We start from the raw sequence: 55319 nt of genomic DNA, 5'->3' as shown, positions 1-55319 counted from the left end.
CGGTCGTTGGCGTGGCGGACTCGCAATCCGGCGAGACGCCCGTCGCCTTCGTGGTGAAAAAGGTACCGGATCTGACCGAGTCGGACGTAATTGAGTTTGCGCGGACGAGCCTCGCCGCTTACAAAGTGCCGAAACACGTGGTCTTCGTGAACGATCTGCCGAAAACGCCAGTTGGAAAAGTGCTGCGGCGACAATTGCGAGACCGGCTGAGCGTATAGCGCGGCGCTGCTATTCAGCGGTGGCATAATCGCGAGCATCGGGCAGCCGCGTCCCCGACCGCCGCGACAAGAACCGCATGCTCCAGCGCCATGGATCAAACTGACGACTTCACCGTACGCACCATGTCGGCCGACGAGGTGGCCATGTCGGTCGAATGGGCCGCCGCAGAGGGGTGGAACCCCGGGCTGCACGACCCGCGCTGTTTCAGGGAAGCGGACCCCCAAGGTTTCTTTGTCGGCGTATGGCGCGGCGAGCCGGTCGCGTGCCTTAGCGCCGTCGCCTACGACGACAGCTTTGGCTTTATCGGTCTCTACATCGTGAAACCCGGATTCCGCGGCAAGGGTTTCGGCATGCGAATCTGGCAGCACGGCATGCGTTACCTGGGAGACCGCAACATCGGTCTCGACGGCGTCGTTGCCCAGCAGGCGAACTACGGGAAATCGGGGTTCCGGCTCGCGTACCGCAACATCCGCTATCAGGGGCGTGTGAATGGCATCGGTTGCGCGCATGTGACGGCAGCGGCCGGCGTGCCGTTCGAGCAGTTGCTTGCCTACGATCGCCAGTGTTTTCCCGCGCCGCGCGAGCGTTTCGTCTCCGCGTGGATCGCCCAGCCGGATGCCGTTGCGCTCGCAACGATCGACGCGGGCCGCATCGCCGGATACGGCGTCGTGCGCCGCTGCGAGGCGGGTTGCAAGATCGGCCCGCTCTTCGCCGACGATGCTGACGTGGCCACGGGCCTCTTGCGCGCGCTGGCGGCGAGCATGCCCGGCGAGGTCATCGTGCTCGACGTGCCGGAAACGAATCCTGCGGCAGTCGCGCTGGCGCAACGGCACGGCATGACGAGCGTCTTCGAAACCGCGCGGATGTACACGCAAGAGGCGCCCGCGATTGCGATCGATCGCGTGTTCGGTGTGACGTCGTTCGAGCTGGGGTGATGTTTCTAAAGCTCGAGCCGCTGAACATAGCCCGTGAGTTCGAGATACCCGCGTCCTATCGAGTTTGCAGCGGTGTTTGCAGTGCTCGCATCCGCCCGATACGCCGTCACTGCGCCCTCCCAATACACCGCGCCCGTGGTCGCGCGGCTGTCGAACTCCTGATCGTCCATGAGCGGCACAAGCGTCAAATGGAGGTCCTGCACATCGACTCGCATCGCCACCGGATACTCCGCGCCGGTGTGCGGCGAACGCCAGCGGCGCAGCGGCATGAAGCGAATGCTATCGGGGGCTAGCGCATGCGTGCTGCCGTCGGCCGCGCGCAGCGTGCCGCCTGCCCAATACTTGCGGCCTGCCTTGTCGCGGATCTGCAGCGCCATCAATGCGCCGCCATCATCGAAATTGATGCCGATCCAATCCCAGCCGACCGCGTCGTCGGCGAGCGGCGCCGACGACCATTCGTGGTCGAGCCAGGCCTGGCCGCGCACATGCTCCCCCTTGTGTGGCGATTGACCACTACGCTTGAGCACGCCGTCGATTTGCAGCCACGGCACGCTGTAGTAATAGCTGGCCTCGTCCGGCAGCGGACCTTTGCGGCTATACCCGTTTTCACCGTTGACGAGCACCGGCTGCGTGGGCGCCAGCGTGAAGGCGAACGCAAAGCCGGGCGTGGCGACGTTCAGGCGGTAGTGGCCATCCGCGTGGCGATCGAGCGACCAGTCGTCGATGTGGACTGCCGTGTCCGTCTCGCTCGCATCGGCGAGACCAAAGCCGCGGCGCGCGACGCGCTGGTCGTGCTGCAAGGCGCCCGCGTACGGGTCGCTCAGCGCCACGTTGGCGAACAACAATTGAGTCGGCGCGAAGCGGCTCGGGTTGGCGTCGTCGAGCGCGGGGCGCGAGCGGAAGAACGTCGCTTCGAAACCCAGCGATGCATTGCCGTCCGTTTGCAGCCAGCCGGTCACGTACCACCATTCGTTGCGGTAGCGTGAATGCGCGCCATAGTCGCGCGGAAACACAAGCGGCGGTCCGCTTGTCACCGCTGGATATTGCGGCATGCTTGCCCACGCGGCGTTCTGCGCGAACTCAACTAGCAGCGGCCATAAAAGGAACGTGCGTCGTCTCATCGCGTCACCAGTCGTCGCGCACGGCGCGCACCGCGTCGACCGACATCGCGGCGCGCGAACTCACGAGCGCCGTGAGCGCTGCGGCGACGACGACCGCCGAAGCCAGCGCGCCCAGCAACCCCCACGGCATGTGCACGCTCATCGTCCAGTGAAACGACTGCGGATTGACGACATGCACGAGCACCATCGCGAGACTCACACCGAGCGTCAGGCCGGCGAGCACGCCAAGCAGCGCCACGAGTGCGCCTTCCATCGCGAGCATGACCGCAATCTGGCGACGCGTCACGCCGATGTGCCGCAGCATGCCGAACTCGCGCGTGCGCGCGAGCGCCTGCGAGCCGAAGCTCGCGCCGACGCCGAACAGCCCGATGATCACCGCCACCGCTTCCAGCAGATACGTCACAGCGAAGCTGCGGTCGAAGATCCGCAGGCTCGCGGCGCGAATCTCGCCGGGCTGCGCGAATTCGAGATGCTGCCCGCCCCGCACACTGGCGCGCAAGCGTGCGATCGCCTGCGCCGGGGCCACGCCTTGCGCGAGCCATAAGGCGGCATCGCTCACGCGGGTGTCGCCAGTGAGCCGGCGATAGTCGCTCGCATTGATCACGATGGCCCCGAACTGGCGCGCATAATCGCGCCAGATGCCGGCCACCGTGAACGGGACGCGCTGCCCCGCCAGCGGCAGCGTGATGCGCTGGCCCGGGTGCATTCCGTACAGATCGGCAGCGGCCTCGCTGATCCATACCGGCGGCGGGTCGCCGGCTTGCGGCACGAAAGGCGCCGTCGTGAGCGGCAGGCGAGCGCCAGGATTACGCTCATCGATAGGCCGCGCGAGCAGGCTCACGGGCGGCAGACGTGCGTCGAGCGAGAGTTGCGTCGCGCGAAGAAACTCGGCGCGCGCAATGCCTGGCGTGGCGGCGATAGCCGTCTGATCGCCCGGCGAAAGAAACGCGCTGTCACCGCCGGGCGAAGCGCGCAGATACAGCGGCGCGGGCAGCAGCAACTGCAGCCAGTCGTCGACCGCGACGCGAAAGCTCGACACCATGATCGCCATCGCCGTCATCAGGCTGAAGCTCGTGACGATGCCCGCGAGGCCGATCGTCGCGCGGCCGGGGGCATTGGCGAGTTGCGCGAGCACGAGCTGCGGCAAGGCATGGTCCGAGCGCGGCAGCAAGGCGAATACCGCGCGTGCGACGGCTGGCATCGCGAGCACGCCGCCCAGCAGCAACAGCGCGATGGCGAGATAGCCGAGCACCGGCAAGCCGGCCACGGGCGGCAACAGCGCCGCGACGAGCCCGGCCGCGATCGCGAGCAGCGCCGCCGTGACGGTGCGCTTCGTGGAAAGGCGCGCGGCCGGCGCTTCCTCGTCGCCCGCTTTCAGCGCCCGCGCGGGCCGCGCCCTCGCCGCTTCGAGCGCCGGCGCGAGACTGCCGAGCACCGACGCGCCTACGCCCAGCGCGAAAAATATCGCGGCGGGCAGCGCATCGAAATGCACGCGCGGCTGCACCCCTTCGAAATAGCCGCCGCCCAGATCGCCGCCCGCATAGCGGAGCACGGCGGCCGCGAGCGCGAAGCCGATGGCAAGGCCCGCAGCGGCGCCGAGCACGCCGAGCATGGCGCCCTCCGTGACGACGAGCCACAGCACGCCGCGCTGCGTCACGCCGATCGCGCGCAGCAGCGCAAACTGCGCGCGTCGCCGCAGCACGGCGAGGGCCTGCATCGTGAAGACGAGGAACGCGCCCGTGAAGAGCGCCACGAGCGCGAGCACGTTGAGGTTCGCGCGATACGCGCGCGAGAGCATCGACGTGCGGTGGGCGTTGTCGCCTGGCGTGACGGCGGCGACGCCCGCAGGCAAGCGCGCCGCGATTCGATGCGCGAACACTTCGGCGTCGACGCCCGGCTTGAGCTTGATGTCGATTCGCCCGAGCGTGCCGAGCCGCTGCAGGCGCCATTGCGCGGCGCCGATATCCATTACGCCGACGCGCACGGCATCGCCCGATGCGGGCAGCACGCCCGCGACGCGCAGCGCGACCGATGCGAGCCCGACCTGCACCGCGAGCGTATCGCCGGGCTTGAGCGCGAGCCAGGTCAGCGCGGCCGGCGAGAGAAACACGGTGTCCGAGTCGAGCAGATCGAGCGTGGTGGGCGCCTTCGTACCTTGCGTGGCTTGCGTGCCCTGCGTGCCGTTCGCGCGATTAGCGCGATTGGCGCCATTAGGGCGATCCAGCCGCCCGACGAGATTCGGCGTGACGTAGCCCGCGCGAAACACATCGACGCCGAGCAGCTTCAACGATTCGTCGCGTCCCGCCACGCGCGCGTCGACCTCGACCACCGGGCTTGCCGCAGCGACTTCGGGCATGCCGGCGATGCGCGGGTACAGCGCTTCATCGAAACCGGCGCGCGGGCCGCGCAGCTCGATATCGGCGTTGCCCATCAGCGAATTGACGGTGGACGAAAGCTCGCTCAGCGCCGCGCGATTGATCAACTGCACGGCATAGCCCATCGCGACGCCCGCTGCGATCGCGAGAATGCCGATCAACGTACGCAGCGGATGCGCGCGAATTTCCCCCGCGATGAGCGCGGCGCCGACGCCGCCCGCGGGCATGCGACTGCGCGGATGGCGCAACAAGCACGCAGTGCGCGCCGCAGCGCAGCCGCTCGATGGACGCACAGCATCGAGCCAGCGCATCTGAGGCTACGCTCCGCCCGCGCCAGGCGCGTGCGGCTCGAGCCCTTCGGGCGTGAGCCGCAGCACGCGGTCGGCGGCAGCCGCCACGGCCGCCGAGTGCGTCGCGAGCAGCACGCCCGCGCCGTTCTGTTGCGCCAGCTCGCGCAGCAGCGCGAGAATGCGCATCGCCGTGTCGTGATCGAGATTGCCGGTAGGCTCATCGGCCAGCACGAGACGCGGCTGATGCACAAGCGCACGCGCGATCGCCACGCGCTGCAACTCTCCGCCCGACAATTCGCGCGGCAGCGCGTGTTCGCGCCCGCCAAGCCCAACCGACTCCAGCACCGACGACACGCGCGCCTGGACCTCTTTCGCGCGCACGCCGTTCAAGCGCAGCGGCAGCGCAATGTTCTGCGCCGCCGAGAGATTCGGCAGCACATGGAACGCCTGAAACACGAAGCCCATTTTCTCGCGCCGCTGCAGCGTGGCAGCGTCGTCGTCGAGCGCGGCGAGATCGTGTCCGTCGAAGACGATTTGTCCCGCATCCGGCCGGTCGAGCCCGGCCGCGAGATTGAGCAGCGTCGATTTGCCGGCGCCCGACTCGCCCACGATCGCGACGCATTCACCTGAGCGCAGTTCGAGATTCACGCCGCGCAGCACGTTGCGCGGCGTGGTGCCGTCGTAGTGCTTCGACACGTTGGCGAGCGTCAGCATCATGGGGCATTGGCCGGTCATGCGTCGCGCCTACCCCGCGGGCCCCATACCGCCCTGCGGCGACGTCGTGGTCGAGCCGGGGCGGCGCAGCATCTTGTCGACCTCGCCCGCGTGCTGCTCCTCGACCTGGATCATCTGGCGCGCGTACTCCTCGAGCGCGACCGAGCGGTCTGCCACGAGCGAGAGCAGCTCGCGGTAAAGCCCGAGCGCGATCTGTTCGGCTTCGAGCGATTCGCGCAGGATTGACCCGATATCGAACGTGTGGGAATCGAGCAGCGGACCGATGGCGAGCGACGGATACGCGCCGAGGGTCGTGATCCATTCGCCCGCCTTCTGCGCATGCAGCAGCGATTCGTCGGCCTGCTGCCGCAGCCATGAAACGATCGGAATGCGTCCGAATCCGAACACCAGGAACGAATAGTGCGTGTACCGCACAACGCCCGCGAGCTCGGACTCGAGGATCTTGTTCAGCACTGCGACGACCGGCTCCTTCTCGATCTCAGTCATGTTGCCTCCCATGCAAGGCAGGTAAGCGGTGGGTAGTTCGTCACACTTCCCTCTTGCGCAAATCGCGCACGAAGCGTGCGCAAGCGAACTGACGCATTCGATTGTTGCACTTATCTCGGTTTGGCGCTGGCGTCGAGAAGCCGTGCCTCGAGCAGGCGCGCGAGCGCGAGTCCCCCCTCGCGCATGATCGAATCGTGATTCCAGCGGAATACCAGCCGCGCAAGCGGCGCGTACGCGAGCGCGCTCATCCATGCGCTCGCCGTCCTGACGTGCCAGTCGTAGCGCACCACCGTGCGGCTGCCGTCGGCGGCGAAATGCCAGCGCCCCACGCCCTCCAGAGCGCCGCTGGCCTCCCCCTCGAGCGCCACGAGTGGCGCGACGCGTGTCACGCGCACGTCGATGATCACACGATAAGGCAGCACGCCCTTCCACGTGTAACGATGCACCGCGCCCAGGCCGTCGGTTTCGCCCGCTTGCAACTCGCGCACCGCTTCGACGTTCTTCCACCACCTCGGCCAGTTCATCGAATCGTGGATCGCGTCCCACACCGACTGCACGGGCGCCTCGATGCACCACAAGGTGGTCAGACGGAATTCCGCCATCGTTCGCTTCCTCCTTGTTTGCGATACGGCTATGTGTGCATTGCGTCGTGCGAAACCGTGTTCCAGAATGACCTGTCTTGCACAGTCGAGTATAGGAGGCGGCGATGACGCTCCCAGACCGGGATTTCGTGGCCGTCGCACTGACGCGCTTCGATGCGCTCACAAACTATCAGGTCACGCTGAAATCGACATCGGCGCGAGCGGAAACGGTCGAGGTACTTTATGGCTACCGCAAACCGGGTTTCGTCCGGATGGACTTCATGCATCCGCATGCCGGCGCGACGCTCACCTTCAACCCCGAATCGGGGAAGGTCAAGCTTTGGCCATTCGGCATCGACACATTTCCGAGGCTCACGCTGAGCCCCGACAATCCCATGATCCAGAGCCCGCAGGGTCATCGCGTCGACCAGTCCGATATCGGAGCGCTGCTCGCCAACGTGCGTGAGCTTGAGCAGCATGGCGACACGCAGGTCGTCGGCGCCGAGACGATCGGCACGCGTGAAGCGGCGCATGTGATCGTGACGTGCCGGCCCGGACATCTGGCGACCGGCGTGTTCCGCTATGAGTTGTGGTTCGATGTGAGCCACGGTCTGCCCGTGAAGGTCGTGAGCGAGGGCGAGTCTCGCGAGCCGATCGAAACGGTGATGATGGAGAACCTGCGCATCGACGTGCCAGAGTCGCAGCTCAGGCCGTTTGGCTAGCCGCGCGCGTTGAAACGGCACTGGGGAAATCACTAATCCTCAGGTTAATCGAGGCGTAAACATCACATCCTAGAATGCTTCAACCGCTTAGGATGCCAAATAACCAGCCAGCCGAGGCGCGCGACGATTCAGCCATCGTCGGTAAAGTTACGTCTGCCCCCAATCGTTGCTAACGCAGTCAATGTCGAATCCGTCGACGGAATCTACCGTGCACGCACTGTTCGCACGGTCATCTCCGTTTCCTGGATCGAAGGGACATGGCATGTTCAAAAACGTTATCGAGCTCGCAAGACAAGTGCGGCGCAGCGAAGACTTCAAGAATGCGCTCAATACGCCGGCCCGCCTTTCCCTGCATGCCAGACAACGCTTCAATCGTGACCACTTCGCCATAGAGATCCGCGCGAGTTCGGGCTTTTTTTCGGTCATGCAGATCGTCTTGTGCATTCTCCTGTACTGCGACGAAAAGCGTCTGACGCCCGTCATTTCGGCGCGCGGCGGCAGTTATGGCGACGCGCAAGGCAAAATCGACTGGCTGGCCGAATGCTTCGAAAACCTCGCAGCCGCGCCGCACACCGCGAGGGCGGGTTTGCGAACTTCGGTTGTGCGCGATCTCGGCGATCTGGGTTTTCGCCGATACGAAGCGGGCCTCGGCCTCGAACGCGCGAGTGCGGTGTTCCTGTCGAACTACCGGCCAACCGGATCGATCCGCGAGGAAGTCGAGCGCATTCGCGAGCGGCTCGATATCGGCGCTTCGACGCTGGGCGTCCATTTTCGCGGCACCGATAAAAAATTCGAGGCCCATACGATCGAGTGGAGTGCGTTTTGCCGCATGGTCGAGACAACACTCGCGCACGACCACCGTCTCACCAATATCTTCGTCTCCAGCGACGAGCAGGCTTTTCTCGACTTCTTCCTGAAGTGGGGCTTCGCTGTACCGGTCAGCGTCGCGCCCGCCGCGCTGCTTTCGAGCGGAGAGAAGCCCGTGCACTTCAGCGGACATTCGGGACTCGCAATCGCCCGCGAAGCCCTGGTCGCGAGCCTGCTGCTTGCTCATTGCGGGCAGTTGATCAAGACGCCCTCCTATCTCTCGGCGTGGTCGAAAGTCTTCAATCCGTCGCTGCGGGTGCGGCTCGCCGTGCCGCCACGCGAAAACGCATTCTGGTTTCCCGACAGCCAGATCTGGACCGAGCAGACCAGGCGCGATAACGACCTCGCCAATCCCGAAACCGGAATTGCGGCATTCGACTCGCCGTTCGCAGGGACCGGGGCGGCTGCAAACGCGGGGACCTTGCCCCGTCCCATCGACCTTTAAAGACATATCATCGAAACAACAAACGCAGGGCGAGGGCAACTGCGAGCATCGTCATGGACTGGCTGGCCAATACCGTTCTCGTGTTACACGCGCTGGTCGTCCTGTTCATCGTCGGCGGATTGCTCGCGATCTGGTTAGGCGCAGCGTTACGGCGCGACTGGGTACGCAGCCGCGTGTTCCGGCTCACACATCTCCTGGCGATAGGCGTCGTCGCCGCGCTTGCCGTCCTCGGCATACCGTGTCCTCTCACGGTCCTCGAAGACTGGCTGCGTACCGGCCACACAGGGCCGCAGGGCTTCGTGCAGCGCTGGGTGAGCGACTGGCTGTATTACGACCTGCCCGGCTGGGTGTTTGCGACGGCCTATGCGATGTTTCTGCTGGTTGTGGCCGTCACGTGGTTTCGCGTCCCGCCGCGTTCGAGGCGGCAGTCAGGTCATTGAATCTTGCCTGCGCGTACCATGCAAGTCGCATAATGGCGAAGTCCACACGCCTCGCGACACGCACGCTCGCGCGCCCCGTCCGTCGTCAGTTTGCTGACGTTCGAGTTCGCGTCGCCGCCCTGGCATGGAGGTTTTCAAATGACACAGGGCAGCTACGACATCGTGATCGCGGGCGGCGGCCTTGGCGGCGCAACGCTTGGCCGCGCACTGGCAGGCGCGGGGGCGCGCACGCTCATCGTCGAGCGCGAGACGTCGTTCAAGGACCGCGTGCGCGGCGAGGGCATGATGCCGTGGGGCGTCGTCGAAGCGCGCGCGCTCGGCATCGAGCGTCTGCTATGCGATGACGGAGCGCATATCGTGCCGTACTGGAAGCGATACAGCGGCCTGGTGCCAGCCGATTGCCGCGACCTCGCGGTCACCACGCCCGAGCACACCCCGTGTCTGGACTTCTATCATCCGTCGATGCAGCGCACCCTGCTGGACGCCGCCGAAGCATCGGGGGCCATTGTGCTGCGCGGCGCCGAGATCGTGGGCATCCAGCCGGGCGATGCCGCGGGCAAGGCGCCGGTCGCCGAGATTCGAACCGATGGCGGCACACATCGGGTGAAGGCGCGCCTCGTGGTAGGCGCGGACGGACGCAGGTCGACAGTGCGCCGGGTCGCCGGCTTCACGCTCAGCCAGGATCCCGGGCGGCTGGTTGTGGCGGGCGTGCTCTACGAAGGGCTCGACGCACCGGAGGACTCGGTCCACCACTTCCAGTCCCCGGCGTTGGGTCAGGCCGCGCTGGTTTTTCCGATCGGGCAGCAGCGGTTCCGCTCGTATTTTGTCTCATGGGTCGGGCAGCGCACGCACCCCATCAGCGGCAGCGGGCATGTCCGCGAATTCCTCGACGCCTGCGTCGATACGGGCGTGCCGCGCGACTGGTTCGAGCACGCGAGTGTCGTGGGTCCGCTCGCGGCGTATCCCGGTGCAGACAGCTGGGTCGAGCACCCCTGCCACGGCGGCGTGGTGCTGATCGGCGACGCGGCGGCGGCCAGCGACCCATCATGGGGATGCGGCCTGTCGCTGACGCTTCGCGACGTCAGGGTGCTGCTCGAACGTTTGCTCGCGAACGATGACTGGGAAGCCGCCGCGCACGGGTACGCCTTCGAGCACGACCGCTACTACGGCGCCCTGCACCGCCTGCTGGACTGGCTCACCCAGTTGCTGTACGAACGCGGCGCGAACGCCGACGAGCGCCGCGCCCGCATCCTGCCGTGTTTCGCCATGGAGCCCGACCGCGCGCCCGATCTCCCGGGGCTCGGTCCGGAGGCGCCATCGGACGAAGCGGCGCGCCGGCGATTTTTCGTCGAGGATGGCTTCCTGCCTCGAGGCTGATGTCGCGGCGCGTGTTCTGCGTAACTCGCCTAACTCGCATGAGGAGCCTGGCGCGCTCACATGGCGCTTTTCGCGATCCTCGCCTTCAGCGCCTCGATCACCGCCCGCACCTTGCCCGACGGATAGCTCGTCGGCGCAAACACGGCCTGCACGTTCGAAGGCACGCCCGACCATTCGGGCAGCAAGCGCACGAGGGCCCCCGACGCAACGTCGGCCCGGGTCGAGAAGTCGGTCAGCGCGGCAAAGCCACCGCCCGCGAGGACCGCCGAGCGAGCAGACGTCGCCGTATTCACGCTCAGCGCGTTCACGCAGCGCACGCGGCGCACGGCCTTGTCACGCGTGACGCGACCCGCCGCAAGCTGCGCGGCGTCGCGCGTCAATTCGATCGTCGACGGATGGCGCAGCACCGTCATCGCGATATGCGGCAAGGACGCCAGTGCCTTCAGCGACCTCGGCATGCCGTGCTGCGCGACGAACGCGGGGCTCGCCACCAGCCATCGCACGTAGCTCCCGAGTTTCACCGAGCGGTAGTTCGAGTCCGGCAGACTGCCCAGCCGCACAGCCAGATCGATTCCCTCGCCGATCAGGTCGACGTAGTGGTCGGCGCAGATCAGTTCGATGTCGAGTTCCGGGTACGCGCCGCGCAAATCGACGAGCGCAGGCGCAACGATCTGCGCTCCGTAATCGACCGGCGCGCTCACCCGCAGCGCGCCGCGCGCGGGCGTGGCTTCGTTCGACACGGCCGAAAGCGCCTCTTCCGTCATCTGCAGGATGCGGCAGCTGGCGTCGTAGAACGCGCGGCCCGCATCGGTCACGGAAAGCTGACGCGTGGTGCGCGCGATCAGGCTCGCGCCGATCTCGCGCTCCAGCCGCTGCATATGTGCGCTGACCATCGTCTTGGCGATGCCGAGCCGCTCGGCCGCCGCAGTCAGCGACCCCGCTTCGACCACGGCGACGAACACCGCCAGCCGGTTCAGATTCACGTCGCGCACATCGGTCATCGGCGATTGTCCACTCTCGATAGAAAATGAATGCAAGCTTAGCAGTCTTCTCGCACGAGCAGTCATTGCCTAATCTGGAGGCTCCCTGGCGCTTCTTCCCGAGGCGCTTTCGTTATGGAGAATGCGATGCCCGCTGTGCGTCCCGATGTGCGTCCAACTGCGCCGATCCGCCTGTACACCACCCTGCTTTCCGGCCACGGACACCGCGTCCGGCTGTTCCTTTCCATGCTGGATTTACCGTTCGAGATCGTGCCGGTGGATCTTGCGGCGGGCGAACACCGCCAGCCTGCTTATCTGAAGCTCAATCCATTCGGCCAGGTGCCGACCATCGTCGACGGTGACACGGTGCTGTTCGATTCGAACGCGATTCTCGTCTATCTGGCCAGGCATTACGGCGATCCGTCGTGGCTGCCGGACGATGCGCATGGCGCGGCGGCCGTGCAACGCTGGCTCTCGCTCGCTGCCGGTCCGATCGCGTTCGGCCCGTGTGCCGCGCGCCTCGTCCACGTGTTCAAGCGCGATCTCGATCTTGCGCGCGCACAGGAAATCGCGAAGACGCTGCTGCCGCTGCTCGATGCCGAACTCGCGCACAAGCCGTTCGCCGCAGGCGATCACGTGACGATCGCCGATATCGCCGCGCATACCTACATCGCGCATGCACCGGAAGGCGGCGTGTCGCTCGAGCCGTATCCGCACTTGCGCGCGTGGCTCGAACGCGTGGCCGCATTGCCGGGTTTCGTGCCGATGCCTGCAACGAAAGCGGGCCTGCTCGCCGCCTGAACGGCACGCGTCCGTTGCCACCTCGAGGCCGTCATGAACGCTCTCCCCGAACTGAATCCGTATCGCGCCGCCGGTCCGTTTCACGATGGCGAACGTGAGGCGCAGTTGCGCGCGGGCGTCGCCGATGTCGCGCTGGAAAACGGCTCGCGCGGCATCCGCGATTACATGCCGGACCAGCATCGCGCATTCTTCGCAATGCTGCCGTTCATGGTGTTCGGCGGCGTCGATGCAAGCGGTCAGCCGTGGGCGACGCTGCGCGCGAACACGGCGGGGTTCGTCACGACGCCGGATAGCCGCACGCTGCGCATCGACGGCGGCGCGCTGCCGGGCGATCCGCTCGAAGGAACGTGGGTGCCGGGCGCGCGTATTGGCGGGCTCGGCATCCAGCCGCACACGCGGCGGCGCAACCGCGTGAATGGCGTGATCGAAACGGTCGATGGCGGCGTGGTCACGCTCGCGGTCAAGCAGAGCTTCGGCAACTGTGCGAAATACATCAATGGACGCGAGCCCACGTTCGTCGGCGAGGCGCCGGCGCGCGCCACGGTCGAACATGCCGAAACACTCTCGGCGCAAGATCGCGCGTTGATCGCACGCGCCGACGTGTTTTTCATCGCAAGCGCCAATATCGACGATGCAGCGGGAGCGGCGGGCGACGCCGACGTGTCGCATCGCGGCGGCATGCCGGGCTTCGTGCGGATCGACGACGAGCGCACGTTGACCGCGCCCGACTTCAGCGGCAACAAGTTCTTCAACACGATCGGCAATCTGCTGCGCGAACCGCGCGCGGGGTTGCTGTTCGTCGATTTTGCGCGCGGCGATCTGCTGTATCTGGCGGTGCGCGCGGAGGTGATCTGGGACGGCCCCGAAATCGCGCAATTTCCAATGGCGCAGCGGCTGGTGCGGTTTCATGTGGCAGCAGTCCGCCGCGTGCGAGAAGCCTTGCCGTTGCGATGGTCCGCGGTGGACTATGCGCCGCAGTGCGCGCAGGCCTCGACGGAACCTTCGCCGGCTGCCCCGAATCAAGCGGACGCGCGCGCGTGGCGTGCGCTGCGCGTGGCCGAGGTGCGCGACGAATCCCCAACGATCCGCTCGTTCCATTTCGAACCGGTGGACAATCAGCCGCTCGCACCGTTCGAAGCTGGGCAGTATCTTCCGCTGCGCATCGCCCTGCCGGGATCGGACAAGCCGCTCACGCGCACCTATACGCTCTCGGCGGCGCACGATGCCGCGCATCCGGCGCGCTACCGGATCAGCGTGAAGCGCGATGGCGCAGTGTCGCGCTGGCTCCATGAACACGCACGTAAAGGCTCGCTGATCGACACACAGGCGCCGCGCGGCGCGTTCAAGCTCGATGCACGCAGCCCGCGCGCGATCGTGCTGGCGGCGGCAGGCATCGGCATCACGCCGATGCTGGCGATGCTCGACGCGGCGCTCACGCGCGAACCGAAGCGCCGCATCCACGTGTTTCATGGCACGCGCGGTGAGCACGAAAGGCCGTTCGCGGCCGCGCTGCGCGAGATCGAGCGCACGCATCCGAACGTGTCGGTGCATCTGTTCGATAGCGCCGCGCGGCATGACTCGCCCGATGGCGCGCTCGCGGGACGCGTGAGCATCGATGCGCTGCGCCGCTTCCTGCCGTTCGACGACTACGACTTCTATCTGTGCGGCCCCGAGGCGTTCATGCGCGATCTGTACGACGGGCTGCGCGCGCTGAATATCGCGGACGAGCGCATCCGCTTCGAGGCATTCGGTCCGTCGAGTTTGAAGCGTGCGCCTGGCCATGCTCCCGTTGCGGGAGACGCGACGCAAGGCAGTCCGGTGACGTTTGCCCGCACGGGGAAAACAGTGCACTGGGCGCCGCAGCAGGGCTCGCTGCTCGATACCGCCGAGCGCTGCGGCGCAGACGCGGTGTCCAGTTGCCGCTCGGGCATGTGCGGGACCTGCGCTGCGCGCGTGCTGGACGGCAGCGTGGAGTACGACGAAGCGCCGGAATTCGACGTTGAGCCAGGCTACGCGCTGATCTGCGTCGGGCGCCCTGCGACGGGCGGCGTGACGCTCGATCTCTAGCGGCCGTTCGATCGCTAAACGCCGTTGTCCGCGCCGATGAGCCCCGAGGCTTGCAGATCCGCCAGGTCGGGGAGCGTCGAGGAAAACGCCGTGAGTTGCATCGCCTGGTCCACCAGCGCAGCCAGTCGCGGGAACGATGCGCTGTTGAAGGTGCGCGGGATCACCACCGAGGCACTTTGAAAAGCCACGACAGCCATGATATCGGCCTGCGAGATGCGAGCGCCGAGCAACCACGGGTCCGCCTGCGCGGCCTCCAGCACACGAAAGCCGCTCTCCATCTGCTCCCGGTATCCGGTCTGCAGGTGCGCCAACCGGTGAGCCTCAGGACGCAGCATCAGTTCGTCGCAATAGCGGGCCAGCTTGTCGTAACAGGCACAGCCGTAGCCGACGAGTTGCAGCGCGCGTACGCGCTCCGGGCCGCTCGCGGGCATCAGGCGCTGGTCGAGCGGCACGAGGCTGTCCAGATAGTCGACGATCGCGCTGCTGTCGATGAGCACCTGAGCGTCGTCGAGCTGCAATGCAGGCACCCGCACCATCGGACTGAACGCTCTCACGCGTTCCGCTTCCCGATAGGCGTGATAAGGCAGATGTTCGAACGGGAGCTTCAGCAGTTTCAGCGTGATACCCACCCGGCGCGTATAGCCGGAAAACCATGGACCCACCAGCTTCATCGGCAATCTCCAGCGGTGCGCGCTGGACGGCGCGCATAGCGCGAGTTTAGCGAGTTTCCGCCGGAGACATCGTTGCCGTGGAGCGCCGCGGCGCCGGTCGCGTAGCACGCTCAGCAGCGGCAGTTTAGACTTCGCGCTGGGCGTGCTGGCCTCGCCCGGATCCGACCAGGTGAGAACATGGATATCGTGCTAGCGATGAAAGTATTTGCCCGCGTGGTGGAGACGAACAGCTTCACGCGCGCGGCGGACACGCTCGACATGCCGCGTGCGCGCGTGACCGTGGTCGTTCAAAGCCTCGAAGCCCACCTGAAAACACGCCTGCTGCAACGCACAACGCGCAGCCTCAACCTCACGCCCGATGGCGCGGCCTACTACGAGCGGTGTGTGCGCGTGCTCGCGGACATCGACGACATCGAAAGCTCTTTTCTCGGCAAGCAGCGCTCCCCGCGCGGCAAGCTGCGCGTGGATATGCCCGGCGCGCTCGGGCGCCTCATCGTCATGCCCGCGCTGGGCGACTTCCACGAGCGGTTCCCGGAGATCGACCTGATGCTCGGTCTCGGCGACAAGCCGCTCGATCTCGTTCAGGAGGGCATCGACTGCGTGGTGCGCATCGGGACCTTGCAGGATTCGTCGCTGGTGGCGCGGCGCGTCGGCGTCTACCAGGCCGTCACGGTCGCGAGCCCCGCGTATCTCAAGAAGGCAGGCACCCCGCAAACTTTGGCCGAACTGGCCAGTCACCGCGCGGTGAACTACTACTGGCCCCGCACCGGCCGCGTCATGCCCCTCACGTTCGAAACCGACCGCGGCGAGGTGGCCGAGGTGAAGATGCCCGGCGCGATCGCCGTGAACGACGCCGAGGCCTATCTGGGCGGCGCGCTGAGTGGCCTTGGGATCGCCCAGGGCGCCCGCTTCATCGCGCTGCCCTACCTCGAATCGGGCGCGCTGGTCGAGATCCTTTCACCGTGGAAGCCGCCCACGCTGCCCATTTCCGCGGTTTATCCGCACAGCCGCCACCTCTCCGCCACCGTGCGCTCGTTCATCGACTGGATCGCCGAGCTGTTCCGCACCAACCCCTTGATGTCCAGCACCCCGGAAGCCGAAGCGCGCTGCCGCCCGACGAGCATCGATGCCCAGGACGCCCAGAACGCCGACGGGGCCGACCTGGCGGGGGACGAAGCGCAGCCGCTCGCGTGATGCCCGGCACAATTACACGCGCAGACCGGGCATTGTTCTCTTTCCCGATAACACTGTTGAGGCGAACGCGAGATTTATCGGCCCAGCGGTAGAAACCACAATTCGACCATTGTTCGTTTCAGTGAGAACGCAATGCGTTGAACGGCATGTCTACCGTTTCGGATTCGAATCTGCTGGTCGAGGAAGTGCGCATCGACGGCTACAGCCAGCCGGTTGCCGTGCGCAGCTTCAGGCCCGGACGACGGGAGCGCCGCCTCTCGATCGTCCTCTACTTTCACGGCGGTCTCTTCACCGCCGGCACGCTTGACGAAACCGCTGCCGCGTGCGGCACGCTCGCGCTCGAGGCGCACGCCTGGGTGCTGTCGGTGGACTACTCGCTCGCGCCCGCTTTTCCGTTTCCGAGCGCGCTGGAAGACGCACACCGCGCCTTGCAGTGGGCGCGTGCGCAAGCCGGCACGGTATGCGCAGACAAAAGGCGTATGGCCGTCGCCGGTCACGACGCGGGCGGCAACATCGCGGCGGGGCTCGCCGCCGTCGCGCGCGATCGCGGCGACATCTGCGTGCGCGCCCAGCTGTTGTTCGCGCCGCTGCTCGATCCCAGCATGACGCGCGTCGGTCCCGACGCCCGCAATGCAGCGCCGAAGCTCGACGCGCTGGCGCACGCCTGGCAGGCCTACCTGCCCTCCTTCGCGCAGCGCATTCATCCCTATGCCGCGCCCCTCGAATCGCGTCGCCTCGCGAAGCTGCCGGCGGCGTTCATCGCCAGCGTCGAGCACGACCCGCTGCACGCCGAAGCGGAACACTATGCCGCCGCGCTGATCACCGCGGGCGTGCCGACGCAATGCGAGCGCTACGCCGAGACGACGCGCAACGGCATCGCGGCGCACACGCCCGCACTGCTCGCGGCAAGCCGATTCCTCCAGCTTCACCTTGCGGCCGGTTAGCCGGGTAGCCGCTTCGAAGCGTTTGTTCACCCTCACCACCCTCAGGAGCATCACCATGAAACTCAGCGGAAATACGGTCTTCATCACCGGCGGCACCTCGGGCATCGGCCGCGCACTCGCAGAAGCCCTCCACAGCGGTGGCAACAAAGTCATCGTCGCGGGGCGGCGCAAGGCGCTGCTCGACGAGATCGCCCGCGACAATCCCGGTATCGATACCGTCGAACTCAACATCGGCGACGCCACGCAGATTCGCGAAGTCGCCGCGCAGTTGATCGCGCGTTATCCGTCACTGAACGTCGTGATCAACAACGCGGGCATCATGCCGTTCGACGACGCCGGCGGCGCACTCGACGACGAGCAGGCCGTGCGTCTCGTCGACACGAACCTGCTCGGGCCGGTTCGCGTGAGCGCCGCGTTCGTGGCGCACCTGAAACAACAGTCCGAGTCGTACATCGTCAACAACAGTTCCGTGCTCGCGTACGTGCCGCTCGCGGCCACGGCGCTCTACTCCGCGACCAAGGCCGCGATTCATTCGTACACGCTTTCGCAACGCTTCGCACTGCGTAATACAAGCGTGAAGGTGCTCGAGATCGCGCCGCCCTGGGTCGATACCGACCTCGTTCACAAGAGCGGCGATCCGCGCGCCATGCCGCTCGACGCATTCATCGCCGAAACGCTGAAGCTGCTTGAAACCGCGACGACCGAGGTCGTGGTGGACGCGGCGAAGCCGATGCGCGATAACGCAGGCCCCAACGAGCACGCCTTCGTCGAACAGTTCAACCAGTTCGTCGCCGACAACCCGATCCCCGTCGAGTGAAAGGAGCTACGCCATGACCACGACATCCGAAGCAAAGAACACGGCGCTCGTTCTCGAAGCGCTCGAAACGCTGTTCAACAAGAAGGACTTCGACAAGGCCGCACAGTTCTGGTCCGACGACTACGTGCAGCACAGCCGGCACGTTCCGGCCGGACGCGATGGGCTGTTCGGCCTCGTGCGCTCGCTCCCGGACCTGCGTTTCGAGTACGACATGGTGATCGCCAAAGACGACTTCGTCTGGGTGCACAGCCGCTACACCAGTTCGGCCACGCCCGCCGCCATGATCGCCGTCGATATTCTGCGCATCGAGGACGGCAAGCTCATCGAGCATTGGGACGTGCTGCAGGACGAGCCCACGCGCAGCGAGTCGGCCGGTGGCTATCCGATGTTCGGCAACACCTTCCCGGGTGAGCAATAAGGCTCGCGGCAACCGCTAAGACAAGGAAAAGCGATGAGTACTTTGCTCGAACGCGCCGTGGAGGCGCACGGCGGCATCGACAACTGGAAGAAGCTGCGTACCGTTTCGGCCACGCTCGATATCGGCGGCGGCATATGGCACCTCAAAGGCCAGCCCGATATGTTCCGCAATATCGAACTGGTGGCAAGCCTGACCCGCCAGCACGTCTCGATCATGCAGCCGACAGCCGGCTGGCAAGGCTCGTTCACGCCAGAAGCCGTGCGCATCGAGTCGCTTGTGGGCCAGGCCGCCGAGGAGCGGCGCGCACCGCGAGATTTTTATCGAGGCCATGTTCAGGATACCTTATGGGATCGCCTGCACGCGCTGTACTTCACCGGCTACGCGCTCTGGACCTACCTGACGATCCCGTTTCTCTATACCTACCCCGGCTTCCACACGGCAGAACTGCCTGAATGGGAGGAGAACGGCGAAGTCTGGCGACGGCTGAAGGTCACGTTTCCCGATTCGATTGCCAGTCACAGCCGCGAGCAGATTTCATACTTCGGCGCGGATGGCCTGCTGCGCCGCCACGACTACACCGTCGACGTGATGGGCGGCGCACCGGGCGCCAACTATGCCTCCGACTACCGCAACGTCAATGGCGTGATGGTGCCGACGACGCGACGCGTCTTTGCCCACGACGAGGCGCGACAAAAGATCGGCGAGCCGTTGCTCGTATCGATCGACTTTCGCACGCTTGAATTCGGCTCCGAATAAGCGGGCCTTTCCAATATCTCCGGAAACACCATGAAAAACGACAGCAATCAGGCGCTGCTCTGGCCGATCCTTCTGGGCGACCTCGAATTGCCCAACCGCATCGCGATGGCGCCGCTCACGCGCATGCGCGCAGCGAACCCCCACCTTGCACCGACCCGCCTGCATGCCGAGTACTACGCGCAGCGCGCCTCGGCGGGGCTCATCATCAGCGAAGGCGTTTTCGTGAGTCCCGAGGCGGTTGGCTGGGCCGACGTGCCAGGCCTCTGGAGCGAGGCCCAGGTGCGTGGCTGGCGCGTGGTCACGGACGCCGTGCACCGCGCCGGCGGCCGGATCGTCGCGCAACTCTGGCACACCGGCTCGCTCGGGCACCCGGATTTCCACAGCGGCAACGCACCGCTCTCCGCCTCAGCGGTCAATCCGCAGCAGCAGAGCGTGACCGCGGGCGGCCATAAGGACACCGTCGTCCCGCGCCCCATGAGCAAGGACGAAATTCGCCGCACAGTCGCCGATTTTGGCCGGGCCGCGCGCAACGCCATCGCGGCCGGCTTCGACGGCGTGCAGATTCAGGGCGGCTTTCACTACCTATTCAACCAGTTTCTCAGCGTTCGAACCAATCTGCGCAACGACGAATACGGCGGCTCGACCGAGAATCGCGCACGCTTCCTGTTCGAGGTTCTGGAAACGGTGGTCGAAGCGGTCGGCGCGCACCGAACCGGTATCAAGACCGGGCCCGCCACATCCGAAACGGGCGCCTTCGTTTCCACTGACGAAACCCTCGCGACGTCCGAATACGTCATCGGCCGGCTCAACGATTTCGATCTTTCGCATCTGCTTCTGATGGGCGCCATGGCAGACCTCTCGGCCACGCCGCTGGCCGCCATGGAAGGTGACGGCATGTTCCGGCATTTCCGCGATCTCTATCGCGGGCCTATTATTGGCAACGTGAATATCGATCCCGCGCGCGGCAATCGGCTGATCGAAGCCGGGCTGATCGATATGGTCGCCTTCGGCCGCCCGTTCATTGCCAATCCGGATTTGCCGGTACGGCTCGCCATTGGCGCACCGCTTGCGCAGGTGAACTGGCCGAACGTTTATGGACCAACGGCCGAGGGATACACCGACTATCCCGTCTTCGAGGCTCAGGCCGCATGACGTGTCAGCCATGAGCCGGCCGAATCATCCCTGGAGGAGGTCGCACCCATGTCCAGCCCATCCCCTGTCCGTGTCGCCATCCTCGACGACTACCAGAACGTCGCGCTCGAGATGGCGGACTGGTCGCCGCTGCAAGGCCGCGCGGAAATCACGGTTTTCAACGACCACGTCGCGCAAAGCGAGCAAATCGTCGAACGACTCGAACCGTTCGACGTGCTATGCGTGATGCGCGAACGAACACCGCTCACGCGCGAGATCATCGAGCGCCTGCCCAATCTCAAGCTGATCGCCTCGACGGGTGCGGGCAACGCCTCGATCGACATGCAAGCCGCGGCGGATCGCGGCGTGAAGGTCACCGACACCGGATACTGGTCCACCCACACCATCGAATTCACGTGGGCGATGATTCTGGCGATGGCCCGCAATCTGGCCGCCGAGAACCGGTCGGTGCGCGAGGGCGGCTGGCAGACGTCGCTCGGTACGGAACTCTCGGGCAAGACGCTCGGCCTGCTGGGGCTGGGCCGTGTGGGTTCGGCGGTGGGCGTGATCGGCCAGGCGTTCAGGATGAATGTGATCGCCTGGAGCCAGAATCTCACGGCCGAGCGTGCGGAGTCGAAAGGCGTCCAGCTGGTCGACAAGGACACGCTGTTCTCGACCGCCGATTTTCTCTCGGTTCATGTGCGCCTGAGCGAGCGCACGCGGGGTCTGGTCGGCGCCGCGGAACTCGCGCAAATGAAGCCCACGAGCCGCATCGTCAATACGTCGCGCGGCCCGATCGTCGATGTCCCTGCGCTCCTCGCGGCGGTGAAAAGCGGAACGATCGCGGGCGCCGCCCTCGATGTGTACGACACCGAGCCGCTCGCGCCGAACGACCCGCTGCGCAACACGGACAACGTGCTCGTCACGCCGCATATCGGCTATGTGACGCGCGAAATGTACCGGACCTTTTACGGCGATACCGTCCGCAATATCGTCGAGTGGCTCGACCAAACGTAACGGCGAGGCGTAACGGCGAGGCGTAACGGCGCCGGGCCGCGGCCTGCGCCGATTATTGACCGGATTGGAATGCCGCTTTCAGCGCCACCCTCTTTCTCCCTTCCCGGACGTTGCCTACAGTAGCTTCAGGTTCCACGGGGCAGCAAGCAAGCTCTAACGGCTAGCTTGCTCCCCCCCTGAAAGGACACGTTCATGAGTCAGGAAACGCTCTACTTCGACGACCTCAAGGTCGGCGACACCTTCACCACAGGCACGCATGAAGTCAGCGCCGCCGACATCAAACGCTTCGCCGCGGAGTTCGATCCGCAGCCGTTCCATCTCGACGACGATGCGGCCCGCGAAACGATGTTCGGCGGACTCGCCGCGAGCGGCTGGCATACCGCAGCGATGACGATGCGCCTGCTCGTCGACGACGGCCCGAAGCTGGCGGGTGGCGTGCTCGGCGCGGGCTGCGAGATCGAGTGGAAGATGCCGACGCGCCCCGGCGACGTGCTGCATGTCGAAAGCGAAGTGATGGAGCTGGTTCCCTCGCGCTCGCGCGCCGATCTCGGCACGCTGGTGCTGCGCTCCAGAACGCTCAATCAGCAAGGCCAGGTCGTGCAGAACATGACCGCAAAGCTGATCGTCGCACGTCGCCGCGCATAACTCCGGACTCCGAACCTCTTTTCAAGGACATTCATCATGATCATCGATCCCTCCACTCAGGACGCCGCTGCAAATTACAAGCTGTTGATCGGCTCGATCCTGCCGCGCGCCATCGCCTGGGTCAGCACAATTTCCACGGATGGCGTCGCCAACCTCGCGCCGATCTCGTTCTTCACCGCCGTGGGCCGCAAGCCGCCGATGATTTCCATTTCGATGCAGCCGCGCTCCGACGGCGTGACGTTGAAGGACACCTTCGTCAACATCCGCGACACCGGCGAGTTCGTCGTCAACATCCCCAACCTTGAACTCGCGGACGCATTGCATCGCAGTGCGTACGAATTCCCCTCCGATGTCGACGAATTCGACGCACTCGGACTCGAGAAGGCCGATTCGCTGACGGTGCGCCCGCCGCGCGTGAAGGCCGCGCCCATCGCGCTCGAATGCAAGCTCGACCGGATCATCCAGATCAGCGACTACGACCACGTGATCTTCGGCGAAGTGCTGCGCTTCCAGATTCGCGACGACCTCTACCTCGAGCGCGGCCGCATCGACACGGCCGCCCTGCAGGCGGTCGGCCGCCTCGCTGCGGAATACACGGTGGTACAGAGCGCGTTCACCACGCCGCTCGCACCCGAGGTGCTCGCTCGCCTGCAGAACAAGCGCATTGGCCGGCTCGACGACTTCGAAGATGGCTACTCGCCAGTCGATGCCGCGAACTGGTCCGCATCCGGCGCCACCCGCTAAGCAATGCCGATCTTCGAAACGCCAGCGAGAGAAACAAGCATGCATCCGACTCATTCGACCCAGCCCACGCTCGTATTCATCCACGGGTTTCTCGACGGCGCCCAGATATGGGACGACGTGACGCGGCACCTCGGCCACCGCGCGGACGGCGCACTGTGCGTCGATCTGCCGGGCATGGGCGCGCGCGCCGACGAACCCGGCCCGTTCAGCCTCGACCGACTCGCTGCCGACGTCACGACCCAGGTTCGCGCACTGTCGCGGCCTGTCGTGCTGGTCGGCCACAGCATGGGGGCGCAGATCGCGGAGCTCGTCGCACAACGGCTGGACCAGCAGGTTCGCGGCCTCGTGCTGTTGACGCCGGTGCCGTTGGGCGGCGCGGGGCTGCCCAGCGAAGCCATGAGCGCATTCCATGCGATCGGCGGCAATCCGGCAGCGCAACGCGAATTGCGCCGCAATGTCTTGGTGAGTCTCGACGACACGCGACTCGAGCGCCTTGGCCAGCTTGGCGATCGCGTCGCCGCCAAGGCCGTCGGCGAGTTTGCCGATCTATGGAACGCGGGCCATCCGTCCGGCGCCGAACCCTCCCGTTACCGCGGCCCGGTCCTTATCGTCCGCGGCGACGGCGACAACTTCGTCGACTTCGCGATGATCTCGTCGGGCGTGATGCCGCGCTTCAAGGCGCCAGCCATCGCGTCGATCGAGCGCGCGGGCCATTGGCCGCATGTCGAGCAGCCGCTTGCGGTCGCAGGCGTCATCGGGCCGTTTTTCGCGAACGTCGAGCATGCGCCCAACGTCGCGCATCAGCCGGACGCGCCGGTCGCGCCGCAAGGATGGACGCGCGCGTTCGAGCAGAAGTCCGCCGATGCCTTTGCCGATTCGTTCGCAGCGAGCGTCGTGCTCGAAGCGAGCGTGCTCGCGAAGCCGGCCGTCGGCATCGAACAGGTCAAGACCGTGATGACCACCGCCAGCAAGATCTACGAGGCGCTCTCGTTCACCCATGAGGCCCACAACGGGCTGCGCGACTACCTCGAATGGGAAGTCCAGGCGTTCGGCGGCGAGCGCATGCGCGGCGTCACAGTGCTCACAAAGAACACGGCGGGCAAGATCGTCCACGTGGCGATCCATCATCGGCCGCTCGGCGGCGCGCTGAAATTCTCGGCCGAACTCGGCCGTCGCCTCCAGGGCACGGTCGACGCGAGCCTCTTTTATCCCGGCGTGTGACGGGTAATACCCGCACGCAATCATCCCGATTCCAGGAGAGTGAAATGGTGCAACGTAGCGATGTTGAATTCGAAGTGGACGGCGGCGTCAAGCTGCGCGGCTGGCTCTTCACGCCCGCAGGCGACGGCCCTCACCCCGCCATCACGATGGCGCACGGCTATGCCGGCGTGAAGCAGCACGGCCTCGAACCGTTCGCGCGCGCCTTCGCCGAAGCGGGCTTCGTCGTGCTGCTGCACGACCATCGCGGCTTCGGCGCGAGCGAGGGGACGCCGCGCCACGACATCGATCCGTGGCGGCAGATCGCGGACTGGCGGCGCGCCATCACTTACCTCGAAAGCCTCGACGTGGTCGATCCGGCGCGCATCGGCCTCTGGGGCACGAGCTATGCGGGCGGCCACGCCATCGTGCTGGGCGCGACCGAACGGCGGTTGCGCTGCGTCGTCGCCCAGGTGCCGACGATCAGCGGCTACGAACAGGGACTGCGCCGCATTGCCCCTGAGAACGTCGCGGCGGTCGAAGAAGCGTTCGCCGACGACGACCGCGCGCAACTGCGTGGCGAGGCGCCGCGGCGCCAGGCGATCGTAAGTGCCGATCCCGCGGTCGCCGCGTCGTATCGCGCAAAGGATGCGATCGACTTCTATCTGCAGTCCCTCCCGGAAGGCGTGTGGGAAAACAACGTGACCGTGCGCTCGACGCGCGCCGCGCGCATGTACGAGCCGGGCCAGTGGATCGCACGTGTCTCGCCCACTCCCTTGCTGATGGTGGTCGCCACGCGCGACGCAATCACGCTGACGGACCTCGAACTGGCTGCCTACGAACGCGCGCTTCAGCCCAAGCGACTCGTGACGATCGAAGGCGGGCACTTCGATCCGTATCTGTCGCAGTTTCAGATCTCCAGCCAGGCTGCGCTCGAGTGGTTCAAGCAGCATCTCGGCTAATCCACTCCGCTCACGATCGAGGACCACCCCATGGCTCACCTGACACTGACATTCGACGACGCGCTCGCGACGATCGTCATCGACCGCCCGCCGCAGAACCGCATCGACGACCAGATGATCGATGAACTGGCCGCAGCCGTCACCGCAATTGAGAGCAGCGACGCACGCGCGGTGCTCGTACGCAGCGCCGGCGAAAACTTCTCGTTCGGTGGCGACATCATGAACTGGCCCGATGCGAATGTGCGCGAACTGCGCGCGCGTTTCGGCCACTACATGTCCGTGTTCAACCGTTTCGAAAAGCTGCCGATGCCCGTCGTCGCCGCTGTGCAGGGCCTGTGCTTCGGCGGCGGCTTCGAACTTGCGCTGCGCGCGGACGTGATCTTCGCGGCCGAATCGGCAACGTTCCGCCATCCCGAGCAGACGCTCGGCATCGTCACCGTGCTCGGCGGGATCTACCGGGTCGCGGAACGCGCGGGACGCTCGCGCGCTTCCGAATGGGCGCTGACGTCCGAGAAGGTGCCCGCGGCCACCATGGAACGCTTCGGTGTCGTGAACCGCGTGGTGGCCGACACGGACCTGCTGGAAGAAGCGGCCCAGTTCGCGCGCAAGCTCGCGAGCGGCCCCACGCGTGCGTATGCCGCGCATAAGGCGCTGCTGCGCGCGTGGGCCGTTGGCGGCGTGGCGGCCGCGGACGAAGCGATGCTCGATGTCGCGATGCCGCTGTTCGAAACCGACGACGTGCAACGCGGGCTGCGCTCCGCCGTCGATGCGCTGAACGCGGGCCGCCCGCGCCCGGCGATGGACTTCAAAGGCCGCTAAAAGCGCGCATGGCGATTGTGCAGTCTAATGGCGTCGTCCCTTCGAACGGAGACGCCTGTCATGGACCGCATCGCAGCGATGAACGCATTCGTGCGCGTGGTCGAAGCCGGCACGTTCACGAAGGCGGCCGAAACGCTCGACATGCCGAACGCGTCGTTGACACGGCTCATCCAGAAGCTCGAGGAAGACCTGAAGGTGCGCCTGCTGCATCGCACCACGCGCTCGGTGACGGTCACGCCGGAAGGCGCGCTCTACTACGACCGTGTCGTGCGCCTGCTCGCCGACCTCGCGGACATCGAATCGTCGACGACGCATGCGCGGACCAGGCCGTCGGGCAAGATCCGTGTCGATGCCGCGACGGCGATCAGCACGCTGGTGCTGGCTCCGGCGCTCGATGACTTCTACCGCACCTATCCGGACGTGCAGATCGAGCTCGAAGTCGGCAACGAGCGCGCCGACCTGATTGCCGAGGGCTTTCACTGCGCGATCCGCGCCGGCAAGGTCGACGAGCCGTTCCTCGTCGCACGGCAGATCGGCGCCTTTGGCTTCACCACGTGCGCGGCACCGGCGTTGATCGATGCGCACGGCACCCCCATCTCGCCGGACGCGTTGAGCGACTTTCCGACCATCGGCATGATACCGGCGGGCCCCGGTTATCCAGCGTCGTTTCCGTTTTTGTACGACGATCGCAAAGAAGGCCTGCCGCTCAAACACCGGCTCATCGTCAACGATACGAACACCTATCTGGCAGCCGGCCTCGCGAGCCTCGGCATCATCCAGGCCCCCACTTACTCGGTGCGCGACGCCATCGCCGCCGGAAAGCTCGTGCCGCTGCTCGAAGACTGGCCGCAGCCGAGCTATCCCGTGTATGTGATCTATCCGCCCAATCGCTATCTGAGCGCGAAAGTGCGCGTGTTCATCGACTGGCTCATCGAGTTGTTCGAGCGCGACGAGTCTTTGCGGCGCCGGTGAGTGTCACGTGGCGCGTGTGAAGAAAATAAATGCCGTGCGACGCACTACGCGCACCGCACGGCGAACGCCAAATAGCCCTGTTTTTATTCCTGGGCCGACAACGGAATCCCGCGCGCTGCTGCGTCCGATGACAGCAGCGCGTTCCCGCTAATGCACGTTATTGTTTTTTTCTGATTGTTCAGGTGGTCTCTCGCGCTTCTCGTGCGTATTCGATATTTTTTTGTTTCAGGTGGTCTCTCGCGCTTCCCGTACGTTTTCGATATTTTTTGTTCCCCCGTTTCAGGCACGACTCAGTCAACTTCTTGCCCCCCGGATCTGGCCGCGAACCGATCGAGCAAACACTGCAGCCGACGCTCCTGAATATGCATGATGCCCGGCGTCGATCGGAGTTCGAGCACGCGAGAGTGCCAATAGCTCGCACCGAAAATCGCCATTGCCTTGTCCGCGCCGATCGCGCTTTCGAGGTGTGCAATTGCGGTGTCGAGATTGTGGACAGTGTAGGGACTGTGAGGCCGCCGTTCTGTCTCTGTCTTTACCTGAATCGCTTTCTCGCGCCCTGGCTGCCTGCCTCGCATCTCGCCTTCGCGCTCCTGCGCAAGCAGGGATTCCAGGCGTCGCTCATCAAAGGCGCCGTACTCGATGGAATTGTCTTGCATCGCACGATCTCCTCGTCGGCCACGCTGCTCAGGCGTTGATCGCTCACCAATTGCCGTCGAGTGCATTGCGGCGCTCGCTGATGACGACCGCCGGGGGCGGATTGTCGTGATTAACAAGGGTCGCATCCGTGCACACCGGGTGCGCCGCCACGGCGCCGCGCCGGTGGCGCGCGATTGACTCCAGCAGGCTCAACGTGATGCAGAAGCTCCGGTCGATCTGCTCCGTCCAGCGCCTCTGGTCATAGGCGCTCAGCGCCTGGACGAGAACGTCGTCGATCTGGTCCGGGAATTTCACGCCGCTCGACTCGATGCGGACCATGAGGGCCCGCGCCCGCAGCAGTTCCGCCAGGATCGTGGCGTCCGGCGGCGTCGCCGGTTCAGGCTCCGGCTGGCACGGACGCGCGCGGGTTTCGTCATCCGGGGCGAAACGGAAAATGTTCAGCAGGCTTTTGAAGTCGGGATGCGGCGTATGCATGGTGGTGTTCCTCACGACCTGACAGCACGTCCGAACTGCAGAGACTTCATCGTGCGCGTGCCGGGGCTTTCGAAAAACCGGCCATGCCGGGGGAAAAACGCCTCCAGAAGGCGGCCCCACAAGCGTCCCCCGCTATGGGGGGATCGCAACCGGAAGGATTGCGGGTACGATGGTCTCGACTTGAGAGGCGCCCGATGGACAACCTGTATTTCCGCCACGTACTGCTCGTCGAAGACGAGGGTTTGACGCGTATCGCGATGAAGAGCCTGATCCTGAGCTCGGAGCCGACGCTCGACATCGACGAGGCGGGCTCGTACGACGCTGCTGTCGAGCGGCTGCAGAACAAGGCTTACGACCTGGTTTTTCTCGATTACCAGATCGGGAACAATCACACCGGGCTCGACCTGCTGCGCTGGCTGCAGGACAACGAGCGTGCGGCGCATGTGGTGATGCTGTCCGCGCAGGACGACCGCGAGACGGTGCTGGACTGCATCAAGAATGGCGCTGGCGGCTTTATCTCGAAGGCCAGCGAGGAAGGCGGCGCGGTGTTCCGTGAAGCGCTGCAGACGATCCTGAATGGGCGGGTTTATCTGCCCAACAGCGTACTTGGTAAAGGCGGCCATACCCCGCAGTCGCCAGGGCCGAGCAAGGGCATTCCGATCGACTCGCTGAACCTGCCGCCGCGGCTCGCGCAAACCTTGGGTTTTCTCCTGCAGGGCATGTCGAACAAGGCCATCGCGAGAAAGATGAATATCTCGGAGAACACCGCCAAGGAGTACATCAGCGATCTGCTGAGCCGCTTCAACGTCTCGCGGCGCACGTTCCTGATCGTCGAGATGGCGCGGCGCGGCATTGAGATTCCCACCGTTGCGCACGCGCCGGCGGTCTAATTCGGCCGGGTCGCGGCCTCCGTCAATTCGAGCATGCGCGCAATCAGCAGGTCAGGCGCCAACGGCTTGCTGAGCACGCAGCGCTCCGGCAACACACCTTGCGTGCTGGCCACGGCTTCACCCGTCACCACGAGACACGGCACGGGCCGCGCAAAATGCTCGCCCAGCAGACGGATCACGTCGTGGGCAGTCGACATCTCCGGCAACCGGTAGTCGCTGATGACGAGATCCGGCACGCGCTCGATCGACTGCAACAGATCGTTGAGTTCCGCCGCGGAGCGAACCGAATCGGACAGCACGCCCCAGCGCGCGAACAGCGCTTCCATCGACGCGCGCACCAGGCTGTCGTCCTCGACCAGCAACACGTAGAGGCCCCGCAGCGACGACGGCGAAGGCGACGAAGCGGCATCGGCGGGCGCTATCGCGGCATCCTGGAGCGCAAATGGATCCGCCACCGGCAAGCGCACCGAGAAGCGCGACCCGCGTCCCTCGATCGACTTGAGTTCGAGACGGTGCCCTTCTAGCAGGGACACCACCGCATTCACAATCGACAGCCCGAGTCCGAGCCCTTTCTCGCGGTCCCGCTCCGGGTTGCCGAGCTGAACGAACGGCTGGAAGATCGTGTCCCAATGCTCCGATGCGATGCCGATACCGTTATCGAGCACGTCAAGCCGCACATAATTCGGCATCCGAACCAAACCCACGAGAACCGTGGAGCGCCCCGCTTTCGACGGATCCGAATATTTGATGCCGTTCGCGATGAGGTTGCTCAGCACACGGGGAATCCAGTCGGCGTCCGTGCGTACCCATGCGGGTTTTTGCAGTGCTTTTGCGTAGCGCAGCGTCACGCCGCGGCTCGCCGCGAACGACGCGAGCTGCGCGACCGTCTCCTCGGTCACGTGGCTCAGGTCGACGCTCGTATAGCTCGGCTCGACGTGCCCCGACTCGAGCTTCGACAGGTCGAGCACCGCGTTGAAGAGACGCCCCGTCAGGACCGACGCCTTGCGCGCTTCGCCAATCAGCTTGCTCGATGCTTCGACGTCGCGCGCTTCGAGCGCTTCGTCGGCGGCGGCAAGAAAGAGGTTCAGCGCATGCATGGGCTGGCGCAGGTCATGCGCTGCCGCCGCCAGAAAGCGCGATTTCGCCCGGCTCGCCTGCTCAGCGGCTTCGCGCTGCTGCTCGCGCAAGGCGATCAGGGCTTCAGACTTCGTTTGCTGGTCGCGCCGGGCGCGTTCGAGGTCATGGTGCTTTTGCGCGAGTTCGGCGTTGGCGCTTTGCAGCGCATCGTTGCTATGCGCAAGCGCCTGAACGGCGACGTAGCGGTCGCGCACATGACGCTCGGCATTCACGTTGACGCTATGGCCCAGAACCGCGACGTTCAACAGGTAGAACATGCCCGCTGCGAAGTTTTCCGGCTCGACCGCCTGCGTGACCAGTTGCGCCATTACGATCACGGCGATCACACACACGGTGAGCATCAGCGTCGCCTTGGCCCGCAAGCGGAGAAAGCCAAATAGATAAAAGAGAATTAAATAAAAACCGACAAAAAAATGCGTGAAATTGAACGGGCGAGGCGCAAGGACCGTTTGCATCAACAGGCAGAAACACATGAACGCCAGCCCCGAAAGCAGGATCCAGTGTGCAACCTTGTCACGATGAAATTCGAGCTTGAACGCCAGCACGATGCCGACGGTCGCGCCTAGCGCGCCAGCGCAGCGGAACGCGAAAACCTCGGGAAAGTACGGCCGGAACACCGGACTGGTCTGCGCGAGGCTGATTTCCCAAAAGCCGAAACATACCCAGATCAGGGTTCCGAGCACTAACGCCGCACGGCGGAAATCGGCAAAACGCCGGCCATAGTCTTCCGTGAATTCCCGTTCGGCCTGCGGATCCTCGAATCGGGCAGGCCAGCAAAGCATATCGACCAGCCATGCGCGAATCGCGCTGGGCGCGTGCGAGCGTTTGAGGAATGCCGATTCCGTCGCCGATTGAAACCTGAATATGCTCATCGCATCTCGCCGATAGGCTCGCCGACCTCGCGAAGCAGGAAGCACGTCGTGTGCTTAGGCGTGCCAATCCATTCTAGCCGCTCACTATCGCGCTCACTCATAAAGTGATCGGGCTCGCCGTTGGTGCTCGGGCGACGTTATGCGACGCGCCGACCAGTCAACTCAAGGATGTAATAAAACATGACTGTCACCGCTTGCTACTCTGCCCTCGCCCCGCTTGGGCGCGCTGCGCGGAATCATGCAAAATACCCGGCATTCTGAATGCGGAGACCGCCCCGTGGGGATTAACTTTGACTTGACGGACTTGCAGGCGTTTCGCGCGGTGGTGGAGTTGGGCAGCTTCCGCAAGGCGGCCGAGTCGGTCAGCATTTCCCAGCCTGCGTTAAGTCGCCGGATCGACAAACTCGAGGAAGCGCTCGGCGTGCGTCTGTTCGAGCGCACCACGCGCAGCGTCACGCTAACCACGGTCGGCCGCGTGTTTGCACGGAGCGCAGAACAACTGCTTGACGATCTCGACGTCGCGCTGCTTGGCATCCGCGATGTGGCATCGAGCCGCCTGGGTCATGTGACCATCGCGTGCGTGCCCTCGGTGGCCTACTACTTTCTGCCGAACGTCATCGCGAGCTTTCATCGCCGCTTTCCACGCATCAGGGTCAAGCTGCTGGATTCGAGCGCGAACGAGGTGCTTGGCGCCGTGATCAGCGGCGAGGCCGACTTCGGCGTGAGCTTCATGGGCAGCCAGGAATCCGAGATCGAGTTCAGGCTGCTGCTGCAGGAGCGGTTTGTTGCCGCCTGCCGCCGCGACCATCCCCTCGCGCGCAAGAAGCGCGTGACATGGAGCGAGCTTTACGAGCACGAGTACGTGTCGGTGGACAAGACTTCCGGTAACCGCCTGTTGCTCGACCAGGCGCTCTCCGCTGTGGCGCCGCGTGCGCCGAGCGTGTGCGAGACGCGGCACGTCACGACCATGCTCGGGCTGGTCGAAGCGGGGCTCGGAGTCGCCGCGGTGCCATCGATGGCCATGCCCGGACGCGACCACCCTATCCTCACGAGCGTGCCGCTCGTCGAACCGGTGGTGAAACGACGCGTGGGAATCGTGAAACGGCGCGGACGCCCGCTCACACCCGCCGCAGAGGCGTTTCACCGGGCGATCATGGAAGCGAAGCGCGCCACCGCCGCCAGCAGCAATGCATCAGCTTGACGACGGCAGAGACGACAAGAAGGAAGGCTGCCCGGTGCAAGCCTTCCCATGATCCTGCCTCAATGGGCGGGGACCGAATCGAGCCCAGTCGATTGCACCTCTGCCTGGACATCGGGTGAAGAGAGATAGTCGAGCAGCGCCTTCGCCTCCTTCGGATGCTGAGCGCCGACGGGGATGCCGGCGGCATAGCGCGTGACGGATTGCAGCGACTCGGGAATCTTGCCGACGAAGGTTGCGCCCTGGACGGGCAGCAGCTCGCTCACCTGCTGGAAGCCGATCTCGTAGTCGCCGTTCGCCACGACCGACGCCACCGGGATCCGCGGAATCATCTTCGCCTTCGACTTCACCTGCTCTTCGATGCCGAGCTTCTTGAACAACTCCCGCTCGATATACACGCCGCTCGCGCTGTCCGAGTACGCGATCGACTTCGCATGCAGCAGCGTTTGACTTAGGCTTTCGGGCGAGCTGATGTCGGGCTTCGCGGCACCTTCGCGCACAACCATGCCGATGCGCGAATCGGCCAGTTCGACCCGCGATCCGGGGATGACCTTGCCCTGTTTGATCAGATCGTCAAGTGCGTAGCCAACCATGATGACGGCGTCCGCAGGCTCGCCACGCGCGAGCCGGTTCGGAATCGCTTCGGGCGACTTGCCCATCGACGGGCCGAGCGCGGTATCGAGTGTGTTGCCCGTCTGGGACGCGAACCTCGGACCAAGGGCTTGATAGGCGGCAGTGAAGCCACCCGAGCTCATGACGTGCAGGTCGGCGGCCTGCACGTTCGCCGCAGCCGCCGAGGTTGCGACGAGCGCTGACGCGCAAAGTTTCAGAAGCCAATTTTTCATGATCGTGGTCGTGCGGGGTCGTGTGAGTTCGTGAGTATGCGGGACAGGCGAAGCATCAGTGTGCCGGAGTCAACGTCACCGCGCGGCGGCGATAAAGCGCGAACGTCGCGAGGAGTGCGCACACCGCGGCGAAGCTCATCCAGTAGCCCGGTGCGGCCTTGTCGCCGGTCATGTGAATGAGCGCAGTCGAGATTGCGGGCGTGAAGCCGCCGAACACAGCCGTAGCGAGGCTGTAGGCAAGCGAGAAGCCTGCAACGCGGACCTGCGCCGGCATGACTTCGGTGAGCGCGGCAACCATTGCGCCGTTATAGATGCCGTACATGAACGAGAGCCAAAGCAGGACGAGCAGCATGTTGAGGAAGCTCGGCGCGTGAGCGAGCAGCGAGAGCGCCGGATATGCGGTCGCGATCGTGAGCACCGTCATGCCGGCGAGGAGCGGCCGGCGGCCGATCTTGTCGGAGAGCGCCCCGCCGATGGGCAGCCACACGAAGTTCGACACGCCCACGCACAAGGTCACGAGCAAGCTATCGGCGGTGCTCAGGTGCAGGACGGTCTTGCCGAAGGTCGGCGCGTAGACCGTGATGAGGTAAAAGCTCGTGGTCGTCATCGCCACCAGCATCATGCCGGCGATCACGACGGCCCAGTTTTGAACCAGCGTAGCGAATACCTCCTTCATGCCTGGACGATGCTGGCGCGCCTTGAACTCCTGCGTTTCCTCCAGATTGCGGCGCAGCATGAAGACGAACGGCACGATCATGCAGCCAACGAAGAACGGTACGCGCCATCCCCACGCGGCAATGGCGGTCGCGCTCAGCCATTGATTGATCGCGAAGCCGAGGCCTGCAGCGACGACGATCGCGACCTGCTGGCTGGCGGACTGCCAGCTCGTGAAGAAGCCCTTGCGGCCGGGCGTGGCCATTTCGGCGAGATACACCGACACGCCGCCCAACTCCGCGCCTGCCGAGAAGCCCTGCAGCAGCCGCCCGATCAACACGAGCGCGGGAGCCAGAAGTCCGATCGTGGCGTAGCCGGGTACGAACGCGATCAGAATGGTGCCGCTTGCCATGATGGAGAGCGTGACGATGAGGCCCTTGCGGCGGCCGGCGTCGTCGATGTAGGCGCCGAGCACGATCGCGCCCAGCGGCCGCATCAGAAAGCCGGCGCCGAAGACTGCGAACGTCATCATCAACGAGGCGAACTCGCTCCCGGCGGGAAAGAAGACGTTGGCGATCTGCGTGGCGTAAAAGCCGAACAGGAAGAAGTCGAACTGCTCCAGAAAATTTCCGGCCGTGACGCGCAAGACCGCAGCGGCCTTTGAATGTCCGGTCGAATGGCTAGACGATGGGGGCATCAAGGTGTCTCCTGAATTCCGAAAATATGCGCGGGGTCCGCTCGATTGTCGTTTCGGCAATGTTCGCCCGGAGCCGGAAAAACGATAAGTGCAATTTTCGGAACGATTGATGTTCTTTTGTTATCAATCGACGTGACGAGCCCATCGTCGCGCTAATCAGCCATCCGTCGAGACCGTGACGCGCTCCCACTCGCGAATCTCGTCTTCGAGCGCCGACAACTTGCCTCGCACCAGGCCGAGCGCGTCGCTGCCGAGCAATAGATGAACGGGCGGGCTGTCTGCGGAGATCGCAGCAAGCATCGCGCGTGCTGCCTTGCGTGGATCGCCCAATTGCTTGCCGCTCTTCTCCTCGCGCGCTTTGCGCACGGGGTCGAAGACGTCGTCGTAGTCAGCAATGCTCCGGGGCGTTCGCGTCATCGAGCGCCCCGCCCAGTCGGTTCGGAAAGAGCCGGGCGCGACGGCGGTCACGGCGATACCCAAATGCTTGACCTCTTTGGAAAGGGCTTCGGAAAGGCCTTCCAGCGCGAATTTGCTCCCGCAGTAATACGCGATTCCGGGCATCGTGATGAAGCCGCCCATCGACGTCATGTTCAGAATGTGCCCGCGCCGGCGTGTGCGCATGAAGGGCAACACCGCCTTCATCATCGCCACTGCGCCAAAGACATTCACATCGAACTGTCGACGCATCTCCGACAAAGGCGATTCTTCCATGACGCCTTCGTGCCCGTAGCCGGCATTATTGACCAATACGTCGATGGGGCCGACGTTCGCCTCGATCTCCGACACCACGCCGTCGATGGCGTCGAAATCCGTGACGTCGAGAACCCGACCGAACGCGCCACGCCCGCAGAGGGACTCGAAATCGCGCCTGGCCTGCGGAGTTCTCACCGTACCGACAACCTTGTGGCCGACCGCGAGCGCCTCTTGCGCGAGCGCCTGGCCGAACCCGCTGCTGACGCCAGTGATAAGCAGAGTTTTGCTGGATTGGCTGGATTGCATGGAAGCACCCTCCGTCATGTTGACTGAAAGCTGCATGCTAATCTTACGACCAAGGCTCCAGAAGGCCGATTCCGCTAATTTTCTTGCACAAAACTATGAGCGCGAAACCTGCCTCCACGCAGCGGCGTGAACGTTCCCGTCAAAGCCAGAACCGCATCGTCGCCCTTTTGCGCGGGTTGGCGCCCGACGAGGGCTACAGCTTGACGGCACTGCCAAGCGTGCGCATCCTGCGCTCGAACCGGGCGTTGTCACGCACGCCGGTGCTATACGACCCCGGCATTGTGATCGTGTGCCAAGGCCGCAAGCGCGGTTACTTCGGGGACCAGCTCTATCTCTACGACGAGCATCACTACCTCGCTGTGTCCGTGCCCGTGCCATTCACCATGGAAACCGATGCAACGCCAGAGCGGCCGCTGCTTGCCCTGTATCTGCATCTCGACTTCGCTATGGCCGCCGAACTCGCGGCACAGATCGATCGCGAAGGCGTCACGGAACGCATACAGGCGCCCCGGAGCATGATGTCGACGCCGATGGACGACGCCATGCAGTCGTCTGTGTTGCGCCTGCTCGAAGCGATGCACCGGCCGCTCGAAGCTGCCGTTTTGGGCCAGGGGCTGCTGCGCGAACTGTACTTCCGTGTGCTGACCGGAGCACAGGGGCGCTCGATGAGAGAGGCCCTTGCCATGCGCGGGCAGTTCGGCCGGATCGCCCGATCCCTGCGGCTCATCCACGCCGGCTATGCGCAGTCGCTCGACGTGACGCAGCTTGCGGAGGAAGCGGGCATGAGCGTCCCGAGCTTTCACAGCCACTTCAAGGCAATCACGCAGGTATCGCCCATGCAGTACGTCAAGTCGACGCGTCTGCATCAGGCCCGCCTGTTGATGGTGCGCCAGGGACTCAGCGCGGACGCCGCCAGTCACGCCGTGGGCTACACGAGCCCTTCCCAGTTCAGCCGGGAGTTCAAGCGCCTCTTCGGTTCGACGCCAGCGGCCGAGACGAGGCGCATGCGCGAAAACTTTGCTGTGCCGGAGTTTGCCGATGCGACGTATGTTTCGTCGCACTGAAGCTCACATGCCTCTGTCCAGGTTCGCAACAATTGTTGGCATATGGCGCGGCCGAACGTTGGCTCACGCCATTGGCCGCTATTGCCGCGTGAGCATGAGGTTCAAGTTCTGAACCGCAGTTCCCGATGCGCCTTTGCCAAGATTGTCGAAAACCGCGGACAGCAGGACGTGCCCGTGTTCAGCGTCATGAAATACGCTCAAGTGCATGTCGTTCGTACCGTTCAGCACTTGCGGATCCAGGTGTTTCAAGGCGCTCGATTCGTGCAGCGGCAAAACCCGTACGTGAGTTGCTTCGGCATAGTGGCGTGCGAGGCATGCGTGCAACGAGGCGCCGTCCGCGCCGGGCGCCAGCAGCCGCAACACGAGCGGCACGGTCAGCACGATGCCCTGGCGGAACGCTCCGTACGCAGGAACAAAAATGGGACGCTGCGCGAGCCCGGCGTGCTGCTCGATCTCCGGCGTGTGCTTGTGCGCGAGTTCCAGGCCATAGACCTGGTATGAAGGCGCGTTGGTAGCGCCCGGTCCCTCATGCTCCTCCACGCCGGCACGCCCGCGGCCGGAGTAGCCGGATACCGCATGAATGCTGATCGGGTAATTGCCCGGTATGAGCCCGGCCTGCACCAACGGACGCAGCAGGCCAACTGCACCGGTGGGATAGCAACCAGGATTGGTGACCCGACGTGCGCCCGCAATTTTTTCAGCGTGCCCCGGCGTCATTTCCGGAAAACCGTAAGTCCAGTCCGGCTGTGTGCGATGGGCGGAGCTTGCGTCGATAACGCGGACGGCAGGATTGACAATGGCGCTCACTGCCTCGCGCGCAGCGGCATCCGGCAAACAGAGGATGGCGATGTCGCAGGCGTTGATGGCTTCTGCGCGACGCCGCGAATCTTTGCGCTCCGCGGCGGCAAGCGTGAACAGTCCGATGTCGGTCCGGTTGCGCAGCCGGTCGTGGATTTGCAGCCCGGTGGTGCCCTGGTCGCCGTCGATGAAAACTACGGGAGAGCTCATACGTGGATGACTCCGCTGAATGTGGGTTGTAACAGGTAAAACGAGCCCCTATGTTGCGCGGACGGCTAGAATAGGGAAAGTTGAATTTCATAACGTAAACATTCAGTTTTTCTGAATCTGGACGCCGTCATGCGAGAGATCAGCCTGGACCGCTTGCGCACGCTGGTCGCCGTTGCCGACCGTGGTTCATTCGCCGATGCGGCGCGTGCATTGCATCTGGCGCCGCCAACGGTCAGCCTCCACATCGCCGAACTCGAAGAGCGCATTGGGGCTCCGCTCCTGTTGCGCAAGCGCGGGCATGTGGGGCCGACGTCGATAGGCGAGGTACTGGTGGAGCGCGCGCGCCGACTGCTGGCCGACGCAGAGCAGGCGTTAGACGATATTCAACGCCAGGTTGAGGGGCTCGAGGGGCGTGCGCGTCTCGGCGCGTCTACAGGCGTCATCGCACATCTGCTGCCGCAAGCGCTCGAGGTCCTGCGCGAGCACCATCCGGCCATCGACATTCAGATTGCCGTGCTCACTTCGCAAGAAACCCTGTCCCGGCTGGTGGATGGAACGCTGGATGTCGGGCTGGTCGCGCTGCCTCAGCCCCCGGTGGCTGGACTCGTGATAAAGCCTTGGCGACGCGACCCTGTGATGGCCTTTGTGCCGGCGCATTGGCGATGTCCGGCTCGCGTTACCCCTGAATGGCTCGCCGCCCAACCGCTCATTCTCAATGACGCGACCACGCGCCTTTCGCGTCTGACCGCGGAGTGGTTCGCAACCGCAGGGCACCATCCCGCGCCGCGCATTCAGCTCAACTACAACGACGCGATCAAGAGTCTGGTAGCGGCAGGTTACGGCGCAGCGCTGTTGCCCCATGAGGCCACTACGCCGCTACCCGACAGTCGCATTGTCATGCGTGCGCTGCGCCCAGCCTTGTGGCGACGGCTCGGTATTGCACATCGCGCGGGGTACGTTGAGCGTTCCACGCAACACGTACTCGATGTGTTGTGGGGTTTGCGATTGGCGTAATAGCTGCCATTTGCCGCGTGGTTCCTTCTCGCTGACTTGAAGCGGCCAGTCAACAATCTTCGCCGCTAGCGGGCATTCGAGCCGCTGCTGGCACCGCCTATACTTAGAGGGGTTTGCGGAGGGCCATCTCCGCCGGATTTTTAGGTTTCCTGTTAAATCGGTCGCCCTCTCGAAAATTTTCGATCAGTCAGGCTTCTCCAGAGGCACAGGAGTTTCAATGGACATCAAATGCATTGCTGGGTTCGCCGCGATTACAAAGCAGCCGGATGCAAGTGCATCCCTGTATCAGGAGAAACTTGGTTTGCCGCTAGAGAGTTATGACGAACATCCCGACTATCGTTTCATGGACAATTTTCCTGGAGCCAATCACTTTGGTGTGTGGCCTCTGTATATGGCCGCTCAGTCATGCTTCGGGCAAGACGAGTGGCCTGCTTCTATTCCAGAACCAACCGCAAACATTGACTTCGAACTGGCGGATGCCAAGGCAGTCGAGTCGGCAGTTCAGGAAATGAAAGCAAAAGGCCAGGAATTGATTCATGACGCAAGGACAGAACCTTGGGGGCAAACCATAGCGCGATTCATCAGCCCCGAAGGCGTGCTGATCGGTTTGAGCTATGCGCCATGGTTGCATGAGCAAGAGGCCTGACCATTCATATCCGGACGCCCTCCGAAGAACATGAGGGAAAAGACTGCAGCAGCGGTGACGCCGCCGCCTGCAATCTGTGCTGCAAGGTGTAAGGGCGCCCGCTCCCTGTTCGCGCCCCCCCCGTATCGGCAAGGGGGGAGCAGACGGTTAAACAGGCTTTACTGGCAGGACAGGACCACCAGGCCGTTGATATCGCCCGTGTTCGCGAGCTTCGCGCCATAGGCAACCGCGATGAGCGGCTTCGTGGCGTCCGTGCCCATCGGTCGCGCGAGCAGCGCAATACCGCCGCCGATCAATCCGCCGCTGGAAGGCGCGCTCGCCTTCGTAAAGCTCGCACCCTTGTCGGCGCCGATCGTGACCGTCACAGTGAAGTTGATCAGGTTCAGCGTCACGAGATCGAGCGTCGCGGTGGCCGACTGCAACGAACCCGGCGCGACACTGCCTGACGCCGACGTCGGCGAGGTCGACATGAGCGCGCTGCAGTTCAGCGTACCCGTGCCCGGAGTCAGCACGAGCGACGTGCCCACCGCGTAGTGCTCACCCTGGTTCGCGTTGAACGTGCCGCCACCCGTGTCGGAGCCGTTGGTCCAGCGACCGATCGCGACGTAGCCGCCTGCACCGTTGATGTCCGCGATCGTGCTGCCCTTCGTCAGCGAGACCGCCGGGCTGCCGGTGCTGGCAACCGCCGTGAAGGCGCCACCATAGTTCGACTGCTGCACCTGGCTCGCCAGTGGCGCATTCGATGCCGTGATCGAGGTGCCGGAGCCGGACATGCCGGTTGACGTCAGGGTGTCCGGTGCAAGCACGACGTTCACCGCGCCCGACACGCTGGTGACCATGGGCGCGGACCCGCTGTATTTCCAGTCGGTGTTCGTCGCGGCCGGCCCCGAAGCCGCCGCCGGTGCGGATGCAGCGGCATCCGACGTTCCCGATGTGCCGCCACCGCCGCCGCAGGCCGAGAGTGCCAGTGCCAGCGCAGTTGTCGAAATAATGTTGAGTTTGGCTTTTACCATTCCTGTTGTTCCCCGGTTGGTGTTATTTACGGTGTTTTGGCCTGCCAGTTGACTGCCGGTCGCGAGGCCAGCGCTTTTTAATACGATTGAGAAAGAATTTATTCGCGCGAATAACCCGGCGCTGGCGAATGCCGCGGCAATGTGTATCTAGCGAACTAACCCCGGCTGAATGATGCCGCTATCTTCTTGGCAGAGGACGAGCCTAAAGCAGGCCGATATTGATTATCGACAAACTTCTTACGAATCTTTAGCGCGGATGCCTGGCTTATGCCATACGCATCAATCGCATTAAATCGATTACTTTTGAAGGCAGTTTGAATGCTTCGTGCCGTTTGAATCCGGCTGCTGGGCGACTGAGGTCGTGCGGCCACGGAACCCGCCGTGCGCCCAGACTCTCAATGACCAGAGCACGGCTTCCCTCACCTACGCGGATTCGGTTTACCGTGAGGCTTTCCGTTTCGGCGCCGTGGTGCTGTCGCGTGGGGTGGCCAGCATCGCAATGGTGACCTTCTCGAATTTTTTCAGCAGGAGAGCCTCAGCATCGAGAAGTGTCGCCGAAAGATGCGCATTCACGGCTTGCTCGACGAGACATTGCGGATGATCTTCGGAAACAAGATGCGAGAAAAGCGGCGGTTCGCCAACCGCGCGGTAGACGTCCAGCAGCGTGATGTTTTCAAGCGGCTCGGACAGCACCCAGCCGCCTCCGTGCCCTTTCTCAGAAGTGACGTAGCCAAGATCGCGCAGGCCGCTGAACAAACGCCTCACGACGACCGCGTTCGTACATAGCATTTCACCGAGCGCTTCGGATGTGAGCGGGCCATCCGCATGCTTCATGTGAATCAACGCGTGCAAGACGCGAGACATGCGGCTATCGCTTTTCATCGTGGGCACCCATTTCAAGAAACTTTCCAGGTTGCATGAAAGTTTAACATGGCGCTATCATGTAACTCGCAACGTTACGTGATAATCTAGGGAGGGAACGGATGGACAAGCATTACGATGTCATCGTGATCGGCGGCAGCTTCGCCGGACTTTCAGCCGCCATGCAGTTGGCTCGTGCGAGACGGCACGTGCTCGTGCTCGATAGCCGAAGTCCGCGCAACCGGTTCGCGCCGCACTCACATGGCTTTCTCGGACAGGATGGCAAGGCGCCCGCCGAGATCATCGATGAGGCGACGGCGCAACTCGCGGCATACCCGACCGCGCACATTGCGTCAGGCGAAGCACGCACGGCAGAGCGTGCCGATGATCGCTTCATCGTCACGCGAAGCGATGGGAGTACGTCGAGCGCGGACCGTTTGATTCTTGCGACGGGCGTACGAGATGAACTGCCGTCTTTGCCTGGCCTGGCTGAGCGATGGGGTATCAGCGTGCTGCACTGTCCGTATTGTCACGGCTATGAAGTCGCAGACAAGCGGCTCGGCGTTCTGGCGACGCATGCACTGTCGATTCATCAGGCGATGCTCGTTCCTGACTGGGGACCGACGACGTGGTTCACGCAAGGCATCGTCGAGCCGTCGCCCGAAGAGACTGCGCTGCTCGAAGCCCGCAGCGTGCGAATCGAACGGGCGCCAGTTGTGGAAGTGCTTGGTAACGGACCCGACATGACGGGATTGCGTCTCGCCGATGGCCGCATTGTCGAGATCGACGCTTTGTTCGTGGGGCCGGGCACCCAGATGGCAAGCGGGCTCGCCGAGCAACTCGGGTGCGAGTTCGATGAAGGTCCGGTCGGTCCTGTTATCCGCGTGGACAGCTTGAAGCAAACCAGCGTTCCGGGTGTGTTCGCCGCGGGCGATGCGTCGACCGCATGGACCAACGCGACATTCGCCTCGGCGGCCGGCGTGGCAGCGGGCGTCGCAGCACATCGCTCGCTCATTTTCGGCTTGTAGGCAGCGGCAGTCCGGCGTTACGACTCCGGCACGTTGATGCAATCGAAGGGCGCCATTCGTCGTTTGCACTCCTGCTGAATGACGCCGAAATTCCAACATGCCGGGGCGTAACATTCATTCACCAGGCAAGCTGACCGGCTTCCCCTGCCGATCCGCGCATTAATCTATTTCGTGTTCTGACCAAAATTCCTCATACGTTTCCAGACCGTTGCGCGTAATGCCATGATTAAGCGGTGGAAATCAGCCTACGCGACATCGCGGGAAGCATACAAAAATGACCCGGAGGAGGTCAATAAACTTTCAATTTCCTTTTTATTTAACGAAACTGAAACGGTGTTTTATCGCCATAAATGCGATTGTGCCATGGTTTCCCCTTACCATCTGTTGCGACGTTTTCACGCAACCTGGCCTGGAGAACAGTATGGATCTGGCAAGAATCCGCCGCGGTGCCTTCGCGATGCCCATGCACAACCCCGCGTATCCGCGGCCGCCGTTTCGTTTCGTCAATCGTGAATATTTCATCATCACGTACGAAACCGATCCCGATGCGCTGCGCGCCATCGTGCCGGAGCCGTTGAAGCCGGAAAACAATCTCGTCCACTACGAATTCATCCGCATGCCCGACTCGTCGGGTTTCGGCGACTACACCGAAAGCGGACAGGTGATCTCCGTGCGCGATCCGCAAGGGCGCCTCGCGAATTACACGCATTCGATGTATCTCGACGACGAAGGCCCGATTGCCGGCGGCCGCGAAATCTGGGGCTTTCCGAAGAAGCTCGCGCGCCCCCTGCTCGCGGTCGATGGCAACGACACGCTGCTGGGCACGCTCGATTACGGCACACAGCGCATCGCTACCGGCACGATGGGCTACAAGCATCACGTGCTCGACAGCGAAGATGAGCGCCGCAAGCTGGCCGATACGCCCAACTATCTCCTCAAGATCATTCCGCATGTGGACGGCACGGCGCGCATCTGCGAACTCGTGCGCTTCTATCTGCGCGACGTGACGGTGCGTGGCGCATGGAGCGGCCCGGCCGCCATCGAGCTGCATCCGCACGCGCTTGCGCCCGTCGCCGATCTGCCCGTACGCCGCGTGGTCGGCGCCCGTCACGTCATTGCGGACCTCACGCTCGACATCGGCGAAGTCGCCTTCGACTATCTCGCCGAAACATCGAGCCACAACGCCGCCTTGGGCGAACCCGAAGCCGAAATCGCCTGATCCGTTTGTATATCGCATTTAGTAAGGAATACGTATGTCTTTGAAAGATAAGGTTGCAGTCATCACGGGCGCCGCGAGCGGCATTGGCGAACATTGCGCACGCACGTTCGCGAGCCAGGGTGCGGCGGTCGTGATCGCCGACCTCAATCTCGCCAACGCCGGCAAAGTAGCGGACAGCATCGTGGCCGCGGGCGGCAAGGCGCTAGCCGTGGCGATGGACGTGACCAACGAGGAAGCCGTGAATGCGGGTATCGACGAAGCGGCGAAAGTCTTCGGCGGGATCGACGTGCTCGTGTCCAACGCAGGCATCCAGATCATCAGCCCCGTGGACGAGTTCCCGTTCTCCGACTGGAAAAAGATGCTCGCAATCCATCTCGACGGCGCGTTTCTCACCACCAAGGCCGCGCTCAAGCATATGTACGGCAGCGGCAAGGGCGGCTCGATCGTCTACATGGGCTCGGTGCACTCGCACGAGGCATCCAAGCTTAAGGCCGCCTATGTGACCGCGAAACACGGCTTGCTCGGCCTTGCCCGCGTGGTGGCGAAGGAAGGCGGCCCGCGCGGCGTGCGCGCCAACGTCGTGTGCCCGGGTTTCGTGCGCACGCCGCTCGTCGACAAGCAGATTCCAGAGCAGGCCAAGGCACTCGGCATTTCGGAAGCAGAAGTCGTCAAGAACGTGATGCTCAAGGACACCGTGGACGGCGAGTTCACTTCGCTCGACGACGTGGCCAACACGGTCGCGTTCCTCGCGGGCTTCGGGTCGGCGGCGTTGACGGGCCAGTCGGTCCTCGTCACGCACGGCTGGTCGATGCACTGAGCCATAAACCAACGAAGGGAGAACGTATGCGCAGCAGCAATCTAACTGCCCGCATGGAGCGCAAGCCGTTTGAGCTGCCGCGCTACGATGAAATCGCCCTTGTTTTGCAGGGTGGCGGCGCACTCGGGTCCTATCAGGCCGGTGTGTTCGAAGGGCTCGCGCAGGCTGGCGTCGAACCGCACCGCATTGCGGGCGTGTCGATCGGCGCGCTCAATACGGCGATCATTGCGGGCAACGAGCCTGCGCAGCGCGTAGCAGCGCTGCGCGGCTTCTGGGAGACGATCTGCCATCCGCTCGACTGGTTCGGCAATCTCGGCGCGCTCGCGATGCCGATATTCAGCCATCAGGAACTGTCGCGCCGCTGGGCCAGCATGTGGGCCGCAGGCCGAGCGCTCACCGAAGGGCAGCCTGGCTTTTTCGCACCGCGCCGCCCGTTGCCCATCGCGGGCTGGCATAAGGCGGCGCCGAATACAGTGAGCTACTACGACACCGCCGCGCTGAAGTCGACGCTGCAGCGTTTCGCCGATTTCGACCGCATCAACGACGGCCCGATCCGAGTGTCGGTGGGCGCCGTGAACGTGCGCAGCGGCAATCTCGTCTATTTCGACAACGCGAAAATGCGGCTCGAACCTGAGCACTTCATGGCGTCTGGCGCGCTGCCGCCGGGCTTTCCGGCCGTGGAGATCGAAGGTGAGTATTACTGGGACGGCGGACTCGTATCGAACACGCCGCTCACAGAGGTGCTGCGCGACGCGGACCACAAGGACACGCTCGTATTTCAGGTCGATCTGTGGAGCGCCAGCGGCAACGTGCCTGCCGATTTCATGGACGTGGCCGAGCGCGCCAAGGACATTCAATATTCGAGCCGCACGCGCGCCATCACCAACATGCTCGCCGATCGGCAAAAGCACGCGCGCTTTATCAAGGAACTCCTCGAGCACGTACCCGCCGAGGCGCGCCGCAACGATCCCCTCTTCCGGCTCGCTGAGAATGTGGCCGATGGTTCGTCGATCAACGTGGTCCACCTGATCTATAAGAACAAGCCTTACGAAGGGCATTACAAGGACTACGAATTCAGCGCCGACACGATGCAAGAGCATTGGTCGAGCGGCGTCGAAGACATTCGCGCGTCGTTTGCGCATCCGGACTGGTTCGCGATACCGAGCCGCGAGCAAGGTTTCGTCACGCACGACATCCATCGGCGCGCAGGCGAAGTGCCCGAGTCGGATCGCGCCGAGTTGAGCGCGGGCGCCTCGGGGCAAGTGGATCTGACTCGCAAGGTCGCGTAGGCGGCAAGTCCGGGCAGTGCGATCATCGCGCGTGATATCATTCGCGCGCGAACTAAATCGCTCAACCACATCTGCCCGGTTATGAAGCATCGCCTCGTCTATTTATTGAATGTCGGACAGCGTCGACTGCAACGGTGGACGCAATCGCGCGCAGCCGCTGGCGGCGTGACAGCCGCCCAGGCGGGGCTGCTGTTCTTTCTGGGCGAACACGACGGCGCGCTGATGAGCGAGGCCGCCGCCGCGCTCGATCTGGGCGCACCGGGAATGAGCGGTCTCGCCGACCGGACGGAAAAATCCGGGTTGATCGAACGTCACGCCGACGAGAACGATGGCCGGGTGTCGCGCCTGTGGTTGACGCAGGCCGGACGCGCCGCGCGCCAGAGGTCGAAGCTGCGCATGAAGGACCTGAACGCCAGATTGACCGAAGGCTTTACCGAAGCGGAAATCGACGTCGTGGCACGGTGGCTGACCAGCCTGCAGACCAGGTTTCCGCTTGCCGACGACGGCGACGCGTAGCCTGAACCGCGGCCGGCCACAAGGCATTGGCTAGTGCTGGGGAACCCTGGAGAAGTCCGGCTTGCGCTTTTCGGCAAAGGCCGCGAATGCCTCCCTTGCCTCGGCGCTCGTCAGCCGTTCCTGGAACTTCACAGTTTCACTATCCATTTGCGCAACCAGCGCCTCGGCCTGGCGCATGAGTTTTTTCATCGCGCTCAGCGAACCAGCCGGCCTGGCGGCGATTCTTTCGGCCATCCTGCGCGCGTCTTCGCGTAGTTGACCCTCTGCACAGACCTTGTTGGCGATACCCCACGCGAGCGCGGTTGGCGCGTCGAGCGGTTCGCCCAGCGCAAACATCTCGAAGGCGCGCACGTGACCGATGCGCAGCGGAAGCAGGTAGCTGGACGCCGCCTCGGGGACGAGGGCGAGATTGACGAATGGCGTGAGGAGTTCTGCGTCTGCTGCCAGAAGGACGTAGTCGCAGTGCAGTAGCATCGTCGTGCCAATACCGACTGCCTTGCCCTGGACCGCCGCAATGATGGGCACGGACGATTTCGCCAATGCATGTAAAAAGCGATGGACGTGTCGTTCACTCGGCCCCTTTCCCGACGCCATTGCGGCGAATTCGCCCACGTCGTTGCCTGCGGTAAACATGTCGCCGTCCCCTTGCAACACTAATACGCGGATCGTGCTGTCGTGCTCTGCCCGCTCAATGATGTCTGCCAGCGTGCCGTACATCACGTTCGTCAGCGCATTCTTCTTGTCGGGCCGGGCAAGCGTGATCGTCAGAATGCCGTCGGCTTGATCGACGTGAATTTCCTCGCTCATGGCGCTCTCCTTGAATTTAGTTTGCATGCGAATTATATCGGTAGTTCGCATGCAAAGTAAACTTACCCGTCGCTGTCACAAGAAGTGTACGGTGCGCGTTTGTTTGTCTCGCTCGGAATGTTAGTAGACATGTTGACCTCGCGCGATCGACAGGAGGCTAGCTCCCAGGAAGCTAGAGTGGAGCCTCAATGCGCGCCGTCAGGTCGCAGGCTTTCAGGCGGTGAAATCCTATGCTTGCAATTGCCCCCGAGAACCAATTGCACAGGAGCCGCCGCGTGGACAACATCAAGCCCTTTCGCCCAGGATCGAAGGCGACGCCCTCATTCCACCTCGCGCACGTTCGCTCCCTGATTAGATCTCCCGGCACGGGTGGCGACGCCATCGATCCGGCTCCAAATCATGCGCAATCCACTAGCGAGAATCGCGTCGCCGGTCAGGTGACCGTGCTCCTGCCCGGTGGAAGAGAGAGCCGCGCCCTTGCCTTCGAATCCCCGACGCACGACGAAGTCCCTTCGCACCGCTTCGCCCACGGTGTGCTCGATGGCGTCACCTACTGGTTTCGATGCGCCGAGGCGCCGGGAGTGCGAGACGACTCGCCCTGTTTCCGGACGTACTTTGACCGCGAGGGGGCGTGGTTCTTCTTCTACACCCAGGACCGCGCTCTGCCTTTCGGAGCGGAGGTCAGCTTCTCCTGGAACATCCACCAGGCGACGTGGAGCGTCGCGAGTGCCGCGTAGCGCACGATAAGTGACGACGCCAGCGCACGCATGAGGGTTTTCCTTGATATCTGACACGGCAACATTGCCAATGGTTGGGCGACGGCGGACGTGCTAGGCTTTCCTCCAGACAACACCGGAGACTGCGATGCCGTTCATCTGCGAAAACGTCGAATGTCGTGCCGTGCTGGCTCGCGGGCAGGTCAGATCCAGTCACGAGGACGCGGGGTGGTGCTTCTACTGCCCGGACTGCCACACAAGGAACGAGTTGAAGGATGTCGGCATACCTGGCGGTCCTGTCGAGTTGGCTCAGCCAGAGCGATCCGGCCCGCCCCACAAGATCATTGCGACGGCTCAACCCTTGGAGGACGGCAGGTTCGCAGCGCAATTGCGCGTGCAACGAGCGCTGGCGATCAAAGGGACCTACGCGGTCGAAGAGCGCTGGGAGCAACTCGGTGTCTTCCCCGACGCGCAAGGGGCCGTAGCGCATGCGAAGTCTTTCGCAACGCAGGTGCTGGAGCAAAGGGCCTAGTTGCAACGCCACCTGGTTTCAATCGTTCTCCTCAATGACCCGCCGGGCATCGGCGCGGGTTTCGCGCCCGTCATGATGCCTGGCCGCACCGCCGCAGGACTCACTTCGCGCGCCCGTTTCTACGAGAGCGGGTGGTCCACCCGCCTCGTCGCCGAGCAAGGGGCGCTCGGGGTGCACGAACACCCATAGCAGCGCACCGCAGCCGGCCGCCGCGCCGATCACGATCATGCCGCTTCCCCAGCTATGCGTGACCTTGACGACCAACGCGAGCGTCATGGGGCCCGCAACGTTCGACAGGGCGCCCCACACGTTTGTCCATCCCGACATCACGCCGGCAAACGCCCGGCCGAGATCCTGCGTGGCAGACCACACGACCACCTGAGCGAATCCCACCGCGGCGAAAGACAGACACAGCAAACCGATCACCACGGCGATCGAATCCGCTCGCGAGGCCGCCGTCAACGCAACCGCGCTCACGATAAACCCGGTCATCGCAACCGGCGTGCGCGCCCAGTAGATCGAGCCGGTCTTTCTGAGCAGCCAGTCGCTGAACGCCCCTGCGACGAATACCGCCACGAATACCGCCACCCAGGGCAACGATGCGTACAGACCCATCGCCTTGAGCGAGAGCCCGCGTGCGCGCATGAGGTATGTGGGCAGCCACGTCGTGTAGAAGCTCTGAATCAGCACCAGCAGGAAATACTGGACACCGAAAAGCCAGAAGCGCACCTGCCGCAGACAGCGCGTGAGCGCGCCCTTCGCCGCGGCGCGCTCGGGCGGCTGGCCGGCGGCAATGTACTCGACTTCTGCCTTAGTGATGAGCGGATGTGCCGCCGGCGTGTCGCGGTAGCCGAACCACCAGATCGCGCCAAGCAGCAAGCCCAGTGTGCCGAACCCATAGAAAACGGCATGCCAGCCAAACCGCGCGATGGTCCACGCAGTGAGCGGCGCCGAGATGATCGGCCCCAGATAGAGTCCTGCGAGCAGCAATGCATTGCCTTTCGCGCGCTCGCTGGTGGGAAACCAGCGCTTGAGCGCGACCACACTGCTCGACCAGTCGGCCGACTGCGCCCCGCCCAGCACGAGCCGGCACCCGAAGAGCCAGGCGAACGAGGAGCCAAAGGGGGTGACGAGCATCATGAGCGACCAGAGCGTACTCGTGCCGAACAGCACCTTGCGGGACCCGAAGCGCTCGGCAGCGCGCCCTGCCGGCATCTGCCCGATGGCATAGGCCCAGAAGTAGATCGTGAGTATCATCGACATCTCGACGATCGACAGGCCCAGTTCGCTCTGGATCGTCGGGGCCGCCACCGCCATGGCAGCGCGGTCGAGCGTCATCACGAACGTAAGCGGCGCAACGAGCAATGCGACAATCTTCCAGCGGAGATGGTTCACGTTGCGCAACATCGTTCTACCCCTTGGGTCGCCCGGAACGGGACTAGCGTGCGGTGCGAAGGCGTACCGAAACTTGCTCGAGGCACCACGAGAATTGTTCGGTAACCTGATGAATTACGCGTCGCGGCCGGCGTGATCGCGATCGGCGGCTTCGAACCCTTGCGGATCGCACTCGGCCCACTGCCGCGCCCAAGCCAGCAGCGGCTGCAATGCGGTCCTGAGTTTCCTGCCTTCCGCCGTCATCCGATACCCTCCCTCGCCGTGCTCGACGAGACCGGACGCTCTCAATTCCGCGAGCCGCGTATTGAGCAGGCGGGCATTGGTGTCGCACGCTTCCTGGAGCGCGCGAAACGTCAACGCCTCGCCGCGAAGCTCCCAGAGTATGCGCAGTGCGGTACGCCGCCCGAGCAGGTCCAGCACGACCATGATCGGCCGCCCGGTGGTCGAACCGCGAACGGGTTGCCCTGGTCGTGGAATCTTCATGCTTTACTTTTTAAAGCATCACACGCGGACTGTCAACCCGGGGACCAGGGTCGCGGCATGGCGGCCCATTTGCCCGGTCAACGGCTACGCCAGACAGACGACGCCCGCGCGCCTGTCAAACCAGATGTTCTGAAAGGCAATCGAGCGATCAGCCTTTATATGCCTGCAGGGACTGTGCGAGCCGGGCGCCCATTTCCGCACCCAGCGCTTGCAGGCCATTGAACGGGCGAATCATCACTTCGAACTCGACGATGCGGCCCGCCTCGTCGAAGCGGATCATGTCGATACCCTTGAGTTCCTTGTCCTGCACCATCGCACTGAACTCGAGCACGACATTGAGCCCCTCGGCACTGCTGAACTGGCGATGATAGGTAAAGCCCTGCAAAATGGTAATCACCGTGCGCAGCGCCATCAGCAATGCAGGAGCGGGGCTGTAGGGCTTGAACGCCATCGGCGAGCGAAAAACGGCCTGTGGATGAACGATGGACTCCAGCCTGCTGAAATCCTTGCTGGCCACCATTTCATGCCAGATAGCGAGAGACCGCGCGACGGCGGGCGGCAGATTGAGAGCTGCGTCGTTCATATGGACTCCGTATTGAATGAAAGGGAAACCACTCGCTCATAGCGAGGCTGCAAGCAGGGTGCCTTCGTGGATGGCCCGCTTGGCATCGAGTTCGGCGGCAACGGCCGCGCCGCCGATGACATGCACGCTGCGGCCGGCGGCCTGCAACTGATCGGCCAGTTCACGCAGGGGCTCCTGACCGGCGCAGACCACCACGTTATCCACGGCGAGGGTCTGCGGCGCACCGTCGATGCTCACGTGCAGCCCATCATCATCGATGCGCCGATACTCAACCGAAGACGACATACCGACGCCGCGCACCTTCAACGCAGTGCGGTGAATCCACCCCGTGGTCTTGCCGAGATTTTCGCCAACCTTCGCACTGCGTCGTTGCAGCAGATGCACGCGGCGCGCCGCCGGCGCCACCGTTGCGCGACGCAATCCGCCGCGTTCGGCATAGCTCTTGTCCACGCCCCATTCGGCGAAGAACTTCTGCTGATCGAGGCTTGCGGACTCGCCTTCATGCACGAGGTATTCGGCCACGTCGAAACCAATGCCGCCCGCGCCCACAATGGCAACGTTGGCGCCTACCGGCTTGTCGTCGCGCAGCACGTCCAGATAGCCCAGCACCTTCGCATGGTGAGCGCCTTCGATGCGCATCTCGCGTGGCAGCACACCGGTCGCCACGACGATTTCATCGAAACCTTCCTGCATCAGCCCTTCGGCGCTCGCCCGTGTACCGAGACGAAGCTCGACACCCGTCAATTCGATCTGGCGGCGGAAGTAGCGCAGCGTTTCATTGAATTCCTCCTTGCCAGGTACTTTTTTGGCGAGATTGAATTGACCGCCGATCTCGGAGCCAGCCTCGAAGAGCGTCACGGCATGCCCACGGCTGGCCGCCGTCACTGCACAGGCAAGGCCCGCCGGACCCGCGCCCACGATCGCCACGCGCTTTCGCTGCCCGGCGGGCCGGATGACGATTTCCGTCTCGTGGCACGCGCGCGGATTGACGAGGCAGGACGTCACCTTGCCAGCGAAGGTATGGTCGAGACAAGCCTGATTGCAGCCGATGCAGGTGTTGATCTCGTCGGCGCGGCCCTCGGATGCCTTGCGCACGAAATCGGCATCGGCGAGAAATGGACGGGCCATCGACACCATGTCGCACACGCCGCCGGCGAGCAACTGTTCGGCAAGCTCGGGCGTATTGATGCGATTGGTGGCGACGAGCGGCACCGAAACCTTCCCCATCAATTGCTGCGTGACCCAGCCCCACGCGCCGCGCGGCACCTTGGTGGCGATAGTGGGAATCCGCGCCTCGTGCCAGCCGATGCCCGTGTTGATGATGGTGGCGCCCGCCTGCTCGACAGCCTGTGCGAGCTGGATCACCTCCTCCAGCGTCGAGCCGCCCTCCACGAGATCGAGCATGGAGAGCCGGTAAATGATGATGAACTCGCGGCCGACGCGTTCCCGCACCCGGCGCACGATCTCCACCGCGAAACGCATGCGGTTTTCGTAGCTGCCTCCCCAGCGGTCAGTGCGATGGTTGGTGCGCATCGCAATGAACTCGTTGATGAGGTAGCCCTCGGAGCCCATGATTTCCACGCCGTCGTAGCCGGCATGCTGCGCCAGGGCCGCGCAGCGCACGAAATCGTCGATGGTCTCTTCGACTTCGTCGTCACTCAGTTCGTGGGGCGTGAATGGATTGATGGGGGCCTGCAGCGCACTCGGCGCGACCAGCATTGGCTGGTAGGAATATCGGCCGAAATGCAGGATCTGCATGGCGATCTTGCCGCCTTCCTCGTGCACGGCGCGCGTAATCGTCCGGTGCCGATCTGCCTCGTCCTCTGTCGTCAGCATCGCGCCGCCGTGCATGGGGCGCGCACGTTCGTTCGGCGCAATGCCGCCCGTCACGATCAGCCCGACTCCACCGCGCGCGCGTTCGGCATAGAACGCGGCCATGCGCTCGAAGCCATTCGGCGCTTCCTCCAGGCCAACGTGCATGGAACCCATCAACACCCGATTTTTCAAGCTCGTAAAGCCCAGATCGAGCGGACGCAGAAGGTGGGGATAGTGATTTGTCATATGTATGCAACTGGTTGCATGGAGATGCGATCGATAGTGCAACCCGTTGCATAAAGAGTCAAGACAACGCGAGCGTTTCGAGAACCTCCTCTAAGGCCGCTGGTTTATGTGGTCTGCTGGAGAGGGCGGCGCATTCGAGCCCAGCGCGCCGCCTCCTGAACCAATCTATTATTCGGTTCGGCATCCTGATTGATTCGTCGCCGCTTCAACGGTTGCAGTCGACGTGCCTAGCGCGCAGCGATCCCCTGGGCTCCGGGCGGTACACCCGTGACAGAACCAAGCGGCTCGAGTGTCCCGTCGGGCATCACGCGAAAGCCACTGACCGCGCCGTTGCCTTCGCGCACGTAGAGGAATTTGCTGCGGCTGCTGAGCGCCATGTCGAGCGGCGCGCTGAGCCGGCCTGCCGTTGCGCTGAGCAGGCTCAGCGTGCCGTCCGCGGCGATTCGCAGACTGCTGATCGTGCCGCTGCCGGCATTGGCGGTATAGGCAAAACTCCCGTCGCCGGTTGTGACAAGCCAGCAAGGAGCGGACTGGCCGAGAGGCGTCGCCGCACTGATCGAATTGAGATGTTTGCCGTCTTCGACGTCGTATGAGGAAACCGAACCCGATCCGGCTTCGGAGACGATTGCATAACCGCGTGTCGTGATGGAAAAGCCGAACGGCGTGACGCCGCTGGAGGCATGGGGCGTTGGAGGCGATGCGTAGCCGGTAAAGCCGACAGAGAACGTGTCGATCAACTGTGTGCCCTTTTCCGTCACCAGCAATTCGTCGCCTTCGGGTGCGAACTTGACCTGCGCGGGCTGCGCCGCAGTTCCACCGGGAAGTGCTCGCTGCGAACCGGGTAACGCAACAAGGTGCTTGCCGAACGCATCGACAAGAAAGCCGCTAATGTTCGGTGTTCCGCCGGCATTGAGCACATACGCAATGGCTCCCTTGACGGTTACGCTAACGGGCGTTTGACCGCCCGATGGCTTTCTGTCGAGCAACGTCAGTTTGCTGCCGTCGATTGCGAAAAGCGAAACGTCATTGCTGCCCGCGTTCACTGCGAGTAAAAAGCCCGCGTCCAATGTTAGCGAGCCCTGCGAGCCTAGCGGATCGGCTCCCGTGCCCGCGCCTTTGCCACCTGTCGAGTAGCTAGCCGCGTAGGTCAACGTTCCGTTCGCCGTTCGAGAAAATACGAGCACCGAGTTTCCGGAAGGCTGGTTCGACAGGACGTAGACCGCCCCTGGCGGATCGGCTTCTGAATCGGCATGCGCAATGCTCACCGAAGCGAATCCCAAGGCTGTCGCGAACGCGATGGTTCGCAGCAGAGTCGATAAACGGCACGTGACAAATGACATGGCGAGCTCCTGGTTTGGTAGTCTCGATCTCGTTGAGGGGACTGCTACTGCACTGGGCGCCCTTTCTTCTGTCGGGGCGTCGACTGGAAAAACCGCAGCACAAGCGTCATCCGTCCTCCCGACCGGCTCAAAGCGGGTCGTTGGTAACTCGCGCCGCACCGAGGATCGCACCGTCCGGCGACTGGATCAGAATTGCCGCGTGGACGCCGGCTGGCGGCGTCGCTTCCAGTTTCAACGGTGCGCCTGTCCATTCACCGATGGCTCGTATCGAGCGAACGATATTCGACTCCCTGAGCGTGCGGCCCGCGTTTTCGCCTCGGCCGACCGGTGTCACGCTCTCGGCGTCATATCCAACCAGCAAAACCTGCCCATGGCCGGTGCCGCGCCCAACCGTGACGGATAGCGTCTCGCCGTGACGCACGCCACTCACACGCACCCCAGCCTCGTCTGCTTTTTGAGCGATCTTGATCGCCGCCTCGGCTGCGCGCCGATTCGAACCAACCAGGTCCTTCTGGCCGTCGATCACCATTTCCGGCGTATAGGAACCGTCACCAAAACGTGCGCCGTACTCCGCCTGGCGCTGCGTGGCCGCCTCCAACGAATAGGGGTCTTGCCAGCCCAGGCTGTTCCAGTACGTCACGTGGAACGCGAGCGGAAGCACCTCCGGACGCTCATGTGCGAGTTCCGACAAATAGGCATCGGCCGGAGGACACGAGGAGCACCCTTCCGAGGTGAACAGTTCAACAACGACAGGTCTGGCTGACGCCGCCACGGGCGCGAGCAAAAAAAGAAACGCAACAGCGACGAGCCGTAAAGACATGATCGGTCTCCTGAGCAGCGGAACGGTCCGCCTCGCGCAACCCCAATTCAGAAACATCATCGCGGCCCGTACGGATAGGGACGCCAGTCACCGTAGACCGTTAATTCGTTCGGTTGCGCATTCCGGTTACACGCCGCAGGATTTTTTTGCCGCGAAGGTTCGTCGTGGTGGGCCTCGCGGCGCGCAGTCCCGACGCTTTCAGAACGCTGTCGCCGCATTCAGAATGCCAATGAACGTTCGTTACAATGCCCGCAGCACATCTGCGGCCCCGGCAAAGCACCCGCGGTACGACTGGCAACGCATCAGGAACAGCATATGAATTCAGTCAAAGCGACCAAACGCAAGCTTCCCGACAAGCGCGAGCTCGAGGCGATGTCGACGTTCCGGTACGACCTGCGCAAGTTTCTGCGGGCTTCCGAAGAAATCGCCAACGCCGCAGGCATTACGACGCTCCAATACCAGTTGCTGCTGCACGTTTGCGGCTTTCCCGACCGGCGATGGGCGACGGTCGGCGAACTCGCGGAGCGGTTGCAGGCCGCGCCGAACGGTACCGCAGCGCTCGTCTCGCGCTGCGAATCGGCAGGACTCGTGACCCGTAAGCCTGATCCCGCCGACCGTCGTCAGGTGCAGGTCCATCTCACGGACAAAGGCGAGACGTTTTTGCTCGAGCTCGCGGCCGAGCACAAGGCGGTCTATGGCGCGTTTGGCTGGGTGTTCGACGAGACCGCCAGCTAGCACTTGCTGATCGCGCCCGGCGATCCGCGACGGCGGCAGAATCGATTTATGTCACAATGTGCCTTAAATGCCGATTTCTACCACTACCGATGCGATTTCCTGATTTTTTTGATCGCCGCGCGATTCTGCGAAGCCACCGGCGCTGGCGCTATTTCGGCGTGTTCTGGCTCGGCGCCATCGCGACGGGGCTCGTCGCGGTTCTATATGCACGCCTGATCGAC

General features: G+C 63.9%; 58 protein-coding genes and 1 pseudogene (1 of these 59 running past the window's edge). 36 read left to right on the top strand and 23 right to left on the bottom strand.

The window, feature by feature from the left end; all coding sequences use genetic code 11:
- Both VSR72_RS23275 and VSR72_RS23270 read left to right on the top strand, forming a co-directional pair.
- On the top strand, window positions 1–218 hold the 3' end of the coding sequence (locus VSR72_RS23275) for an AMP-binding protein (RefSeq protein WP_342954693.1). The gene continues 1456 nt to the left of window position 1, outside the view; only the last 218 of its 1674 coding nucleotides appear in the window; its start codon lies off the left edge, out of view; the stop codon is at window positions 216–218.
- Between the two features lie 90 nt (window positions 219–308).
- Window positions 309–1154, top strand: coding sequence for a GNAT family N-acetyltransferase (locus VSR72_RS23270; protein WP_342954692.1), 846 nt, complete (start codon window positions 309–311; stop codon window positions 1152–1154).
- A 5-nt stretch (window positions 1155–1159) separates the two neighbouring features.
- Here the strand turns inward: VSR72_RS23270 and VSR72_RS23265 are convergent, their stop codons facing one another.
- From VSR72_RS23265 to VSR72_RS23245, 5 genes are all read right to left on the bottom strand, one after another.
- Entirely contained in the window at window positions 1160–2275 is a 1116-nt protein-coding gene (locus VSR72_RS23265; RefSeq protein ID WP_342954691.1) for a lipocalin-like domain-containing protein, read from the bottom strand.
- 4 nt (window positions 2276–2279) lie between these two features.
- Window positions 2280–4961, bottom strand: coding sequence for an ABC transporter permease (locus VSR72_RS23260; protein ID WP_342954690.1), 2682 nt, complete (start codon window positions 4959–4961; stop codon window positions 2280–2282).
- Between the two features lie 6 nt (window positions 4962–4967).
- Window positions 4968–5654: an ABC transporter ATP-binding protein gene (locus VSR72_RS23255; RefSeq protein WP_342954830.1), complete on the bottom strand. Its 687-nt coding sequence runs from the start codon at window positions 5652–5654 to the stop codon at window positions 4968–4970.
- A gap of 30 nt (window positions 5655–5684) precedes the next feature.
- Complete coding sequence (locus VSR72_RS23250) at window positions 5685–6161, bottom strand: ferritin-like domain-containing protein (protein ID WP_342954689.1); 477 nt, start codon at window positions 6159–6161, stop codon at window positions 5685–5687.
- Between the two features lie 110 nt (window positions 6162–6271).
- Window positions 6272–6763 (bottom strand): SRPBCC family protein, encoded by a 492-nt coding sequence (locus tag VSR72_RS23245; protein WP_342954688.1) that lies wholly within the window; start codon window positions 6761–6763, stop codon window positions 6272–6274.
- A 104-nt stretch (window positions 6764–6867) separates the two neighbouring features.
- On the opposite strand from VSR72_RS23245, the gene VSR72_RS23240 reads away from it, so the two are divergent.
- From VSR72_RS23240 to VSR72_RS23225, 4 genes are all read left to right on the top strand, one after another.
- The gene (locus VSR72_RS23240; RefSeq protein WP_342954687.1) at window positions 6868–7464 is read left to right on the top strand and encodes a sigma-E factor regulatory protein RseB domain-containing protein; all 597 of its coding nucleotides are present in this window, start codon (window positions 6868–6870) and stop codon (window positions 7462–7464) included.
- A 262-nt stretch (window positions 7465–7726) separates the two neighbouring features.
- Complete coding sequence (locus VSR72_RS23235) at window positions 7727–8776, top strand: hypothetical protein (protein WP_342954686.1); 1050 nt, start codon at window positions 7727–7729, stop codon at window positions 8774–8776.
- Between the two features lie 53 nt (window positions 8777–8829).
- Window positions 8830–9216, top strand: coding sequence for a DUF2784 domain-containing protein (locus tag VSR72_RS23230; protein WP_342954685.1), 387 nt, complete (start codon window positions 8830–8832; stop codon window positions 9214–9216).
- Window positions 9217–9354: 138 nt separating this feature from the next.
- Complete coding sequence (locus tag VSR72_RS23225) at window positions 9355–10593, top strand: FAD-dependent monooxygenase (RefSeq protein ID WP_342954684.1); 1239 nt, start codon at window positions 9355–9357, stop codon at window positions 10591–10593.
- 56 nt (window positions 10594–10649) lie between these two features.
- Here the strand turns inward: VSR72_RS23225 and VSR72_RS23220 are convergent, their stop codons facing one another.
- A complete protein-coding gene (locus VSR72_RS23220; protein WP_342954683.1) occupies window positions 10650–11594 on the bottom strand; it encodes a LysR family transcriptional regulator in 945 nt (314 codons plus the stop codon).
- A 126-nt stretch (window positions 11595–11720) separates the two neighbouring features.
- Here VSR72_RS23220 and VSR72_RS23215 point away from each other — a divergent pair, with 126 nt between their 5' ends.
- Window positions 11721–12374 carry a glutathione S-transferase gene (locus VSR72_RS23215; protein WP_342954682.1) on the top strand — a complete coding sequence of 218 codons (654 nt, stop codon included), beginning with the start codon at window positions 11721–11723 and terminating at the stop codon, window positions 12372–12374.
- A gap of 33 nt (window positions 12375–12407) precedes the next feature.
- Entirely contained in the window at window positions 12408–14441 is a 2034-nt protein-coding gene (locus tag VSR72_RS23210; protein ID WP_342954681.1) for a pyridoxamine 5'-phosphate oxidase family protein, read from the top strand.
- Window positions 14442–14455: 14 nt separating this feature from the next.
- Here the strand turns inward: VSR72_RS23210 and VSR72_RS23205 are convergent, their stop codons facing one another.
- Entirely contained in the window at window positions 14456–15112 is a 657-nt protein-coding gene (locus VSR72_RS23205) for a glutathione S-transferase family protein (protein ID WP_342954680.1), read from the bottom strand.
- Window positions 15113–15289: 177 nt separating this feature from the next.
- On the opposite strand from VSR72_RS23205, the gene VSR72_RS23200 reads away from it, so the two are divergent.
- The 13 genes from VSR72_RS23200 (at window position 15290) to VSR72_RS23140 (ending at window position 26728) form a co-directional block, all read left to right on the top strand.
- Complete coding sequence (locus VSR72_RS23200; protein WP_342954679.1) at window positions 15290–16306, top strand: LysR family transcriptional regulator; 1017 nt, start codon at window positions 15290–15292, stop codon at window positions 16304–16306.
- 146 nt (window positions 16307–16452) lie between these two features.
- Window positions 16453–17250 carry an alpha/beta hydrolase gene (locus VSR72_RS23195; RefSeq protein WP_342954678.1) on the top strand — a complete coding sequence of 266 codons (798 nt, stop codon included), beginning with the start codon at window positions 16453–16455 and terminating at the stop codon, window positions 17248–17250.
- Between the two features lie 55 nt (window positions 17251–17305).
- Entirely contained in the window at window positions 17306–18067 is a 762-nt protein-coding gene (locus VSR72_RS23190) for an SDR family NAD(P)-dependent oxidoreductase (RefSeq protein ID WP_342954677.1), read from the top strand.
- A 13-nt stretch (window positions 18068–18080) separates the two neighbouring features.
- Window positions 18081–18485 carry an ester cyclase gene (locus VSR72_RS23185; protein ID WP_342954676.1) on the top strand — a complete coding sequence of 135 codons (405 nt, stop codon included), beginning with the start codon at window positions 18081–18083 and terminating at the stop codon, window positions 18483–18485.
- 33 nt (window positions 18486–18518) lie between these two features.
- Window positions 18519–19241, top strand: a complete 723-nt coding sequence (locus VSR72_RS23180; protein WP_342954675.1) for a hypothetical protein — start codon at window positions 18519–18521, stop codon at window positions 19239–19241.
- Window positions 19242–19271: 30 nt separating this feature from the next.
- Window positions 19272–20393: an alkene reductase gene (locus VSR72_RS23175; RefSeq protein ID WP_342954674.1), complete on the top strand. Its 1122-nt coding sequence runs from the start codon at window positions 19272–19274 to the stop codon at window positions 20391–20393.
- A gap of 48 nt (window positions 20394–20441) precedes the next feature.
- On the top strand, window positions 20442–21389 hold the full coding sequence (locus tag VSR72_RS23170; protein ID WP_342954673.1) for a D-2-hydroxyacid dehydrogenase family protein: 948 nt from the start codon (window positions 20442–20444) through the stop codon (window positions 21387–21389).
- A gap of 192 nt (window positions 21390–21581) precedes the next feature.
- A complete protein-coding gene (locus VSR72_RS23165) occupies window positions 21582–22034 on the top strand; it encodes a MaoC family dehydratase (RefSeq protein WP_342954672.1) in 453 nt (150 codons plus the stop codon).
- Window positions 22035–22070: 36 nt separating this feature from the next.
- Window positions 22071–22778: a flavin reductase family protein gene (locus VSR72_RS23160; protein ID WP_342954671.1), complete on the top strand. Its 708-nt coding sequence runs from the start codon at window positions 22071–22073 to the stop codon at window positions 22776–22778.
- A gap of 39 nt (window positions 22779–22817) precedes the next feature.
- Window positions 22818–23999 (top strand): alpha/beta hydrolase, encoded by a 1182-nt coding sequence (locus tag VSR72_RS23155; RefSeq protein ID WP_342954670.1) that lies wholly within the window; start codon window positions 22818–22820, stop codon window positions 23997–23999.
- Between the two features lie 44 nt (window positions 24000–24043).
- Window positions 24044–24937 carry an alpha/beta hydrolase gene (locus VSR72_RS23150; RefSeq protein ID WP_342954669.1) on the top strand — a complete coding sequence of 298 codons (894 nt, stop codon included), beginning with the start codon at window positions 24044–24046 and terminating at the stop codon, window positions 24935–24937.
- Window positions 24938–24967: 30 nt separating this feature from the next.
- The gene (locus tag VSR72_RS23145) at window positions 24968–25756 is read left to right on the top strand and encodes an enoyl-CoA hydratase/isomerase family protein (RefSeq protein ID WP_342954668.1); all 789 of its coding nucleotides are present in this window, start codon (window positions 24968–24970) and stop codon (window positions 25754–25756) included.
- 60 nt (window positions 25757–25816) lie between these two features.
- Window positions 25817–26728, top strand: coding sequence for a LysR family transcriptional regulator (locus VSR72_RS23140; RefSeq protein WP_342954667.1), 912 nt, complete (start codon window positions 25817–25819; stop codon window positions 26726–26728).
- Between the two features lie 290 nt (window positions 26729–27018).
- Here VSR72_RS23140 and VSR72_RS23135 read toward each other — a convergent pair whose 3' ends face one another.
- Together VSR72_RS23135 and VSR72_RS23130 are read right to left on the bottom strand one after the other, a co-directional pair.
- Complete coding sequence (locus VSR72_RS23135; RefSeq protein ID WP_342954666.1) at window positions 27019–27384, bottom strand: hypothetical protein; 366 nt, start codon at window positions 27382–27384, stop codon at window positions 27019–27021.
- Between the two features lie 43 nt (window positions 27385–27427).
- A complete protein-coding gene (locus VSR72_RS23130) occupies window positions 27428–27859 on the bottom strand; it encodes a hypothetical protein (RefSeq protein WP_342954665.1) in 432 nt (143 codons plus the stop codon).
- A gap of 194 nt (window positions 27860–28053) precedes the next feature.
- Between VSR72_RS23130 and VSR72_RS23125 the strand changes: the two genes are divergently transcribed.
- Complete coding sequence (locus tag VSR72_RS23125; protein ID WP_342954664.1) at window positions 28054–28749, top strand: response regulator transcription factor; 696 nt, start codon at window positions 28054–28056, stop codon at window positions 28747–28749.
- Here VSR72_RS23125 and VSR72_RS23120 read toward each other — a convergent pair.
- Window positions 28746–30758 (bottom strand): hybrid sensor histidine kinase/response regulator, encoded by a 2013-nt coding sequence (locus VSR72_RS23120; protein ID WP_342954663.1) that lies wholly within the window; start codon window positions 30756–30758, stop codon window positions 28746–28748. The two genes, VSR72_RS23125 and VSR72_RS23120, sit on opposite strands and share 4 nt — an antisense overlap.
- A gap of 277 nt (window positions 30759–31035) precedes the next feature.
- On the opposite strand from VSR72_RS23120, the gene VSR72_RS23115 reads away from it, so the two are divergent.
- Complete coding sequence (locus VSR72_RS23115; RefSeq protein WP_342954662.1) at window positions 31036–31959, top strand: LysR family transcriptional regulator; 924 nt, start codon at window positions 31036–31038, stop codon at window positions 31957–31959.
- A gap of 59 nt (window positions 31960–32018) precedes the next feature.
- Here VSR72_RS23115 and VSR72_RS23110 read toward each other — a convergent pair whose 3' ends face one another.
- The 3 genes from VSR72_RS23110 to VSR72_RS23100 all read right to left on the bottom strand — a co-directional run bounded on the left by VSR72_RS23110 (window position 32019) and on the right by VSR72_RS23100 (window position 35151).
- On the bottom strand, window positions 32019–32801 hold the full coding sequence (locus VSR72_RS23110) for a substrate-binding domain-containing protein (protein WP_342954661.1): 783 nt from the start codon (window positions 32799–32801) through the stop codon (window positions 32019–32021).
- 55 nt (window positions 32802–32856) lie between these two features.
- A complete protein-coding gene (locus tag VSR72_RS23105) occupies window positions 32857–34152 on the bottom strand; it encodes an MFS transporter (protein ID WP_342954660.1) in 1296 nt (431 codons plus the stop codon).
- 156 nt (window positions 34153–34308) lie between these two features.
- The gene (locus VSR72_RS23100; RefSeq protein WP_342954659.1) at window positions 34309–35151 is read right to left on the bottom strand and encodes an oxidoreductase; all 843 of its coding nucleotides are present in this window, start codon (window positions 35149–35151) and stop codon (window positions 34309–34311) included.
- A 95-nt stretch (window positions 35152–35246) separates the two neighbouring features.
- On the opposite strand from VSR72_RS23100, the gene VSR72_RS23095 reads away from it, so the two are divergent.
- Complete coding sequence (locus tag VSR72_RS23095; protein WP_342954658.1) at window positions 35247–36215, top strand: AraC family transcriptional regulator; 969 nt, start codon at window positions 35247–35249, stop codon at window positions 36213–36215.
- Between the two features lie 78 nt (window positions 36216–36293).
- Here the strand turns inward: VSR72_RS23095 and argC are convergent, their stop codons facing one another.
- A complete protein-coding gene (gene argC / locus VSR72_RS23090) occupies window positions 36294–37223 on the bottom strand; it encodes an N-acetyl-gamma-glutamyl-phosphate reductase (protein ID WP_342954657.1) in 930 nt (309 codons plus the stop codon).
- A 129-nt stretch (window positions 37224–37352) separates the two neighbouring features.
- Between argC and VSR72_RS23085 the strand changes: the two genes are divergently transcribed.
- Window positions 37353–38237, top strand: coding sequence for a LysR family transcriptional regulator (locus VSR72_RS23085; RefSeq protein WP_342954656.1), 885 nt, complete (start codon window positions 37353–37355; stop codon window positions 38235–38237).
- A 217-nt stretch (window positions 38238–38454) separates the two neighbouring features.
- Window positions 38455–38883, top strand: a complete 429-nt coding sequence (locus tag VSR72_RS23080) for a VOC family protein (RefSeq protein WP_342954655.1) — start codon at window positions 38455–38457, stop codon at window positions 38881–38883.
- A gap of 158 nt (window positions 38884–39041) precedes the next feature.
- Here VSR72_RS23080 and VSR72_RS23075 read toward each other — a convergent pair whose 3' ends face one another.
- Window positions 39042–39656, bottom strand: a complete 615-nt coding sequence (locus VSR72_RS23075; protein WP_342954654.1) for a hypothetical protein — start codon at window positions 39654–39656, stop codon at window positions 39042–39044.
- On the opposite strand from VSR72_RS23075, the gene VSR72_RS23070 reads away from it, so the two are divergent.
- Window positions 39655–39948, top strand: a complete 294-nt coding sequence (locus tag VSR72_RS23070; RefSeq protein WP_342954653.1) for a hypothetical protein — start codon at window positions 39655–39657, stop codon at window positions 39946–39948. The genes VSR72_RS23075 and VSR72_RS23070 overlap by 2 nt on opposite strands.
- Before the next feature lie 386 nt (window positions 39949–40334).
- Here VSR72_RS23070 and VSR72_RS23065 read toward each other — a convergent pair whose 3' ends face one another.
- A complete protein-coding gene (locus tag VSR72_RS23065; protein WP_342954829.1) occupies window positions 40335–40778 on the bottom strand; it encodes an Rrf2 family transcriptional regulator in 444 nt (147 codons plus the stop codon).
- Between the two features lie 101 nt (window positions 40779–40879).
- Here VSR72_RS23065 and VSR72_RS23060 point away from each other — a divergent pair, with 101 nt between their 5' ends.
- The 5 genes from VSR72_RS23060 to VSR72_RS23040 all read left to right on the top strand — a co-directional run bounded on the left by VSR72_RS23060 (window position 40880) and on the right by VSR72_RS23040 (window position 45626).
- Window positions 40880–41785 carry an NAD(P)/FAD-dependent oxidoreductase gene (locus VSR72_RS23060; protein WP_342954652.1) on the top strand — a complete coding sequence of 302 codons (906 nt, stop codon included), beginning with the start codon at window positions 40880–40882 and terminating at the stop codon, window positions 41783–41785.
- Between the two features lie 421 nt (window positions 41786–42206).
- Window positions 42207–43004 (top strand): acetoacetate decarboxylase, encoded by a 798-nt coding sequence (locus tag VSR72_RS23055; protein ID WP_342954651.1) that lies wholly within the window; start codon window positions 42207–42209, stop codon window positions 43002–43004.
- Window positions 43005–43038: 34 nt separating this feature from the next.
- Complete coding sequence (locus tag VSR72_RS23050; RefSeq protein ID WP_342954650.1) at window positions 43039–43821, top strand: 3-hydroxybutyrate dehydrogenase; 783 nt, start codon at window positions 43039–43041, stop codon at window positions 43819–43821.
- Between the two features lie 26 nt (window positions 43822–43847).
- The gene (locus VSR72_RS23045; RefSeq protein ID WP_342954649.1) at window positions 43848–45110 is read left to right on the top strand and encodes a patatin-like phospholipase family protein; all 1263 of its coding nucleotides are present in this window, start codon (window positions 43848–43850) and stop codon (window positions 45108–45110) included.
- Between the two features lie 81 nt (window positions 45111–45191).
- Window positions 45192–45626, top strand: coding sequence for a MarR family winged helix-turn-helix transcriptional regulator (locus tag VSR72_RS23040; protein ID WP_342954648.1), 435 nt, complete (start codon window positions 45192–45194; stop codon window positions 45624–45626).
- Between the two features lie 30 nt (window positions 45627–45656).
- On the opposite strand, the gene VSR72_RS23035 is transcribed toward VSR72_RS23040, so the two are convergent.
- On the bottom strand, window positions 45657–46433 hold the full coding sequence (locus tag VSR72_RS23035) for an enoyl-CoA hydratase-related protein (RefSeq protein ID WP_342954647.1): 777 nt from the start codon (window positions 46431–46433) through the stop codon (window positions 45657–45659).
- 275 nt (window positions 46434–46708) lie between these two features.
- Here VSR72_RS23035 and VSR72_RS23030 point away from each other — a divergent pair, with 275 nt between their 5' ends.
- Window positions 46709–47170, top strand: coding sequence for a hypothetical protein (locus tag VSR72_RS23030; protein WP_342954646.1), 462 nt, complete (start codon window positions 46709–46711; stop codon window positions 47168–47170).
- Between the two features lie 127 nt (window positions 47171–47297).
- Window positions 47298–47681 (top strand): hypothetical protein, encoded by a 384-nt coding sequence (locus tag VSR72_RS23025; protein WP_342954645.1) that lies wholly within the window; start codon window positions 47298–47300, stop codon window positions 47679–47681.
- Window positions 47682–47699: 18 nt separating this feature from the next.
- On the opposite strand, the gene VSR72_RS23020 is transcribed toward VSR72_RS23025, so the two are convergent.
- The 6 genes from VSR72_RS23020 to VSR72_RS22995 all read right to left on the bottom strand — a co-directional run bounded on the left by VSR72_RS23020 (window position 47700) and on the right by VSR72_RS22995 (window position 54363).
- Window positions 47700–49076, bottom strand: a complete 1377-nt coding sequence (locus VSR72_RS23020; protein WP_342954644.1) for an MFS transporter — start codon at window positions 49074–49076, stop codon at window positions 47700–47702.
- A gap of 114 nt (window positions 49077–49190) precedes the next feature.
- Window positions 49191–49559 carry a winged helix-turn-helix transcriptional regulator gene (locus VSR72_RS23015; RefSeq protein WP_342954643.1) on the bottom strand — a complete coding sequence of 123 codons (369 nt, stop codon included), beginning with the start codon at window positions 49557–49559 and terminating at the stop codon, window positions 49191–49193.
- A gap of 148 nt (window positions 49560–49707) precedes the next feature.
- Window positions 49708–50142, bottom strand: a complete 435-nt coding sequence (locus tag VSR72_RS23010) for a nuclear transport factor 2 family protein (protein WP_342954642.1) — start codon at window positions 50140–50142, stop codon at window positions 49708–49710.
- A gap of 36 nt (window positions 50143–50178) precedes the next feature.
- On the bottom strand, window positions 50179–52203 hold the full coding sequence (locus tag VSR72_RS23005) for an NADPH-dependent 2,4-dienoyl-CoA reductase (protein ID WP_342954641.1): 2025 nt from the start codon (window positions 52201–52203) through the stop codon (window positions 50179–50181).
- Window positions 52204–52430: 227 nt separating this feature from the next.
- Complete coding sequence (locus VSR72_RS23000; RefSeq protein ID WP_342954640.1) at window positions 52431–53120, bottom strand: beta-propeller fold lactonase family protein; 690 nt, start codon at window positions 53118–53120, stop codon at window positions 52431–52433.
- Window positions 53121–53670: 550 nt separating this feature from the next.
- Complete coding sequence (locus VSR72_RS22995) at window positions 53671–54363, bottom strand: DUF1223 domain-containing protein (RefSeq protein WP_342954639.1); 693 nt, start codon at window positions 54361–54363, stop codon at window positions 53671–53673.
- A 315-nt stretch (window positions 54364–54678) separates the two neighbouring features.
- Here VSR72_RS22995 and VSR72_RS22990 point away from each other — a divergent pair, with 315 nt between their 5' ends.
- Window positions 54679–55098, top strand: a complete 420-nt coding sequence (locus VSR72_RS22990; protein ID WP_342954638.1) for a MarR family winged helix-turn-helix transcriptional regulator — start codon at window positions 54679–54681, stop codon at window positions 55096–55098.
- Between the two features lie 89 nt (window positions 55099–55187).
- Window positions 55188–55319, top strand: a pseudogene (locus VSR72_RS22985) (chloride channel protein); the annotation flags it as partial.

Origin of the sequence: Paraburkholderia sp. JHI869 (assembly GCF_038900775.1) — a bacterium.
Lineage (GTDB): Bacteria > Pseudomonadota > Gammaproteobacteria > Burkholderiales > Burkholderiaceae > Paraburkholderia.
Note: the sequence above shows the minus strand (reverse complement) of the source record. Positions and strands in the feature narration are given on the sequence as shown.

Excerpts from the sequence above, each read along its gene's own strand:
- VSR72_RS23130 (WP_342954665.1), bottom strand. The coding sequence starts at position 27,859 with ATGCATACGCCGCATCCCGACTTCAAAAGCCTGCTGAACATTTTCCGT.
- VSR72_RS23085 (WP_342954656.1), top strand. The coding sequence starts at position 37,353 with ATGCGAGAGATCAGCCTGGACCGCTTGCGCACGCTGGTCGCCGTTGCC.
- VSR72_RS23070 (WP_342954653.1), top strand. The coding sequence starts at position 39,655 with ATGCCGGTTGACGTCAGGGTGTCCGGTGCAAGCACGACGTTCACCGCG.
- VSR72_RS23155 (WP_342954670.1), top strand. The coding sequence starts at position 22,818 with ATGCATCCGACTCATTCGACCCAGCCCACGCTCGTATTCATCCACGGG.
- VSR72_RS23200 (WP_342954679.1), top strand. The coding sequence starts at position 15,290 with ATGGATATCGTGCTAGCGATGAAAGTATTTGCCCGCGTGGTGGAGACG.
- VSR72_RS23260 (WP_342954690.1), bottom strand. The coding sequence starts at position 4,961 with ATGCGCTGGCTCGATGCTGTGCGTCCATCGAGCGGCTGCGCTGCGGCG.
- VSR72_RS23120 (WP_342954663.1), bottom strand. The coding sequence starts at position 30,758 with ATGAGCATATTCAGGTTTCAATCGGCGACGGAATCGGCATTCCTCAAA.
- VSR72_RS23225 (WP_342954684.1), top strand. The coding sequence starts at position 9,355 with ATGACACAGGGCAGCTACGACATCGTGATCGCGGGCGGCGGCCTTGGC.
- VSR72_RS23170 (WP_342954673.1), top strand. The coding sequence starts at position 20,442 with ATGTCCAGCCCATCCCCTGTCCGTGTCGCCATCCTCGACGACTACCAG.
- VSR72_RS23075 (WP_342954654.1), bottom strand. The coding sequence starts at position 39,656 with ATGTCCGGCTCCGGCACCTCGATCACGGCATCGAATGCGCCACTGGCG.
- VSR72_RS23220 (WP_342954683.1), bottom strand. The coding sequence starts at position 11,594 with ATGACCGATGTGCGCGACGTGAATCTGAACCGGCTGGCGGTGTTCGTC.
- VSR72_RS23150 (WP_342954669.1), top strand. The coding sequence starts at position 24,044 with ATGGTGCAACGTAGCGATGTTGAATTCGAAGTGGACGGCGGCGTCAAG.
- VSR72_RS23110 (WP_342954661.1), bottom strand. The coding sequence starts at position 32,801 with ATGAAAAATTGGCTTCTGAAACTTTGCGCGTCAGCGCTCGTCGCAACC.
- VSR72_RS23210 (WP_342954681.1), top strand. The coding sequence starts at position 12,408 with ATGAACGCTCTCCCCGAACTGAATCCGTATCGCGCCGCCGGTCCGTTT.
- argC (WP_342954657.1), bottom strand. The coding sequence starts at position 37,223 with ATGAGCTCTCCCGTAGTTTTCATCGACGGCGACCAGGGCACCACCGGG.
- VSR72_RS23160 (WP_342954671.1), top strand. The coding sequence starts at position 22,071 with ATGATCATCGATCCCTCCACTCAGGACGCCGCTGCAAATTACAAGCTG.
- VSR72_RS23035 (WP_342954647.1), bottom strand. The coding sequence starts at position 46,433 with ATGAGCGAGGAAATTCACGTCGATCAAGCCGACGGCATTCTGACGATC.
- VSR72_RS23245 (WP_342954688.1), bottom strand. The coding sequence starts at position 6,763 with ATGGCGGAATTCCGTCTGACCACCTTGTGGTGCATCGAGGCGCCCGTG.
- VSR72_RS23175 (WP_342954674.1), top strand. The coding sequence starts at position 19,272 with ATGAAAAACGACAGCAATCAGGCGCTGCTCTGGCCGATCCTTCTGGGC.
- VSR72_RS23195 (WP_342954678.1), top strand. The coding sequence starts at position 16,453 with ATGTCTACCGTTTCGGATTCGAATCTGCTGGTCGAGGAAGTGCGCATC.
- VSR72_RS23040 (WP_342954648.1), top strand. The coding sequence starts at position 45,192 with ATGAAGCATCGCCTCGTCTATTTATTGAATGTCGGACAGCGTCGACTG.
- VSR72_RS23080 (WP_342954655.1), top strand. The coding sequence starts at position 38,455 with ATGGACATCAAATGCATTGCTGGGTTCGCCGCGATTACAAAGCAGCCG.
- VSR72_RS23010 (WP_342954642.1), bottom strand. The coding sequence starts at position 50,142 with ATGAACGACGCAGCTCTCAATCTGCCGCCCGCCGTCGCGCGGTCTCTC.
- VSR72_RS22990 (WP_342954638.1), top strand. The coding sequence starts at position 54,679 with ATGAATTCAGTCAAAGCGACCAAACGCAAGCTTCCCGACAAGCGCGAG.
- VSR72_RS23185 (WP_342954676.1), top strand. The coding sequence starts at position 18,081 with ATGACCACGACATCCGAAGCAAAGAACACGGCGCTCGTTCTCGAAGCG.
- VSR72_RS23140 (WP_342954667.1), top strand. The coding sequence starts at position 25,817 with ATGGACCGCATCGCAGCGATGAACGCATTCGTGCGCGTGGTCGAAGCC.
- VSR72_RS23205 (WP_342954680.1), bottom strand. The coding sequence starts at position 15,112 with ATGAAGCTGGTGGGTCCATGGTTTTCCGGCTATACGCGCCGGGTGGGT.
- VSR72_RS22995 (WP_342954639.1), bottom strand. The coding sequence starts at position 54,363 with ATGTCTTTACGGCTCGTCGCTGTTGCGTTTCTTTTTTTGCTCGCGCCC.
- VSR72_RS23250 (WP_342954689.1), bottom strand. The coding sequence starts at position 6,161 with ATGACTGAGATCGAGAAGGAGCCGGTCGTCGCAGTGCTGAACAAGATC.
- VSR72_RS23235 (WP_342954686.1), top strand. The coding sequence starts at position 7,727 with ATGTTCAAAAACGTTATCGAGCTCGCAAGACAAGTGCGGCGCAGCGAA.
- VSR72_RS23100 (WP_342954659.1), bottom strand. The coding sequence starts at position 35,151 with ATGCAATCCAGCCAATCCAGCAAAACTCTGCTTATCACTGGCGTCAGC.
- VSR72_RS23255 (WP_342954830.1), bottom strand. The coding sequence starts at position 5,654 with ATGCTGACGCTCGCCAACGTGTCGAAGCACTACGACGGCACCACGCCG.
- VSR72_RS23050 (WP_342954650.1), top strand. The coding sequence starts at position 43,039 with ATGTCTTTGAAAGATAAGGTTGCAGTCATCACGGGCGCCGCGAGCGGC.
- VSR72_RS23215 (WP_342954682.1), top strand. The coding sequence starts at position 11,721 with ATGCCCGCTGTGCGTCCCGATGTGCGTCCAACTGCGCCGATCCGCCTG.
- VSR72_RS23180 (WP_342954675.1), top strand. The coding sequence starts at position 18,519 with ATGAGTACTTTGCTCGAACGCGCCGTGGAGGCGCACGGCGGCATCGAC.
- VSR72_RS23270 (WP_342954692.1), top strand. The coding sequence starts at position 309 with ATGGATCAAACTGACGACTTCACCGTACGCACCATGTCGGCCGACGAG.
- VSR72_RS23265 (WP_342954691.1), bottom strand. The coding sequence starts at position 2,275 with ATGAGACGACGCACGTTCCTTTTATGGCCGCTGCTAGTTGAGTTCGCG.
- VSR72_RS23240 (WP_342954687.1), top strand. The coding sequence starts at position 6,868 with ATGACGCTCCCAGACCGGGATTTCGTGGCCGTCGCACTGACGCGCTTC.
- VSR72_RS23005 (WP_342954641.1), bottom strand. The coding sequence starts at position 52,203 with ATGACAAATCACTATCCCCACCTTCTGCGTCCGCTCGATCTGGGCTTT.
- VSR72_RS23015 (WP_342954643.1), bottom strand. The coding sequence starts at position 49,559 with ATGAAGATTCCACGACCAGGGCAACCCGTTCGCGGTTCGACCACCGGG.
- VSR72_RS23045 (WP_342954649.1), top strand. The coding sequence starts at position 43,848 with ATGCGCAGCAGCAATCTAACTGCCCGCATGGAGCGCAAGCCGTTTGAG.
- VSR72_RS23095 (WP_342954658.1), top strand. The coding sequence starts at position 35,247 with ATGAGCGCGAAACCTGCCTCCACGCAGCGGCGTGAACGTTCCCGTCAA.
- VSR72_RS23230 (WP_342954685.1), top strand. The coding sequence starts at position 8,830 with ATGGACTGGCTGGCCAATACCGTTCTCGTGTTACACGCGCTGGTCGTC.
- VSR72_RS23055 (WP_342954651.1), top strand. The coding sequence starts at position 42,207 with ATGGATCTGGCAAGAATCCGCCGCGGTGCCTTCGCGATGCCCATGCAC.
- VSR72_RS23065 (WP_342954829.1), bottom strand. The coding sequence starts at position 40,778 with ATGAAAAGCGATAGCCGCATGTCTCGCGTCTTGCACGCGTTGATTCAC.
- VSR72_RS23105 (WP_342954660.1), bottom strand. The coding sequence starts at position 34,152 with ATGCCCCCATCGTCTAGCCATTCGACCGGACATTCAAAGGCCGCTGCG.
- VSR72_RS23145 (WP_342954668.1), top strand. The coding sequence starts at position 24,968 with ATGGCTCACCTGACACTGACATTCGACGACGCGCTCGCGACGATCGTC.
- VSR72_RS23125 (WP_342954664.1), top strand. The coding sequence starts at position 28,054 with ATGGACAACCTGTATTTCCGCCACGTACTGCTCGTCGAAGACGAGGGT.
- VSR72_RS23165 (WP_342954672.1), top strand. The coding sequence starts at position 21,582 with ATGAGTCAGGAAACGCTCTACTTCGACGACCTCAAGGTCGGCGACACC.
- VSR72_RS23190 (WP_342954677.1), top strand. The coding sequence starts at position 17,306 with ATGAAACTCAGCGGAAATACGGTCTTCATCACCGGCGGCACCTCGGGC.
- VSR72_RS23135 (WP_342954666.1), bottom strand. The coding sequence starts at position 27,384 with ATGCAAGACAATTCCATCGAGTACGGCGCCTTTGATGAGCGACGCCTG.
- VSR72_RS23060 (WP_342954652.1), top strand. The coding sequence starts at position 40,880 with ATGGACAAGCATTACGATGTCATCGTGATCGGCGGCAGCTTCGCCGGA.
- VSR72_RS23025 (WP_342954645.1), top strand. The coding sequence starts at position 47,298 with ATGCCGTTCATCTGCGAAAACGTCGAATGTCGTGCCGTGCTGGCTCGC.